Below are 57,671 nucleotides of genomic sequence, written 5' to 3'. Positions count from 1 at the left end.
ACCAGGAATATGACATGTTTACAGCTATGTACCGCACAAAGGGGAAAAAATAATGGTGATCGTCGAAATCCTGGAGGCGGGAAAAGCGTTAATTGCGGTAGCCCCGTTTCTGGCCGGGATTCATACACCGCAGCAGTATGAAGAAGCGCTTGAGTTTGTAGAGTATTTACTGCTCAACGATCCGACTAACCCGTTGTTAGATATTGCCTGCAGCCATGTAGCAGCATATGAGAAAACGCTGCCAGAAACGGCAGATTTCATAGCCCGTATGAAAGCGATTCCTGTGGGCGTTGCGGTTCTTCATACGTTGATAAACCAGCACAACCTCACGCTCTCTGATTTCCCTGAAATTGGCAGTAAATCAATGGTTTCCCGGGTACTCAATGGCAAACGTAAGCTAACGCTTGAGCACGCGAAAAAGCTGGCGAAGCGCTTTGACATTTCGCCCGCCATGTTTATCGATTAACACCTTACAGGTGAGATGTCAGCATTTGCCCTAAATCTCCAGTGCCAGCCTGGTGCCCTGGGCGATAGCCCGGCGGGCGTCCAGCTCCATCGCCACGTCGCAGCCCCCGATCAGATGCACCGGTTTACCGGCGGCGCGTAGCGCTTCGGCGAGATCACGGCGTGGATCCTGTCCGGCACAGATTATCACCTGGTCCACTGCCAGCAGCTGTGCTTCACCGCCAATCAGGACGTGCAGGCCGTCATCATCAATTTTCTGATAGCTTACCGATGGGAACATTTTCACGCCGCGGGCGAGTAGGGTAGTACGATGGATCCAGCCGGTGGTTTTGCCCAGCCCTTCGCCTGGCTTGCTGGCTTTACGCTGGAGCATCACAATCTGGCGCGGGCTTTTTTGTAGCTGTGGCCCTTCCGGACGCAGGCCGCCGTGCAGTTGCAGGCTGGTGTCGATGCCCCATTCCACGCAAAACTCTGCGATATTCTGGCTGGTCGCCTCGCCCGGCTGGCTTAAATACATCGCAGTATCAAAGCCGATGCCACCGCAGCCGATAATCGCCACTTTCTGCCCGACCGGGGTCTTATCGCGCAGTACGTCCAGATAGGTCAGCACCTTCGGATGATCAATACCGTCGATGGCGGGCATCCGCGGCTCAATCCCCGTGGCGAGGATCGTTTCGTCAAATTCGGCCAACTGTTCTGCGCCGACAAAGCGGTTCAGCTCCAGCTTCACGCCGTTCAGGTCAATCATCCGGCGGTAATAGCGCAGGGTTTCATAGAACTCCTCTTTGCCTGGGATCTGCTTGGCAATATTGAACTGACCACCGATTTCGCCGGCGGCATCAAACAGCGTGACCTGATGCCCACGGGCCGCAGCGTTGATGGCGAACGCCAGTCCGGCAGGCCCGGCACCGACTACGGCCAGGTTCTTTTTCTGCACCGCCGCTATCACCGGCATCCGCGTTTCATGACAGGCGCGCGGGTTCACCAGACAGGATGTCACTTTGCCGACAAAAATCTGATCGAGGCAGGCCTGGTTACAGCCGATACAGGTATTTATCTCATCGGCTCGCCCACTTTGTGCTTTCGATAACAGTTCGGGATCGGCCAGAAACGGTCGCGCCATCGACACCATATCGGCATCGCCCCGGGCAAGGATCTCATCCGCCACCTGCGGATCGTTAATCCGGTTGGTGGTTATCAACGGGACGTTCACTCTCCCCTTCAGCTTGCGCGTCACCCAACTGAACGCCCCTCGCGGCACCGGCGTGGCGATGGTCGGGATCCGCGCCTCATGCCAGCCAATCCCGGTGTTAATGATCGTCGCCCCCGCCGCTTCGATAGCCTGCGCCAGCTCGACGGTTTCGTCAAAGTTACCGCCGCCTTCGACCAAATCGAGCATCGACAGGCGATAGATAATGATAAATTCTGCGCCCACGCGTTCGCGCACGGCACGTACCACCTCCACCGCGAAGCGCATCCGCCGCGCCCAGTCGCCGCCCCATTGATCGTCGCGCTGGTTGGTACGTACGGCGAGAAATTCGTTGATCAGGTAACCCTCAGAGCCCATCACTTCCACCCCGTCGTAGCCCGCGTCCCGTGCCAGCAGAGCGCACTGGGCAAAGTCGTCGATCAGGGCCAGGATCTCGTCATGGGTCAGCGCGTGGGGAGCGAAACGGTTAATCGGTGCCTGTAGAGCCGACGGTGCCACCGGGCGCGGCTGATAGCTGTAACGCCCGGTATGCAGAATTTGCAGTGCGATTTTGCCGCCTTCTTTATGTACCGCCTCGGTGATCGGACGATGGTGTGCCAGCTGGCTGGCATCGTTGAGCACCGCGCCACCTTCCATGCCTACGCCAGACAGCGCCGGGGCCACACCGCCGGTGACGATCAGCGCCACGCCGTGACGGGCGCGCTCGGCATAAAAGGCCGCCAGCCGTTCGGTACCGTCCGGGCGTTCCTCCAGACCGGTATGCATTGAGCCCATCAGGACACGGTTTTTCAGCGTGGTGAAGCCCAGGTCGAGCGGGGCGAATAACGACGGGTAGTGGCTCATAATCGCGCTTCCAGATGTAAAATTATTGTTATGTGGTCGGATGAGTTACTAATCTAGCGCTCACGGCGCAAAAGGGAAAAGGGGGCATGCGGCGATTGTGATAGGGGTCAAATTCCCGACTGATTCTTAGTCGAGTGGCAGCGTGATGCTGACCTCCAGGCCACCTTGCGCGCGATTTTGCAGGCTCAGCTGGCCGCCTAACTGTGCAACCAGTTGTGCGGCAATGGCCAGTCCCAACCCGGTGCCACCGGTGGTGCGGTTGCGTGAGTTTTCAATTCGATAAAACGGTTGCAGCACCCCGTCGAGTTCTGTTTCGGGAATGCCTTCTCCATTATCGCAGACGGTAATTTGCACCTTTTGCGCCGTGGGATGCATCAGCGCGACCTCTGCGTTACCGGCATATTTAAGCGCATTGTCGATGAGATTGGTCATCACCCGGCGCAGCGCCTGCGGTCGGGTGGATAGCGCCAATGACGTGACCTCGCTGGTGAATGTCACCGCCTGCCCCACATCGGAATAGTCACAGGTGAGGCTGTCGAGGAAGGCGGGAAGCGCAATGCGCTGGCGCGGCTCTTCCAGCCTGTCGGATGAACGCGCGTAGGCGATGCCCTCGCGCACCAGTTGCGTCATGCTGTTGAGATCCTGCATCAGCTTTTCACCCAATGCCTCGTCGTCGGCCATTTCGACACGCAGTTTCATGCGCGTTATCGGCGTTTGCAGATCATGAGAAATAGCCGCGAGAATGTGCGCCCGCTCCTTGAGATGGCCCTGGACTCGGGTCTGCATCGCGTTAAAGGCGCGGGCGGCCTGCTGCACCTCTTTCGGCCCTTGTTCTGGTAAATCTCGCACCTCACCTGTGGTGGGTTGCAGGTTATCTACCGCACGGGTGAAGCGGGTGAAAGGGCGAACCACCATGCGTACTGCCAGCCAGGCGCAAAGCAGTACCAACGTGAGCTGAATCAGCATCACCACTGGTAGCCAACGGGCGACAGGGGGCATATGAGGAACAAGATCCAGCGTTAGCGGCGCGCCATCGTGCAGCGTAATATGCGCCTGAATGTGTGAAATTGGGCCAGACACGGCGGTGAAACGCAGCGGGTATTGCCCCGCTAACGTCTCCGTTAGCGAGCGAATCGCATCCCGAGAACGTCTGTCGGTGGGGGGAGCCCCTGGCTCACCACTGCCGAGCAGATAATGATAATTGCCCCGTGCCAGCCGCGGCAGCCAGGCTGCGCGTTCTTCCGCAGGCAGACGATCAAGGATAGCCACGCTGGTGGCAACGTCATATTCCAGATTGCCGAGCATCATGTTACGCACGCTGCTGGTTCTCTCAAGCATCACCAGCGATAGGCTCAGACCGTTCGCGAGCAGGAGTCCCGCGAGCACGACCAGGCTCAGCCGGGCGAGCAAGGAGCGCGGCCACAGCGTCATTCGCGGCGCTCTTTTATCGTGACCGGCATCGACAAAACATAGCCTTCGCTGCGTACCGTCTTGATGTACGCCGGGGTACGGGCATCGTCATTCAGACGCTGACGCACCCGGCTGATGAGCAAGTCGATAGAGCGTTCAAACAGTTCGGCATCACGCCCCTGCGTCAGATTCAATAGCTGATCCCGGGTCAGCACTCGCTGGGGATGATCGAGAAACACCCGCAGAAGCCGGTATTCTGCACCGCTCAGAGCAACCAGTGTGCCGTCGCGGTCCAGCAACTGGCGGGTTGAGGTATCCAGTTTCCAGTCGCCAAACGCCAGCAAACGCCCGGCTTCGCTTACCTGTAAATTGGGGGGCAAAGTGCGAAAACGGCGCAGGATTGCTTTAATACGCGCCAGCAGCTCACGCGCGACAAAGGGTTTGACGAGGTAATCATCGGCACCCATTTCCAGACCGATAATTCGGTCAGTGTCATCGCTGCGAGCGGTCAGCATCAGAATCGGCAAATCCTTGTATTCGCCGCTGCGAAGCTGACGGCACAGGGTCAGGCCGTCATCTCCGGGCATCATCACATCTAACACCACCAGGTCGACATGCTGTTTATCCAGGCTCGCGCGCATCTCTTTACCATTCGCCGCCCCGGTGGCGCGATAGCCGGATTTGATCAGGTAGTCGACGACCAGTTCGCGAATATCGCGGTCATCGTCGACGACCAGAATCGTGTCAATATGATCCACCCGCAGCTCCTGACAATGAAATGATGTCTGGGAAAAAGCATAGCTGCTTTTAACGAGCCAGCGCATCGGCATCCACCACGGCTTTGGCAAATTCCTGCGGGGCTTCCTGCGGTGGGTTATGACCGATGTGGCCTGTAAACGTCAGATGCTGATATTTTCCGGTAAATTTTGTGGCGTAGGCTTTCGGGTCAGGATGCGGAGCGCCATTTTCATCGCCTTCGATAGTAATGGTCGGGACGCTGATCGCCGGCAGTGTGGCCAGTTTTTGTTCATAGACATTATATTTCGCTTCGCCTTTTTCCAGCCCCTGACGCCAACGGTAATTACTGAGAGTGACGGCAACATGATCCGGGTTTTCCAGCGATTTAGCGCTGATAGCAAAGGTAGCATCGCTGAATTTCCAGCCCGGCGAGGCCTGCTGCCAGATGAGTTTCGCGAAATCGTGAGTGTTCTGTGCATAACCCGCCGCGCCGCGCGGCGTCGCAAAGTAGAACTGATACCACCACTGCTGTTCCGCTTTCGGTGGCAGCGGCTTTTCGCCAATCTGCTGGCTACTGATCAGATAACCACTGACGGACACCAGGGCTTTGACCCGTTCTGGCCACAGCGCGGCAACAATATCTGCGGTTCGTGCGCCCCAGTCATAGCCTGCCAGTACGGCCTGTTTGATGTTCAGCTTATCCATCAGGTCGACCACATCTTTTGCCAGCGCTGACGGTTGCCCATTCCGTGGCGTATCCGCCGAGATAAAGCGGGTAGTGCCAAAGCCACGCAGATCCGGGACGATCACCCGATAACCCTGGCGAGCCAGTTCGGGGGCGACAGCGGCAAAGCTGTGGGCATCGTAAGGCCAGCCATGCAGCAGAATAACCGGCTGACCGTTTTTAGGCCCGATATCGACATACCCGACGTTCAGTACACCCGCCGTAACATGCTGTTGATGATTGAAGTCGAAAGTCGTCGCCTCGGCCTGGCAGGCGGCGACGGTGGTGAGCGACAGTGCAGCAACCAGTGAGGAAAGCGTCAGTTTGTTAAACATGATAATAGCTCCATAAGCTGTTTGAGTTGACGGAGCTATCTCATCATCGGGATGTATAGGGCTTGTGTTCAAAATCGCGAATTTTGCATGCACGTGTATCCATCCAGAGGAGAGATACATTGCGATACAAAGTGGCTAAATATTTTATGCGCCCCGCGGTCTTCAGGCGGGAATACGCTTCCCTAAGCCATCAAAAAAATGCAAATGCGCTTCGTTCACGCTGATGGTCATCTCACTGCGTGGCGAATAGTTCAACTGCTGGAACGATTTCAGGCACAGATCCTGCTCGCCGAGTTTGCACCACACCAGCGTTGAGTCCCCCTGTAATTCGCAGAGCTTCGTCGTGACGTTGAGGGTGATATCACCCTGCTCGTCGGGCTGCAAATGTTCCGGTCGGACCGCCATGAACAGGTTATCGCCGTCACCTAACCCCGCAGGCCGGGTGTGCAATGGAATAAAATGATTGTCGCCAAGCAAGAGCCCATTTTGATGCCACCTGGCAGGCAGCACGTTAATCTTCGGGGTGCCGATAAACGCGGCGACGAACAGATTGGCAGGTCGGTTGTAGAGCTCAAGCGGGGTGCCCACCTGTTCAATTTTTCCTTTGTACAGCACCACTATCCGGTCAGCGAGGGTCATGGCTTCCACCTGATCGTGGGTCACATAAACCATGGTACTGCGCAGCTGATGATGCAGTTCCTGTAATTCCTGGCGCATCTCGACGCGTAGCGAAGCGTCCAGGTTGGAAAGCGGTTCGTCAAACAGGAACAGCTCCGGTTGCTGAACGATAGAGCGGCCAATCGCCACGCGCTGGCGCTGCCCGCCAGAGAGATTTTGCGGCAGGCGATCCAGCATTGCCTCAAGCTTGAGCATCGTGGCAGCCTGGGCAATACGTTTGTCGATCTCTTCTCCGGGGGTGTTCATGTTTTTCAGACCAAAAGCCAGATTTTCACGCACCGTCATGTGCGGATAAAGCGCATAAGACTGAAACACCATCGACAAGCTGCGCCTGCCCGCAGCCAGATGTGTCACATCTTCCTCACCCATTTTCAGGGAGCCGCCGTCCGGTGTTTCCAGACCGGCAATAATCCGCAGCAGCGTCGATTTTCCACAGCCGGAGGGGCCCACCAGCACAATAAATTCGCCGGAGGCTATCGCTAATGACAAGTTTTCGATGATGGTGGCTTTATCGTATTTTTTATTAATATTACAAAGCGTTAGAGCCGTCATGATTTATTTCCTGGAAATGGTAGGACGCAATAAGGGCCAGCAGTTCATGGGTTTTGTTTTTGAGCAGGCCAGGGCTGCTGCGGCTCTCAACGTTGAGCCGCAGCAATGGTTCAGTGTTGGAGGCGCGAAGATTAAAGCGCCACTGGGCAAAATCGACACTCATGCCGTCGGTATCGTCGCGACTTCCGCCCAGGGTGACATAGTGGGCAGCCACGCGTTGCAGCAGGGCTTCCGGTTGCGCCACATCGAGGTTAATTTCTCCTGACACCGGATAGCGGGCTTGGGCTTCACGCAGCAAATGCGAAAAAGGCAGGGGAGCACCGTCGAGGATTTGCAGCATCAATATCAGGGGGATCATCCCGCTGTCGCAGTAACCGAAGGCGCGAAAATAGTGATGCCCACGCATCTCGCCGCCGTACAGCGCGTCCTCCTGACGCATGCGGGCCTTAATAAAGGCGTGCCCGGTGCGGGAGATAATGGCCCGGCCTCCGGCTGTGTGAATGTTGTCGAGCGTGTTCCAGGTCAGGCGCGGATCAAGCAGGATAGCTTCCCCGGGTTGTTGACGTAGAAACCAGCGGGCAAACAGCCCCACCAGATAATAACTTTCGATGAAATCGCCGTGCTCATCGAAGAAAAAGCAGCGATCGAAATCGCCATCCCAGGCTACGCCAAAATCGGCCTGATAGCGCAGAACCGCTTGCTGCGTTTGCTGGCGGTTTTCGGGCAGCATCGGGTTCGGGACGTCCGCCGGGAACGTACCATCGGGTTGATGATAAAGGCGGATAAACTCGACGGAGACACCCCGGGCGGTTAACGCCGTATTCAGCGCATCCAGCGCCGGGCCTGCCGCGCCGTGCCCGGAATTGACCACAATGCGCAGGCGGCGTGAGGGCGTATATTTCAGGTAGCTCATCATGTGTTCAGCCCAGGCGGGGCGGCTATCGTACTGGTGGTAACGCCCATGCTTCAGCGCCAGTGGAAAGTCGCTCTGCTCGGCAAGGCATTTAATCTCCAGCAACCCATTCTCACCATGAATGGGGATCGCCTTTTCGCGGACCAGTTTCAGGCCGTTGTATTGAGCGGGGTTGTGACTGGCGGTTATCTGGATCCCGCCATCGGCCTGCAAAAATTGGGTCGCAAAATAGACCTCCTCGGTGCCGCACATCCCGATATCAATGACGTCGACCCCGCTGGCCATTAAGCCACGGCTGAGCGCTTGCCTGAACGCTGTGGAGGTCAAACGTGCATCGCCCCCGACCACCACCCGGTGTGGTTTTAACCATTGCGCATAAGCGCGGCCAATACGAAAGACGATCTCCTCATTGAGTGAAATACCAACTTCGCCACGGATGTCATACGCTTTAAAACAGGTTAATTCGTTCATAAATTCTCTTAATAATGTTGCCGGTTATTTGCTTGCTATTTTGTTATTGCTACCTGTTATATTCGCGTTATTTATATTATCTGCGTATTTATTTGGTTATTATATGTTTTGGTTATTTGCCTTCGACTCATATTACCGTTAAGTACAACGCATTTTGTGATTGGTTTAACGTTAAACAAAAATATCGAGTGTTACCCTCCTCGTCGTTCTATATCTGAGATTGAAAATAATAAAACACAGTAATTAACATTGAGGGTGTCATGAATATACGCACGTTCATTAAGTGGAGTGTGGCTGTCCTTATTACGACAACCATTATTGGCTGTGGTCCTGATGAAAAAAAAGAAAGTGTCAACAACCGCCCAGCATTGAAAATGTGGGTTGCGCCGAATGAAAATGAAGAAGCCTTCTGGAGCAAAATAGTCAAAGAGTGGAATGCGGATCCCAGTCATACGCCGATAGAGTTTACCCCTATTCCCGCAGCCAGCAGTTCAGAAGAAGCGATAATGAATGCCCTGGCCTCAGGCACTGAACCGGATATTTCCAGCAATATCTTTATTGGCTTCGCGAGCCAGCTCACTGAACAGGGTTTGGTAGAAGATTTAGCGACTCTGCCCGGCTTCGATGCGCTGATTGAGGAACGAAAAATGTCGGCCCTCATGCCCGCCTGGAAAATTAACGGTCACCAAAGTGTGCTACCCCTTTATGTGAATCCGATTGTCTGGTGGTGGCGGGGTGACCTGCTCAAGCAATACGGTTACGACCATGTGCCACAGACCTATGACGATCTTTATCGGTTGGCGGCGCTGCGCAAAGCGGATAACAACGGGTATGTGATGCAACTGACGGCGGGTAAAAACTGGTGGGAACGCTGGTTTGATCTCATCCCGCTGTTTTACGCCCAGAGCGAGGGAAAGTCTTATCTCGACGGCAATCAGGCCAGCATGAATACCGCGGATGGACAAAAAGTCCTGGCCTTTATGGGCCACGTTTTCCACCAGGGTTGGAGCAGCTACGATTTCACCTCTGCCGATGATCCGCTGGCCAGCGGACAGGTTTTGGCTTCTGCCAGAGGGCCGTGGGATATCGCTCGCTACCGTAAACAGTATCCAGAAGTGCTTAAAACGATTGAGATTGGCCCGATGCTGACCGAAACCCCCTCAGCGCATCCCTATACCTTCGGCGACAGCAAAGGCCTGGTGATTTTCAGCACCAGCAAACATAAAACCGAGGCCTGGGCCTTTATGCAGTGGCTATTCAGCACCGCCGAAAACGACAGACTGTGGCTGGAAACCACCGGGATGCCGCCCGCCCGTTCAGACTTGTTAACGAACCCATTATTTGTGTCGTATTTCGCCAGCAACCCGGTCGAAAAGCAGATTGCGGCCTATGTTGATGTGGCCTTGCCACCGGTGGCAACCACCAAAACCACTGAAATACAGCGCAGCATGACGCAAATGCTGGAGGAGGTGATTTTCAATCAGAAAGAGCCTGCCAGCGCGCTGGAGCAGTCGGGCAACGAAATTAATCAAGTATTGCAACGGTAAAACATGATGGCGAGAAGCGACTCACGCACGGGAGGCCTGTTGGCCTCCCTGTGGATAGGATATTCCGCACTGTTTTGGTTTTATCCCTTAATTTGGCTGCTGATATTGAGCGTCACCCAATGGCAATTTATTGGCACACCTACTTTCATCGGGCTGGGGAATTTTATCGGTGTCATTCAGGATAAGTTGTTCTGGCGTTCGATGCTCAACGTGTTTCGCTTTTTACTCTATTACATTCCAATTGTCTTTATTGCCTCAATGCTGTTTGCCGCCGGGTTGCAGAAGATACGCTATGGAAAAGCGTTTATTGCCCTAAGTTTTCTGTTAGCCAATATCTCGTCAGGCGTTGCTTACTCGATTGTTTTTTCAAAAATGTTCAGCGAATACGGGCCGGTGAATACTTTTTTACGGGAATCTTTTGGCATCACCGTGCCGTGGTTTACCAGCCCTGACTGCGCGATGCTCTCCATTGCGCTGATCGTGACCTGGAAATTTGTCGGTTACTACGGGCTTATCCTCTACTCCGGAATGCAGGCTATCCCGAAAGATATTTACAGCGCCGCCGTGCTGGATAAAACCGGGCGCTTTCGCCAGGTGTGGTCGATCACCGTCCCAATGATGAACCCGCAAATCGTGATGGTGATGGTGCTGGCGATAACCGTGGCATTCAGCATTTTCACCGAGCCGTATCTGATTACCGGCGGCGGGCCGTTGAACAGCACCACCAGCCCGATGGTGGTGATGTACGAAGTGGCTTTCCAGCAGATGAAACCAAGCTGGGCGGCGATGATGTCGGTCATCGTTGCGGCGTGCAGTTTTCTGACTATCTGGCTGTTCAGACGCCTTTGCGAAAAAAATATCGAGATTGTGTAAATGCAAAAATTAACGCCTGTAAGCCTGATTATTCACGTCGTGATGCTGCTGTTGGCAGTGAGCTGGCTCTATCCCTTTATCTGGATGGTGCTCTCCTCGCTGAAACCGACCGCGCAGATCTACACCGAGTCGCTGTTCTCCGGCCACTGGACGCTGGATAACTACAGCTTCCTGTTAGACAACAGCCAGCGGGCCAACAAGCCGTTTTTCCGCACCCTGGGTAACTCGCTGTTTGTCTCACTCACCATCACCCTCACCGTGACGTTGAGCTCTGTGCTGGTGGGCTATGCGGTGGCGAAAACCGATTTCTTCGGTAAGGGCGTGTTTAAAAATCTGCTGATTGCCCAGATGGTCTTTCCGGCCTTTATGTTCATCATTCCGCAGTTTGTGCTGATGCGGGAGCTGGGGCTTATCAACAGCTACAGCGCGATGATCCTGCCGTATGCCATGGGGGCATGGGGGATTTTCATGGTCTCGCAGAGTTTTAAAGGCACGCCGAATGATTATATCTACGCCGCGAAACTGGACCGTGCCAGCCTGTGGGGCATTCTGCGACACGTGATGATGCCGCTGAACAAATCAATCCTCGCCATCGTGGCGTTGTTCACCTTCTCGACTTCGTGGGACAACTTTCTCTGGCCGCTTATCGTCATGCGCGACATCGATAAGATGCCCTTTTCGGTCCTGCTCTCAACCTTCAGTAAATCCTACGGCGTTTATCTCGGGCCGGTGCTGGCCGGGTCCGTGCTGCAAATGTTACCGGTGGTGCTGCTGTTCATTCTTTTCCGCAAATATTTCCTGCAGGGAATGTCGCTGTCATTGAAATAAGGAGCGATAAATGAAGCCTCAGCGCTGGTGGCGGGACGTGGTGTTTTATCAGGTGTATCTCCCGTCGTTCTGTGATGGAAACGGGGACGGGCTTGGGGATTTCCCAGGGCTGCTGTCGAAGCTGGATTACCTCGCAGAACTGGGCGTGGGCGGGATATGGATAACGCCTTTTTACCCCTCACCGTTGGTGGATAACGGCTACGATATCAGTGACTTTTGTGCGGTGGATCCGCGTTTCGGACAGATAGCGGATTTCTCTCGCGTGGTAGCGGCCTGCCATCAGCGGGGGATCCGCGTGGTCATTGACCTGGTGCTCAATCACGTCTCGTCCCGGCATCCGTGGTTCATCGACGCGTGGAATAATCCCGCCAGTCGTTTCCGCGACTTTTTTATTTTTTCAGCGAAGCCGAACAACTGGCAATCCTTCTTTTCGGGCAGCGCGTGGACGCCCGAGCCCGATACCGGGGAATACTACTACCATAAATTTGCCCCCGAACAGGTCGACCTTAACTGGCGTAATCCCGCGGTCGAACAGGCGATGTTGCAGGTGGTGGATTTCTGGCGGACGCTGGGCGTGGATGGTTTCCGCTTCGATGTGATCAACTTTCTGACTACCGACGGGCCGGGCGCAGATAACCCGGAAACGAACGGCGAGCAGGAACATCTGCACGACATCAATCAGCCGGGGATCGAGAAAACGCTTCAGCGTCTGTGCCGCCACATCCGGGCGCGCGGCGACGTGTTTCTGGTGGGCGAAATTGGCAGCGAATCGCTGGACGTGCTGCAACGCTACCAGCGCGATGACCTGATGGACGTGGTCTTCAATTTTAATCTCGGCAGCCAGAAAACCTTTGATGCGAAAGCGATCTTCACCCAGCTTCAGGCGATGCGTGAACAGCTTAGCGGCCCGCCGACGCTGTTTTTCTCCAGTCACGATATGCCGCGCATGATCGGCCGCTTTGGTGAACATGCCCATGATACCGCGCGTGCGGCGGTGGTGGCGGCACTACAGCTCACGGCGGATGGCGTGCCCTTTATCTATCAGGGGGAAGAGGCCGGGTTATCAAACTATGTCCCTTTGACTGAAACTGATATTCACGACGTGCAAGGGCAATCGTGGTTCCGCTCGGCTCTGGCAAGCGGTGCTTCCCACGCAGACGCGTTGCAACAGGCCATCAGCCATTCGCGGGATGCCTCCCGCGCCCCGCTGGCATGGGAAAGTCTGCCCAACGCGGGGTTCTCAACGGTAGCTCCGTGGATGCCGCTGTGTGGCGATGCGGCGACCGTGAATATCGCTCAACAACAACAAAACCTCGCATCGCTCTGGCATCAATATCGGCGCTTATTGGCGATCCGCGCCGCTTCCCCGTCGCTGCGACAGGGGGAATACCGACTGCTGGCGCAGGAGAAAAACGCTATCCATTTCTTGCGCGAATGCGCGCAGGAACAGGTTTGGGTGGCGATTAATTTTGGTGATGCGGTCAGGAATCCCTGGCATGAGATCCCGGCGGAAACCCTTTACGGGGTCGATACCGAATGGCTGGGGAAAAATCAGTGTGTAATTAAAAGGAGTTTTCATGGAAAGGCACAATAAAAACCCGCTTATCACCCCGGCGGATGTCAAACCTTCCCGACCCGGCTGGCGAGTGGACTGCGTCTTTAACGCCGGTGTCGCCGAGGTGAACGGCGAGATCCTTCTGCTGGTTCGCGTGGCGGAAAGTATCCTCAGCGCCACGCCGGACAAAATCGTTGTCCCTCTGTTAACACAGCAAGGCGGGGAGTGGCTTCTTTCGGAAAAAACCTTCGACAGGGCAGATGAGCGCTACGATTTCAGTGACCCGCGCACGATTGGGCTGAAAAGCGATCCGGCCATTTTATGGCTTACGTCGATGTCACACCTACGTCTGGCCCGCAGTCGGGATGGCGTGAACTTCACCGTCGATGAACAAGCGTTCATTACCCCTGATACCCAGTACGAACAGTTTGGCTGTGAAGATGCGCGTATCACCCGCATCGGCGAAAGTTGGTATATCAACTACTCCGCGGTGTCGCCGCTGGGGATTTCCACCGCGCTGGCCACCACTCAGGATTTTGTCCACGTCGAAAAGAAAGGGTTGATTTTCTGCCCGGATAACCGCGATGTGTGCTTCTTCCCGGAACGTATCAACGGTAAGTTTATGGCTCTGACCCGCCCGGCACCGAGCCATTTTGGTCATCCTGAAATCTGGATTTGTGAATCACCGGATATGCTGCACTGGGGAAATCATCGGCATTTGCTGGGGCGGTCCGGAGACGCCTGGGACCGGCGTAAATCCGGCGGCGGCGCACCGTTGCTGAAAACGGATCGCGGCTGGCTGGAAATCTACCACGGGGTGGATGCCCAACAGCGCTACTGTCTTGGCGCACTGCTGCTGGATGCCAACGATCCGACGCAGATCCTCGCCAAGTCGGCCACGCCGCTGCTGGAGCCTACCGCCCCCTATGAGCGGGAAGGATTTTTCGGCAACGTGGTATTTACCTGTGGGGCATTGATTCGCGAGCAGACGTTGTATGTCTGGTACGGCGCGGCGGACGAAAGCATAGCCCTCGCGACCTTGCCGATGGCCGCCCTGTGGCAGCATCTGGAACAAGCATAAATGACCCTGACTGCCACCGAGCAACTGTATCGTGAGTACTGTCTCCGACGACAGGCGGCAACGAACGGCAAAGTGGCGTTCAGCGGCGTGACCGGATGTGATGTCTATAACCCGACAGCGCCGTTTTATGAAGGCGGACAGCAGTACATCGCCGCCCGGGTCGAACCCCGGGACAGCGAAGTCTCTCAGGTACGGTTTTTTCACTGGCAAGACACGGGGAACGCACGGCTTGTCGCAGACGCGCCGTCGTTTGATTTGCAGGATCCCTTTATTTGTCGCATCGATAACGGCTGGGTGTTCGGCGGGGTAGAGATTACCGCCGATCCTGACGGAGGCGGATGGTGGTGGCGAACCCAGTTCTGGCGGGGGACATCAATCTTCTCGTTACGCCCCTTCGCCGTGGGGCCGTGGGGCATGAAAGATATTCGCCTGCTGCAACTGCCAGATAAGCGGATCCTGGTGTTCACCCGGCCGCAGGGCACGGTTGGTGGGCGGGGTAAAATTGGCTGGCTTACCCTCAACAGCCTGAACGAACTCAATTCGTCCCGACTGGAGCAGGGCAGATTGCTGGCACAGCTGGAAGATGAAAGCTGGTGCGGCGTGAATGAGGCCCATGTTCTTGATGAACAGTGGGTAGGCGTGCTGGCTCATGTCGCCTGTTTTGATCCCGCTGGCGATCGTCATTATTACGCCGCTGCCTTTCGCTTTAATTTTTTGAGTGGGCAGACTACGCCTCTGCGCATTATCTGCAGCAGAGCCGATCTCCCGGCAGGCGAAAGTAAACGTGATGACTTATGCGATGTGATTTTTCCCGGCGGTTTAACCCGCGATGGGCCGGGTCATCGTCTGTTTTGCGGCGTCAGCGATTGCGAAGCGCACTGGCGCGAAATCGCTGACCCGTTTTTAGGGTGAGGCCGGGGGGCGCTTCCCAAGCCCGGGAGCCTGCCACATCGAGGTGGTCAGTCCGCTGTCGACCAGCCCAAGCTGATCGGCGTACACCGCCTGCCATTTTTCCTTCATGCCGTCATACAACTCTCGGTGCGCCCGATTAGGGGTGAACACCCGGCTCCAGCTCACCAGTTTTTCGCCCGCGCTGGCCATGTCGGCAAACAGCCCGGCCCCCGCCCCGGCGGCAATCGCGCAGCCCAGCGCGGTGGCCTCTTTCACCTCTGGCACCCGCACCGGTAAGCCGGTCACATCACTCAAAATCTGGCTCCACAGTGCGCCTTTTGAACCGCCACCTGCGAACACCAGGCTGTCGAAGGTCACGCCGGAGAACTGCGAAATCTGCGTCAGATTACAGGCCGAGACGATCGCCGCGTTCTCCTCCAGGGCGCGGAACAGCGTGGCTTTATTGCATTTTTCCGGGTCGATAGAGAGGTTAATAAACGACGGCGCGGCGTGATACCACTGCTTGAAATGCATCGCGTCAGAGAAAATCGGCATCACGCCGTGAGAGCCCGCCGGGACGCGGCCCGCCATCTCTTCCAGCAGGGCATAGGTGTCGGTCCCGAGCCGTTCGGCAATCAGCTTTTCCTCTGCGCAAAAGGCATCGCGGAACCAACGCATCGTCAGCCCGGTAAAAAAGCTGATCGACTCGGCCTGCACCATGCCGGGGATCACATGCGGATTCACCCGAATGTTCATCTCCGGATCGGTACGCACCTGCGGCAGATTGACCACCTGCTGCCAGAAAGTACCGCCCAGCACCGCGGTTTGTCCCGGTCTTACCACCCCCAATCCCAGACAGCCCAGCTGCACATCGCCGCCGCCCATCACCACCGGCGTGCCCGCCCGCAGGCCGCATTGCTGCGCCGCTTGCGGGGTAATTGCCCCCAGCACGGTGCCGGTTTCTTTGACAGGAGAAAGGATATCGGCTCGCAGCCCGGCCATGTCGAGCAGCGCCGGACGCCAGTCGCGGCTGAACAGATCGAGCATCCCGGTGGTGCCGGCATTGGACGGATCCACCGCCAGCTCGCCGGAAAGTTTCGCCGCCAACCAGTCGCTGATCATGGTGATGGTCGCGGCGTTGCGATAGATATCCGGCCGATGATGGGCGAGCCACAGCAAGCGCGGCATCGCCGACAGCGCCAGCGTCTGGCCGGAAACCTCATACACTTCGGATTCAAAACGGTAATCGTGGATCTCTTTCAGCTCAGAGACTTCACGGCTGGCGCGGGCGTCGACGTTGGCGCAGGCCCAGATAGCCTCGCCGTTGCTGTCGTACAGCACGATGCCTTCGCGCATTGAACAGCAGGCGACGGACTGAATATCGGCGGCGCTGAGCTGTGCCCGCTCCAGCGACTGGCGGATGCACTGGCAGGCCAGCTGCCAGTTAATGCCGAGGTCAAACTCCATCGAGCCAGGGACATTCTCGACGCTCAGGTGTTTCCACTCCGCCTGACCGACCGCTATCTGGCGGCCTGCAAGGTCGAAAATCACCGCCCGAATGCTGCCGGTGCCTGCGTCCAACGCTAAAAGGTAACTCATGACGTGCGCCTCGCTGTGATCGCGCGGCGCGCAGCGGTTAACCCGCCAGCGACAGCACCGCGCGTGCTGTTGTCTCTTCCGTTACCAGGCCGTTAATACGCTTGCCTGTCAGGGCGGCGTAAATGGCCTGCGCTTTTTCTTCTCCCCCGGCGACACCGACGATGGTTGGCAGCTGCGCCAGCTCCTCTAGCGTCACGCCAAGCAGTTCGCGGTGGATATCCAGCCCCTCCACCCGTTGTCCGTCGGCCTGCAGGAAATAGCCGAGAATGTCGCCGACTGCACCTTTGCGGGCGTACATCAGCTGTTCCCCTTCGCTGATGTAGCCGGAGCGCAGGATCGTCGCGTCACGTCGCTGATCGATAGCGCCGATCCCGACGACCGCCGCATCTGCTGCTCCCGCCGCGAGGATCACATCGCGCACGCTGGATTCACGCTTCAGGATCTCCGCCACCTCCGGGGACGAGACCCGTAACGGGGCCGGGATCATGCTCACGCTGCACGCCGCGTCCAGCTGACCGATGCCGGTCATGTACGGTCCGACGCCGCCCGATAACGTCACCAGGCGGATTTGCTGCGAACCGATGAACCCGCTCAGATGCTGAATACAGCTCATGGTCGCTTCACCAAATCCGACCGCCAGTAACTGGCCCGGCTGGAGCACGCCCATCAACGATTGCGCGGCCCCGATACCGAGCCGGACGTTCATCGGCGAGGTGTTCAGGGCAGGCAGTACGCGGGCAATCTTCAAATCGAAGCGCTTCTGTAATTCCGTTTCCAGCGCCAGACAGCCTTCGTAACGGGAGTTGATCTGAACGCGGATCACCCCTGATTGACGTCCCTTTTCCAGCAGCCGCGAAATCTTCAGGCGCGGCAGGCCGAGCCGTTCGCCAATATCGTTCTGGGTCAGGCCGTCGTTGTAATAGCACCAGGCCACCCGGGCCACCAGTTCTTCTTCCGCCAGCGCCAGCCCGGCGTAGCGGCTCTCTTCCGTAATGCGTTTTTCGCTCATAAAGTGAACTCTTATAAAAATCTAGATCATATGTTCGCAGTCGCGCGGACAGAAAATGTGAAGTCACTGGCAAAACCAGTCTTTCGTTGCTGACAGCCCACGCTGGGTTTCCCGAAAGACGAAAACTGTGATCCTTGCACGGTTGTAAATATAGTTCAGGGTCTACGCTTTTGAACATTATTAAATCTAAAAATCATTTGTTCAAACGAGGCGCGACGATGAAGGCACTGATTGAAGCCCGTAGCATTCGCAAGCAGTACTCCGGCGTCGCCGTGCTGAAGGGCATTGATTTCACGCTCTATTCCGGGCAGGTACATGCCCTGATGGGCGGTAACGGCGCGGGAAAATCGACGCTGATGAAAATCGTCGCCGGAGTAGAAACCCCGGACGAGGGTGAACTTCGGATCAATGGCACCGCGTTTGCACGGCTCAATCCCGGTCAGGCGCACCAGCTTGGGATCTACCTGGTGCCGCAGGAGCCGATGCTGTTTCCCAATTTAACCGTGCGGGAAAACATCCTGTTTCGCCTGCCGAGAAGCCACGAGACTGAAGCCAGGCTGACGGAAAAATTACAGCAACTGAACTGCCAACTTAATTTGCAGGCCACGGCCAGCACCCTGGAAGTGGCGGATCAGCAAATGGTGGAGATCCTGCGTGGGCTGATGCGTGACGCGCAGATCCTGATCCTCGACGAGCCCACCGCCTCCTTAACGCCTGGCGAAACGGAAAGATTGTTCCGCCAGGTTCGTGCCTTACAGGCCCTTGGCGTGGGGATTGTTTTTATCTCCCACAAGCTGCCGGAGATCCGCGCCCTTGCCAGCCACGTGTCGGTGATGCGCGATGGGGCGATGGTGCTCAGTGGCAACACCACAGATAACACCGACGCTGAGCTGATCGCCGCCATGACGCCAGTCAGCCGTGACGCCTCCCTAAGCGACACGCAAAAACTGTGGCTGGCGCTGCCGGGTAATCGCCGCACCCAGGCGCAGGATTTTCCAGTGCTGCGGGTGGAGAGCCTGACCGGGGAAGGGTTTATCGATCTGAGCCTCGAGATCCGCGCCGGGGAAATCGTTGGTCTGGCCGGACTGGTCGGCTCCGGACGCACCGAGTTTGCCGAAACGCTGTATGGCCTGCGGCCAGTGCGAGCCGGGCGTATCTGGCTCGAAAATCGGGAGATAGGCGGGGAAAGCACCCGCGCGCGGCTCGCCAGTGGCCTGGTGTATCTCCCGGAAGACCGTCAGGTGTCGGGCCTGTTTCTCGATGCGCCGGTGCGCTGGAACACGGTGATGTTCAACCAGCCGTCGCTGTGGCAGGAAAATAAGCGCGAAGCGGCGGTGGTCGTGCGATATCACCGGGCACTGGGGATCAAGCTCAATGATGCGGATCAGCCGGTACGCACGCTCTCCGGGGGGAATCAGCAAAAGGTGTTGCTGGCCCGTTGTCTGGAGGCGAATCCGCTGCTGCTGATCGTCGATGAACCGACGCGCGGGGTGGACGTGTCGGCCCGGGCGGATATCTATCAGCTGCTGAAAAGCGTGGCGGCGCAAAATGTGGCGGTACTGATGATCTCCAGCGATCTCGATGAATTTCCAGGCCTGGCGGATCGGGTACTGGTGATGCATCAGGGGCGACTGAGCGGCGAGCTGGCGAAGCAGGCGCTGAGCGTTGACCGGATGATGACCTTAGCCTTTGGAGGGCAGGTATGAAAACGTTGCTGAAAAACCGCGAACTCAGCGCCTTCCTCGCCATTCTGGTGCTGTTCGCGGGGCTGGTGGCGCTCAACCCGGCGTACTTTAGCCTGCAAACCCTGGCGATGATTTTTTCCAGCTCGCAAATTCTCTGCCTGTTGGCATTGGGGGCCGCGTTGGTGATGTTGACCCGCAATATCGACGTGTCTGTTGGCTCGACGGTGGGGCTGAGTGCCATCGCCGTCGGGGTGGCGCTCAACAGCGGGTACGGCCTGCCGCTGGCGATAGCCTTCGCGCTGGTCATTGGCGCGCTGGCCGGGGCGTTTAATGGTTTGCTGGTGGTCGGGCTGCGCATTCCGGCGATTGTGGCCACGCTCGGTACGCTCGGGCTGTACCGCGGCATCATGCTGTTGTGGACCGGAGGCAAATGGATTGAAGGGCTGCCGGACAACCTGAAATCACTCTCTGAACCCGCCTTTATTGGCATTTCCCCGTTGGGCTGGCTGGTGCTGGCGCTACTCCTGGCGGGCGTATGGGGGCTGGCGCGCACCACCTTTGGCCGTGATTTTTATGCGGTGGGCGATAATCTCGCCGCCGCACGCCAGCTCGGCGTGGGGGTGAACCGCACCCGAATGCTGGCCTTTACCTTCAACGGGATGCTCGCCGCCTGCGGTGGAATTATCTTCGCTGCGCAAATCGGTTTCGTGCCAAATCAGACCGGCAGCGGGCTGGAGATGAAAGCCATCGCCGCCTGCGTGCTGGGCGGGGTTTCGCTGCTCGGCGGCACCGGCACGCTGATGGGGGCCTTCCTCGGGGCCTTTTTCCTGACACAAATCGACACCGTACTGGTGCTGTTTAAGCTCCCTGCGTGGTGGAACGATTTCATCGCCGGGCTGGTGCTATTAGGCGTGCTGGTGCTCGACGGACGTCTGCGTCAGGCGCTGACCCGCCATCAGCGTACGCAGAAATACAGCCGTTTCCAGCCGGGTAATAAAGGTGGGACGCACGTCGCCCCGTTTCCGAAGCGTAAAAACAAAGAGGTGGCGTAAATGAAGCTGAACTGGGAAAGCGCGCTGCTGATGCTACTGGTGCTGGAAATCGTCCTGTTTGGCGCTGCCAACCCGCGAATGCTCGACGTGAATATGCTGCTGTTCAGCACCAGCGATTTCATCTGCATCGGCATTGTGGCACTGCCGCTGACGCTGGTGATCATCAGCGGTGGGATCGACATTTCGCTTGGCTCAACCATCGGCCTGTGCGCGATTGCGCTAGGGGTGATGACCCAGGCCGGATGGCCGATGAGCATCGCCATTCCGCTTACTCTGCTGCTCGGTCTCCTGTGCGGGGTGGTGAACGCGGCGCTGATTCATTACACCGGCATCAGCCCGTTGGTTATCACCCTTGGCACGCTGTATCTCTATGGCGGTGCGGCTCTGCTGCTTTCCGGTATGGCGGGGGCGACGGGCTACGAAGGCATTGGCGGCTTCCCGGACAGCTTCACCGCCTTCGCCAATCTCACGCTGTTCGGCCTGCCGGTTCCGTTGGTGCTGTTTATCGTTATCACCTTCTTCTTCTGGCTGCTCGCGCATCGCGGGCGCTTTGGTCGTCATCTCTTTTTACTCGGACAAAACCCGCGCGCCGCGCGTTACGCGGCGCTGTCGGTCAACGGTATGCCTTACGTGCTGTATGGCCTGGTGGGGCTGGCGTCGGCCATTGCGGCGCTGGTGCTGGTCTCCTATTTCGGTTCGGCCCGTTCTGATTTAGGTCGCGATTTGCTGATGCCCGCGCTGACGGCGGCGGTGCTCGGCGGGGCCAATATCTACGGCGGCTCGGGATCGGTTATCGGTACGGCCCTGGCCGCGCTGTTGGTGGGGTATCTGCAACAGGGTTTACAGATGGTCGGTATTCCCAACCAGGTGTCGAGTGCGCTCTCCGGGGCGTTGCTGGTGGTGGTAGTGATGGGACGTTCGCTGAGCCTGCATCGGGAAGGGGTGAGCACGGTGTGGCGTCGGCTGGTTTCGCGCAAAACAATCGGAGCATGAAATGAAAGCAAAACGGTGTGTGCAACTGAGCGCCCTGGCGCTGGCAATGAGCGTGGCTGCCGTGCAGGCGGCGGACCGAATCGCCTTTATCCCGAAACTGGTGGGCGTCGGCTTCTTCACCAGCGGCGGCAACGGCGCGAAAGAGGCGGGTAAACAGCTCGGGGTAGACGTCACCTACGATGGCCCAACGGAGCCGAGCGTCTCCGGCCAGGTTCAGCTCATTAATAACTTCGTCAACCAGGGTTACAACGCCATTATCGTCTCGGCAGTCTCGCCAGACGGCCTGTGCCCGGCGCTGAAACGCGCGATGCAGCGCGGGGTGAAAGTCCTGACCTGGGATTCCGACACGAAACCGGAATGCCGCAGCATTTACATCAACCAGGGGACGCCGGAACAGCTCGGCGGTTTGCTGGTCGACATGACCGGAAAACAGGTCAGCAAAGCGGATGCCAAAGTGGCGTTCTTCTACTCCAGCCCCACCGTTACCGACCAGAACCAATGGGTGAAAGAGGCGAAGGCCAAAATCGCCAAAGACCATCCGCAATGGCAGGTGGTCACCACCCAGTTTGGCTATAACGATGCCACCAAATCGCTGCAAACCGCCGAAGGCATTCTCAAAGCCTATCCGGATTTAGACGCCATCATCGCCCCGGATGCCAACGCGTTACCGGCGGCGGCACAGGCGGCGGAAAACCTTAAACGCCAGGGTGTGGCGATTACTGGCTTCAGCACGCCAAACGTGATGCGGCCTTACGTGGAGCGCGGCACGGTGAAAGCCTTCGGACTGTGGGATGTGGTCGAGCAGGGCAACATCGCGGTGAACGTGGCCAATCATCTGCTGAAAAAAGGCGATTTGAATGTGGGCGACAGCGTAGCGGTGAAAGATATCGGTGACCTCAAAGTGGAGCCGAACAGCGTGCAGGGCTATCAGTATGAGGCTAAGGGCAACGGCATTGTATTGCTGCCGGAGCGGGTGGTGTTCACCAAAGAGAATATTGGCAAATACGATTTCTGAGGGAGGGGAAAATGGCTGATTTAGACGATATCAAAGACGGGAAAGATTTCGGGCTCGACCGCCCGCAGAAAAATGCGCTGTATGCCCTGAAAGGTTGCGGCTCGCTGGAGTGGGGCATGCAGTCGCGGCTGGCGAGGATTTTTAATCCACACAGCAACCGCACGGCGATGCTGGCGTTTGACCACGGCTATTTTCAGGGGCCGACCACTGGGCTTGAGCGCATTGATTTGTCGATAGCGCCGCTGTTTGCTGAAACCGACGTGCTGATGTGTACGCGCGGTATCCTGCGAAGCCAGGTGCCCGCCGCCACCAACAAGCCGGTGGTGCTGCGGGCCTCGGGCGGTAACTCGATATTGAGCGAGCTGTCGAACGAGTGCGTGGCGGTGGCGCTGGAAGACGCGCTGCGTCTCAACGTGGCGGCGGTGGCGGCGCAGGTGTATATCGGCAGCGAGCACGAACATCAGTCGATCAACAACATCATCAAGCTGGTGGACGCAGGCAACCGCTACGGAATGCCGGTGCTGGCGGTGACCGGCGTCGGGAAAGAGATGACCCGCGATGCGCGCTATTTCTCGCTGGCGAGCCGTATCGCCGCAGAAATGGGGGCGACCTTCGTTAAAACCTACTTCGTGGAAGAGGGATTTGAAAAAGTGACCGCCAGCTGTCCGGTGCCGATTGTGATTGCGGGCGGCAAAAAGCTGCCGGAAGACGAGGCGCTCGACATGTGTTGGCGTGCCATCGACCAGGGGGCGTCCGGCGTCGACATGGGGCGCAATATCTTCCAGTCCAGCGCGCCGCTGGCGATGCTGAAAGCGGTGAAAAAAGTGGTGCATGAGAACCTCAGCGCCCGTGAGGCATATCAGTTCTGGCAGGAAGAAAAACAGGGAGAGCAGCCATGAACGTGACGCTGGTGGAGATCAACATCAAACCAGAACGGGTAGACGAGTTTCTCGACGTGTTTCGCGCCAACCATGAAGGGGCCCTGACCGAGCCGGGCAATGTGCGTTTTGACGTGTTGCAGGACCCGGACGTAGCGACCCGTTTTTTCATCTACGAAGCGTATAAAGATGAGGCGGCGGTGCAGGCGCACAAGAAGACGCCGCACTATCTGACGTGTGTGGAAAAGCTCGATGAGATGATGTCGGAGCCGCGTAAGAAACGCAGTTTTGTCGGGTTGTTGCCGGAGGTTTAAGGCGAGACGTAGGCCCGGCAAGCAATGCGCCGCCGGGCAACATACGTTACTGCTTCCGGAAAAAATCGTTATACAACATATACAAATGCGCTGCACTCCATGAGAAGTTTGGCGCACCCTGCTGCGCTCCGGTCAGCGGGTTGTAGTTTTCCTGAATCGGCCCATCGCTGGTCAGCCCTTTGGCGTGTTGGAAGAAGTTATCCGCCAGTTTCAACGCCGCATCGCGATGCCCGTAGCGTTCCATCCCTTTCAGGCCAAACCAGAACTGATCGACCCACACCCGACCGCGCCAGTAGATATCTGCGCCAAACGCCGGGCTGGTCAGTGCGGCGGTGCCCAGCGGCACAAAGGTGTTGAACTCTTTCGGGTCGAGCATCACCGCCACCACCGCATCGGCGTGCGCCTGGGTGGCCGCACCGTTAAACAGCGGCGACCAGCCTTCCGGACCTTTACCGCGCTCGACGATAGGTTTGCCCGCGCAGCCATTGATCAGCGGTTTATCTTCGATGCGAATGTCGTAATAAAAACCCGATTTGGCGTCGAACATGCAGGTATTGATGTAGTCCGCGAGTTTATCCGCCAGTTGGCTGTAATGCCCGGCGGCGTCGTTTTTGCCGAGGATTTTCGCCATCTGTGCCAGATAGCGGTTATCGCTATACATGTAGCTCGCCTGGTCGACGGATTCCTGCAGCAGCGAATAGCCGAGCAGGGTGCCGTCTTTATCGCGGTTTTCGGCGAAGTTCACCGTCCAGTCGCTGCGCTTGCCGCCATTTTTCACGTATTTATCGAGTTGCTCTTTGTCGATAAAGCCAAATACCGCCGCGTCGTCGCGCCCGGATTCCCAGGAGGCCGCCACCTGGGCCGGAATTTGTAGGCTGTCGTACTGGCCTTTGCTGACGGTGTTGGCGTAATTTTTCAGTCCGGAAAGGGTCTGCTCTTTATCGCCTTTTTTCACCGTAAACAGCATCTCGCCGCGGGCGGTGTTATGCGCTTTATCGCGGGTCGCGCCGTACTCCGGCACGCCGTTGTGGTTATGATCCCGATTGCGCAGCCACCAGTCGTGATAGGCCACAAGTTTCGGGTACATCTCCTCCAGCCACTTTTGGTCTTTAGTGACGTTATACACCTCCATTACTGACCACGCCGCCAGGCTCGGCTTGGTGTTGCGCTCGTTCCAGTTACCGCCGTCGCCACCGCGATCCGGACTCAGGTTCCAGGCGATCAGATCCGGCACAAAGCCCACATCCTGTGGACGCACTTTGTCGTCGGCTTTCACCTGCCAGGAGAACACCGCGCGGATGTTGTCTTTGGCAATCTCCGGGTTGAAATGCGCCATCGCAAACGCTTGTTTCCAGGTATCCCACGGCCAGGTCTGGTTGCCGGAGAACCAGCGCCCGGTGACCGATGGCGTGACGGTATTGAACGCCACCGCACCGCCCGGTGAACGCCAATTGCCGTTCAGGGTTTCGATAGCTTTCACCGCCACCCGCGTTTGCTCTGCGGTGGCGTCCGGGTTGCTCAGCCCGCGCTGCAGATACCCTTCCCAGCGCTGCTGTGAGGCGAGCATAAAGTGCGCAGGTCGGGCGAGGATATCGCGAATTTGCATCTTCTCGCGGCTGACATCCTCGGCGGTCAGCAGGTGAGAATAAGTGGTCCACAGTGTGGTCGAGCCGTTGACGCGGGCGGTGCTGGTAAAATGATGACCGTCGACGACGGTCTCGACCGGAATCGATTTATGCACCTGATACTGCGACGCGCCGGAGGTCAGCAGATCCCAGGTGGAACGCACTTTGCCGAAGGTCACGTTCACCCCATCGCGGGTGGCGACCAGGCGGCGCTGGTAGTCCGGGAAAGCGCCGTCGATGGTTTTGTCGGAAACCGCTTTGCCCTCTTTAGCCTCCAGTTTTTCCAGCAGTTCGCCGTCCCATTGCAGCAGCAGCGGGGCGTCGCTGGTGATTTTCGTTTCTAAGAGTGAGGTGCGCGGGCTGGCGAAGCGCAGGGTCATCTCAATCTTCACCCCGGGGGCGGTGAGCGTCTGTTTCAACGCGCCGGGAAGGCTCCAGGCCTGCATCGTGAAATCGACTTTTTTGCCGCCGCGATACACCGTCAGGCGGTCAAAATGGGTGGCCATAAAGTTGATGTATTCTTCGGTCAGCAGTGCCGGGCCGGGAAAACCGCCCATCGTCGCCGGGCCGTCGGGCAGCAAATGCCCGTGCCACGCCCCCAGATCGAAGAACGGGCTGAAGCGCTGGTGCTCGTCGCTGTCAAAATCCTGCATGTACTGCGGCGCACCGACGCGGTTAATCACGTTTTTATAGTCATCGGCGGTGGCCGCGTGCGCTGACAGGCTAAGCAGCAGGGCGCAGGCCAGCGGGGCGAGAGAGGTCGTCAGTTTCATGGTGTCTCAGTCCTTGTTACCAGTAAAAGTATTGCATCAGGAAAACCGGGTCGCTCGGGTCGCCGGAGGCCGTTTTCATGTACCAGCGGCTATCAGCGGCAGTGGCAAAACGCCCGCCGCCGTATTCATACCAGATACCGAACTGCATAAACGACGTGGTTTCATCGGCGTCGTGATCCGGGCGATGTTTTGCGTAACTCCAGGCCGTGGAAAAATAGAGGCCTTTCAGCGGTTCAATCATTGCACTGGCCATAAAGCCGGTTTCGGTACCTGGCACGTCCTGCCCCATTGCGCGTCCGGTGTGATGCCAGGCAGTCGGCCTGCACGGGCCAGCTTTTAAGGATCCTGGTTCCTTCAGGAAACTGTCGACGCGGGTGCGGCTTCAATTTGTTGTTCTTCTTTAGATAATCCTTTGACGTATTTACTGTATTTCCACCAGGCGAAGCCGAGGAAAATCACAATTCCACCGACGTTATAGAAAATAATGGTCAGAATATTGCCGCCGGTCGGAAAGGTGGAGGCAATAAAGCCAATGGTGAAAATCACAATCAGCATCGACACCATCACCATGCCGGTGGTGCGCGATCCCATTTTAAAATCACGCGGCAGATGATCGAGTTTGCGACGCAGGTTGAGGTAGGCCAGCATAATAAACAGCGGCGGCAGCATCGAGGCGGCGGCGGTCATATTAATCACCGTATTCATCAGATCCTGCGCGGTATTCGATCCCATGGTCGGGATAATCATCAGCGGAATGACGATCAGATACTGGATCCACGCCGCGCGAGCTGGAACGCCGTTTTCATTCAGCGCCACGGTCTTTTTACCGAAGATGCCAGACGGGATTTCCGAGAAGAAGATTTTCACCGGTGTGGCAGTCCACATCAGCAGCGAGCCAAACATGGCGGTGAACGACACTAAGCCAACGAAGCGGTTCATCAGCACTTCCGGCAGCCCAAACCAGACCGCCAGGCCGTGGAATACCTGCACTGAACCACCGGTAAACTTCAGCTCTTTGCTGCTGATAAAGACGTTGATCAGCACCGAGGAGATGGAATAAAGCACGCCAATGAAGATCCCGGCGAGGATGATCACTTTCACGAAGGATTTCGATCCGCCTTTGACGTCGTTGACGTACACCGCCACCGATTCGGCACCGCCTGCGGCCATGAAGATCCATGTGGTTATGCCGAGGAACGCCCAGTTAAAGTTGGGGATCATCGCCTCGACGGTGATCGGATCCGCCGGTTGCACGCCGCCGAGCAGCGCCGCGCCGGCCAGCAGAATATAAGACAAGGTCAGCAACAGCATTAGCGTTGAGGTTACGGAGGTTATCGGCCCGAGCATTTTTGCGCCGTTGGTCGATACCCACGTCGAGAAGGCAAACAGCACCAGGCTCAGCACCACGGTAGTAAACGGCGTCAGAATGTACTCATAGCCGAGAAATGCATACGAGGCGTAGGCTATGACGCGCGGTAATAGCGAGGTAAAGAAAAACAGATTCACAAACCAATAGGTGTAGGCGGTAATAAATGCCCAGCGGCCACCGAGTGAGCTTTTCACCCACGCATAAACGCCAGCCTCGGAGTTTTTATTCAGTGAAACAAATTCGGCGATGATCAAGCAGAACGGAATAAAGTAAAACAGCGTTGCCAGGAAAAACATTGGCGCGGACGCCAGTCCCAGCTCGATATTATTGTTGATGACGTTGTTAAAACTAAACACGGCGGCGAAGGTCAGCGACAGCAGGCCGAACTTGCCGATGGTATTACGCTTTGACTCTGACATTTTGACTCTCCGGGTACAGGGAGGATAGCGGCGCTACATTGGCACCGCCGGATATTTTTTATTTGTTATGGAAATAGCCGTCTTCAACGGTGACCCGTAGCACGACCTTTTTTACCGCCCCGGCACTGATAAAGCGGTAGGCTTCGTCGATATCGCAGATAACCATTTGCCCTTCGTGCACCTGCACGGTTTCGCCGCAGCCTTTGAGGAATTCGCGGTCGGTTTCATCGCGATAGCACTCCACCACCTGCAATCGCGCTTTCGGCGCGTATTCGATTTTTTGCGCGCCCTGTAGGTAGTAGTGGACGTCAAAATAGCGCCGATGGCCGAGAAATAGCGCATCAGTGGTGGTGTCTGTGGTCAGCCGATAACTCAGCGAATCACCGATGGAATGCGCCACACCCGGGCGAATGTGGTCGATATTGCGGATGGCTTCCACGCAGCGCTGCCATTTGCGACCACCGTGATAGCGTTGGGTAAACTGTTCCAGGTTGTTAATAATTTCCATTATTCGGCCTCACGTTCGGCGGTAGAGGGAGTCAGATGAAACGCCTGGCTTGCGACGTTGCCGCTGGCGGGCAGCAGGGTGAAACCGTAGCGGAACGCCTCGAACCGCACGCGCCAGCTGTCCAGCACTTCGCTGCCCCAGGAGTTCGACCCAAGTCCCAGCAACTGGTGGTCAAGATTCAGCGTGATGTGCCCGCTGCGTACCAGTTCGTTGCAGTGGCGCGCGGCGTGAATCGCCTCGGCGCTGTACGGCCAGGCGCTGAAGTGAATCGGCTGATGCGCCACCGCTAACAGGCCGTGGCCGTCACGGTTGGTCAGCGCGACCCAGCGCACCTGCTGGCGGTTGCCGTTGTTTTGCGGGAACGGATAGGGCTCGAACATCGCGCCCACATTGCTGCGCCAGACATCAATCAGGTTGGCCTGCTGGCTGTCCGGGTAGTTTTCTCCCGGCCCGCGCCCGTAGTACGTCACCTGGTTGAGGCTCTCGTTGATGCCGAGGCTGAAGCCGATGCACGGGATAATGTGTGGATACTCGCCGTAGGGCGTACCCGCCAGTTCGATGCTCAGCGCGCCCGCCGGGCTTATACGCCAGCGATAGCTACAGCGCATGCCGAAATCAAATACCGGTGGGGCGATGACGGTGTCGCTGATGACACACACCGAGTCGCCGTCGCGCTCGACACGCAGGTCGCGCAGATGTTCCTGCATGATTTGTAGATGATTGGGTTGCCACAGGCCTTCGTATTCCTGCTTGTGGTTATCTATCATCGGCTTGAAGAAGGTCATTTTTCCCTCTTCGGCAATCAGCTCCTCGCCGTTGACCTGCCATGACGCCAGCTTGCCGCTCAGGCGTGAGAACACCATACGGAAGTTATGGCCGCTGACGGTGCAGGCCAGGCGTTCGTCGCGGATAACCAGCGGCGTGGCGCTATCGGAAAGCCACGGCATCGTCCTCAACGTGCGTGGAGCCAGTGCGAACTGGTACTGCGCAATCGGGTGATGTGCTTCGCTGTAGCGAGTGGCGGAATCTTTGCTGACGTACACGTTGAGCCAGCTTTCACGGCCATCGGATTTGGGCAGGTCAATCGTCACCGTGCGGCTACTGTTGGGCGGAAGATCGCTGATTTTCAGCGCCTGGCTGCTAATGAGTTCGCCTTCGGCTTTGACCTCCACCCGCAGGGTGTAATCGTCCAGCGTGCTGAACCACAGCTTGTTTTCCACCCGCAGCTCGCCGCGCGCGAGGTCAACGGCGTGGACTTTTACCGGGGCGATCACCTGTTTGTACTCTTTCAGCCCCGGGCCTGGGGTTTGATCGGAATAAATCAGGCCATCGAGGCAGAAGTTGGCGTTGTTCGGGTAGTCGCCAAAATCACCGCCGTACTGGTAAAACGTGTTGCCGTCGTCGTCCTGCGCCTGAATACCGTGATCGCACCACTCCCAGACGTAGTGCCCTTGCAGGCAGTCGTGACGATAAAATACATTCTGGTATTCGTTCAGGCCGCCGGGGCCATTGCCCATTGCATGGGCATATTCGCAAATGATACGTGGCTTCGGATGCGGGTATTCGCCGAACTCATTCATCAGCGGCACGCGGGTGTACATGGTGGAGATGATATCCACCACTTCAGCGTCGCGGTCCTCTTCGTAATGTATTAACCGGGTTGGATCCAGCGCTTTGCAGGCCTTCGCCATGGCGCGAATATTACAGCCGTAACCGGATTCGTTGCCGAGTGACCAGATGACAATCGACGGATGGTTTTTCTGCGCCTGAACGTGGCGCACGATGCGCTCGACGTATACGCCTTCCCACGCAGGATCGTCGGTGATTCGGCTCAAATCGCCGACGTTGGCAAAACCGTGGGATTCGACGTCGGTTTCTGCCATCACGAACAGGCCGTAAATATCGCACAGCTCATAGAAGCGCGGATCGTTCGGATAGTGGGCGGTGCGGACCGAATTGATGTTGTGCTGCTTCATCAGGATCAGATCTTTCTCGACCCGATCCATGCTCACCGCGCGGCCCTTTAGATGATCGTTATCGTGGCGATTGACGCCGTGCAGCATTACGTACTGATTGTTGATCCGCATCAGGCCGTCGCGGACCTGAATGTCGCGGAAGCCGACGCGCTGCGGCACCACTTCCAGTACCTCGCCAGCGGCATTTTTCAACGTCAACACGAGGTGATAAAGGTGCGGCGTTTCGGCTGACCACTGCTTCGGCTGCTTGACGTCAACGCTGAAATCAAGCGTTTGTCGCTGCGCCACGCGGCTATCGGCCGTGCCCTGATACAGGCATTGTTCGCCGTCGAAAAGCCGGTATTCGAGGGTGACGTTCTCCGCCTGGGTGGTCAGGTTTGCCAGCTCGACAGAACAAGAGAGTGTGGCATCGCAGTAGTCGTCGTTGAAAACGGTGCGGATAGTGAAATCGTCGATGTGGGTAAGTGGGCGACCAACAAGATACACGTCGCGGAAAATTCCCGCCGTCCACCACATGTCCTGGTCTTCGACGTAGGTGGAATCAGCCCATTGCAGCACTTTGACGCACAGCAGGTTATCGCCCGCGTGAACGTACGGCGAAATATCGAACTCGGCGGTCAGGCGGCTGCCTTTGCTGAAACCGACGTAGTGGCCGTTAACGTAGACCTCAAAATAGGTTTCCACCCCGTCGAATTTGAGCCGCGTCTGGCGTGCGTCCCAGCTTTCGCCGAGGGTGAAGAGGCGCTGATAGGCACCGGTCGGGTTGGCGCTCGGCACGTACGGCACGTCAATCGGGAAGGGGAAACCTTCGTCGGTGTACTGCAGTTTCCCGTGGCCTTCCAGTTGCCACATCGATGGGACGCCAATTTGGCTCCAGTCGCTCATCAGCTGATGAGGAAATGCTTCAGGCACTTCAAGCGGATGGTCAAAATAACGGAACGTCCACTGACCGCTCAGCAGCAGAAAATGACTGCTGGCCTCGCGGGAAAAGGAGCGGGCCTGGTCGATATTGTGGTAAGCAAAAAAGTACGCGCGCGGCGGTAGCCGGTTTTCGTGCGTAAGCTGAACATTCTCCCAGCGGTTCATGTCATCTCCCTGTGGGGTAAAACATCATTGCTGAGGAGTTTAGTAAAAATTTTACTAAATAAAATCAATAAAACCGAAATGAGTTAAGCGGATCACAAAAAAGCGGGATTCAAAGAGGGGATTAAAATCGCCCGGCGGCACGATGTTTGCCGGGCCTACGCGGGATCCGTAGGCCCGGTCAGCGAAGCGCCACCGGGCAAAAAAACAACTTAACGCGTGGTGCCGCGTAACTTCAAACGGCTGGGAACAAACACCTGCAGCGGCAGCGCCCGGCCATCGCGCGATTTTTCCAGCAGCAGGTTCACACCCTGGCTGCCCATCATTTCGGAATGGATGCGTACGGTGCTGAGCGGCGGAAAGGTAAAGCGGGCGGTAGGGATGTCGTTGACGCTGATCAGGCTAATGTCCTGCGGCATGGCGAGGCCTTTCTCATGAATAGCCCGCAGCACGCCGATGGCGATGGAATCGGAGGCGACAAACAGCGCTTCCGGGAAATCGTTTTGCGCCAGCATCTGGGTTGCCAGTTCATATCCGGACGAACTCGAAAATCCACCGCGCCAAATATCGTCTTCCGATACCACGCCCTTCAGGCGGCCATACTCGACGAACGCTTTTTCGCGGATATCGGCTTTGCCTGGCTCGTCCTGGCCACCGATAAAGCCGATGCGCTGCACGCCCTGGGCGACAAAAAAATCGATAACCTCTTTGCTGATGCGCACCAGGTCGATATCCACCGAGTCATAACTGGAACCGACTTCGTGAAAATCAATGAAGCAGATGTTGTCGCTCAGCGCTTCTGCCGCCTGACGCATTTCCGGGGCAGGCTTGCCGACAATTAAGATCCCGCTGACCCGATTCACATCAGGAAGCCCCTGATTTTCATAGCAGTTAGTCAGCCCGATATTCAGCTTTTCGCACTGGGTTTCTATCCCGTGACGGATAGCCAGGTAGTAAGGATCGTTGATTTCCATCTCCTGGCGGTAGCTGTATAACGCCAGCACGTGATGACAGGCATCGTGATGCACCAGGCTTTTGCGCGCGCTGCTGCCGCGATATTCCAGCTTTTCGGCAATCTCGAGGATCCGATGCCGGGTCTCTTCTTTGACGTTCAGGGTCGGGTCATCGTTCAGAATGCGCGACACGGTGGCCTGCGATACGCCCGCTTCCTTTGCGATATCTTTCAGTGTTGCCATGGGGTCCCTTAGCGCGAGAGTTGAAGTTTAGTCTGCCGCCATTGTAATGAATCCCACGTATTTAGTAAAAATCCATTGATCGCGATGGCCGCTTATGCTGTGATATTTTTACTAAATATTTACTTGAGGTGAGTATGGAAACGGTAGCTTATGGTGATTTTGCGCGTCTGGAGATCCGCACCGGCAAGATTATTGAGGTGAAGCGTCACGGCAATGCCGACAAGCTGTACATCGTGCAGATTGATATCGGCGAGCGCACGCTGCAAACCGTCACCAGCCTGGTCCCGTATTACGCGGAAGACGAGCTGTTGGGTAAACAAGTGGTGGTGCTGTGTAATTTGCAGAAAGCGAAAATGCGCGGGGAAGTGTCGGAATGTATGCTGCTGTGCGCCGAAACCGACGACGGCAGTGAAAGCGTGCTGCTGACCGCTGAACGCGCGATGCCTGCAGGCGTGCGTATCGTATAATAAAAGCCCGGCGGCACTATAGACTCCACGGGCCTACAGGTTTGTAGGCTCGGAAGCGCAGCGCCACCGGGCGAGGGTTTACGCAACTATCTTCAGGCCTGCTCCACGGAAACCCGCAGTGCGGCCAGCGCTTTACCGGTCGCTTTCAGCACCTGCTCACACTGTTCAACGGTCAGCGTCAGCGGCGGTTCGATGCGAATGGTTTTGGCGTTGTTCAGCGTGCCGGCCACCAGAATGCGCTGGCGGAACATCTCGCTGGCAAAGGTGTAGCCGATTTCATTATCAACAAACTCAATCGCAATCAGCATCCCTTTCCCACGCGCTTCCTGCACCAGGTCCGGGTATTCACGCGCCAGCAGACGGAAACCGTCCAGCAGCATGTCACCTTTCTGTTCAGCCTGCGCGGGCAGGTTCTGCTCCAACAGCACGTTGATGGTTGCCAGCGCGGCCGCACAGGCCAGCGGGTTACCGCCAAAGGTGGTGGTGTGCAGGAACGGGTTGTCGAACAGTACCGAGAAAACTTCTTCGGTCGCTACCGTCGCGCCAATCGGCATCACACCGCCGCCGAGGGCTTTCGCCAGGCACAGAATGTCCGGCTGCACGTTTTCATGCTCGCAGGCGAACATCTTCCCGGTGCGGCCCATCCCGGTTTGCACTTCATCGAGAATAAGCAGCGCGCCAAACTCATCACACAGCTTACGCACGGCGGGCAAATAACCCTGCGGAGGAAGAATAACCCCACCTTCGCCCTGAATCGGCTCGAGGATAATCGCCGCCACGTCATCACCGGTCTTTTTGCATTCGCTCAGAACGGTGCGCATTGCGTTGATATCCCCGAACGGCACGTGGCGGAAGCCCGGCAGCAGCGGCATAAACGGTTTGCGGAAGGTCGATTTTGCCGTCGCCGACAGTGCGCCCAACGATTTGCCATGGAACGCGCCGCTGGTGGCAATAAAGGTGAACTTCCCGCGCGGTGACTGGTACGCTTTGGCGAGCTTGAGCGCCGCCTCAACGGACTCAGTGCCGCTATTGCTGAAGAAGCTGTACTTCAGTTTACCCGGCGTCAGCGCCGCTAAGGTTTTGGCGAGCATCGCCCGCAGCGGATCGAGCAGTTCCTGGCTGTGAAGCGGTTGTTTGGCGAGCTGATTCTGTACGGCGGAAACCACTGTTGGATTACGGTGCCCCACATTGAAAATTCCAAAGCCACCCAGGCAATCAATAAACTCCTGTCCCTGGGTGTCGACAAGCGTATTCAGACTTCCCGCTTGCCACTCTACGGCTCCGTAATCCCCGCCGGCGGTAACAGATTTTCGATACTCTAAAAACCCCGGATTCACATGCTCTTTAAAGTATTCCCGGACCTCCTGGTTCAGAGCTTTCATCTCCTCATGGTCAAGCGTGCGCTTTTCGATGAGATTCAGTGCGTGCGCGCTACAGGCTAAAGCTGAGGCGCTGGAAGGTAACCTGTTCAAAATATGCTCCTGTACACCGCGTATCACATGATACTGATTTAAGTATTGCAGGGATTACGCCAGCCAGGAGCGGAACGAGAAAATCGGGATAAACGCCTGTGCAGGGCCTTGTGTTACAAAATTTAATCATTTCCATAACATTTCGGCGGTTTTTACTCCTGAGTATAAATTCATCAAACGGTCATTTTATTGAACGGCTGCCTCAGGGTGGTGCAGTCGTTGCACCCGTCTGAAGCCCCACCAAAATTAGGGGCTTAAACACAAATTGCGATCTGCATCAACTTTAACAATTAAAGTTAAAGTGGTTATCGCCGAAATAACAATTAAGAGAAAAATTAATAACCACTAAATCAGTCAAGGACGCGTAAATGTCAGCTCCATTGATTGTCACGCAGCGTGATTATGCGCTCGACGATGACACCACTTTAATGTCCACTACCGACCTGCAAAGCCATATCACCCATGCCAACGACACCTTCGTGAAGGTCAGTGGTTATCGCCTGGAGGAACTGACCGGGCAGCCGCATAACCTGGTGCGTCATCCGGATATGCCCAAGGCGGCGTTTGCCGATATGTGGGCCACCCTGCAACAGGGCGAGCCGTGGAGCGGGATCGTCAAAAACCGCCGCAAGAATGGCGATCACTACTGGGTGCGTGCCAATGCGGTGCCGATGGTGCGCGGCGGCAAAATCAGCGGTTATATGTCGATTCGCACCAAAGCCCAGCCGGAAGAGATCGCTGCGGTAGAACCGCTGTATAAAGCGCTGAACCAAGGGCGCAGCACCAGGCGGGTTCGCAAAGGGCTGGTGGTGAGCCAGCGCTGGTGGGGGAAATTGCCGGGTATGGCGCTGCGCTGGCGCGTGAGAGCGCTGATGACGCTGCTGTGGCTACTGCTAACCGCCTCCTTATTCGCCACCGGTGCGCACGGGCTGGTCATTGGCGTCAGCACGCTGATGCTGCTGGTCGGCACCGCCGTTATTGAATGGCAGATTGTCCGCCCGGTGGAGAACGTCGCCCGTCAGGCGTTGAACGTCGCCACCGGCGAGCGGAACAGCGTCACACACCTGAATCGCAGCGACGAACTGGGGCTGATTTTACGCTCGGTCGGGCAGTTGGGGCTGATGTGCCGCTGGCTAATCCATGATGTATCTGGCCAGGTGGCGAGCGTCCGTCAGGGCAGTGAAACGCTGGCGCAGGGCAATAATGACCTTAACGAGCGCACTCGCCAGACGGTAGAAAACGTGCAGCAGACGGTGACTACCATGAACCAGATGGCGGCCTCGGTGCAGAACAACGCCGAAACCGCGACTGCAGCGGACAAACTGTCCAATGCCGCGAGTGCGGCGGCGACGCACGGCGGCCAGGCGATGCATACGGTGGTAAAAACCATGGATGAGATTGCCGACAGCACCCAGCGCATCGGTTCGATTACCAAGCTTATCAACGACATCGCCTTCCAGACCAATATTCTGGCGCTGAATGCGGCAGTGGAAGCGGCGCGTGCCGGGGAGCAGGGCAAAGGCTTCGCAGTGGTGGCGGGTGAAGTGCGCCATCTTGCCAGCCGCAGTGCCAGCGCTGCGAACGATATCCGTAAGCTGATCGACGCCAGCGCCAGCAAGGTGCAGTCCGGCTCCGATCAGGTTCATGCCGCGGGTAAAACCATGGACGATATTGTCAGCCAGGTGCGCAATGTGACCGGGCTGATTGCGCAAATCAGCCTTTCCACTTCAGAGCAGGCGGCGGGCCTGTCGGATCTCACCCGCGCGGTGGCGGAGTTGGATGCCATCACCCAGAAAAACGCCGGACTGGTGGAGGAGAGCGCCCACGTCTCGGCGATGGTCAAACACCGGGCCGGGCGTTTGCAGGATGCGGTCACGGTGCTGCATTAATCCTGACGAAGGGCGTATCGGGCAAAGACCGCACATCATGCACTTTTGGTTTTGTTGTAAATCATTATCATTTACGATTAATACCAATGACAATAGATGATGAGATGACCTTATGACCCCTTCGAGCCCTCAGAAGAAATATCCGAAGCGAGTGCGCAATGAGCTACGCTTTCGCGAGCTGACCGTCCTGCGCGTGGAGCGCATCAGCCAGGCTTTTCAGCGTATCGTGCTGGGCGGCGAGGCGCTGGCAGGCTTTACCTCAGCCGGATTTGACGATCACACCAAGCTGTTTTTCGCCGAAAAGGGTAGCCGTATCACGCCCCCCACAGTGACGGACGAGGGGATTGTCTGGGCCGACGGGGTGCGCCCTCAGACGCGGGATTACACGCCGCTGTACAACGCCGAAACGCATGAGCTGGCGTATGACTTTTTCATTCATGATGGCGGGGTCGCGAGCCAATGGGCGGTGAACGCCAACGTGGGTGACACGCTGACCATCGGTGGCCCGCGCGGATCGCTGGTAGTACCGGAGGATTACGCCTGGCAGCTGTACGTTTGTGATGAGTCGGGAATGCCTGCGCTGCTTCGTCGTTTTGCCGCGCTGCGCCAGTTACCACAGCGCCCGCAGGTGAAGGCGATTGTTACCATCGCCGATGCCGTATATCAGGATTATCTGGCGGATTGCGGGTTTGAAATTGACTGGGTGGTGGGCCACAGTCAGCAGGCGGTAGCCGATAAACTGGCGGCGTTACGCGTACCGCAGGAGGATTATTTCCTCTGGCTGACCGGCGAAGGCGCGGCGGTGAAATCATGGCTGGATGGCTTTGTGACCGAGGCGATGGACCCGCAGCTGGTGCGGTCGCAGGCGTACTGGCACCAGAAGTAGTTTGCAGTTGCCCCTCTCCCTACAGGGGAGAGGGCTAGAATGAGGGGGGATCACGCCACCTCATCAAATCCTGCATCAAAAATCTGTTTCTCCAGGGTGCGAATGGTGTTGCTCATCGCTTTCTCCTGCTGGTGAAAATAGCCTTCCTGATCGCGCAGGGTCGTCACCAGCTGCCATGCTCCTTCTTTTTCCAGACCGCTCAGCTCCAGCTTCAGGGCGCTGATTTGCTGACGGATCTCGGCTACCCGTTCGCGCAGGCGCTCCAGGCTGTTCAGCCGCTCGCTGGCCATCATCGGCTGCTGGCCTTTCATTAATCGGGCGAGGATTGTCCGCACCGTAGTGAGATCGCCCTGCTGGCGCGCCTGATTGAGCCGCACCATCAGCGTGGTTGCTTCGGCTTTCAGCTCATCATCCACCAGATCCGGATGGCACAACTTACTGGCCTGACGCCAGAGCTTCTTCAGCTCCTGACGGTCTGACTCCGCCAGGCGCTGCTGCGCCGCCTGGTGGCGCTGGGCTTCCTGATGGCGCTGGCGATACGACTCATAATCCTGACTGGCGGCATCGGCCTGGCGGGCAGACTCCTCGGCAATCGGTTCACTCTGGCTGCCTTCCCGTCGCTGACGGCGCACTATTTTTTCCGCCAGCACTTTTCGCAGGCGCAGGATCTCGGTCATCAATGGTCCGAGCCGGGTCATGTACAGATCGTTAAATTCATCCAGCCGCTGAATACGTGCGCTGCGACGATCGAGCAGTTCCTGTAGCTCGGCCTCCAGCGTTTTCAGCTCCAGCTTGTTAGCCGCGATGCGCGGATCTTGCCAGGGTGCCAGCGCCCGCTGGTTCTGCAACCAGACATCGATTGCTGCGACCGCATCCGCATAGTGCTTATCTTCCAGCGCCGACACGATAGCGTTCAGCCCCTCATCCAGCGCCTCTTTTTTTAACTGCAACAGCTGACTGTGGATGATCTCTTCATCCTCCAGCTCTATCGCATTCTTGATGATTTCCAGTCTTTTAATGGGTTTATTCATGGCGCGTTGGTTCAGCTTCCAGGCCCGCAGAGTGGCTGGCAGATTACCACTGCGCCGTTGGGACTGTCAGCGACAAATCGCAAAAATGCCTGTTAGCACATCGTGATATATCGATATGCGCATTTTGTTGTTGAGTTATTCATACAAGTGATGTTACCGTCTGGACGTCTATAGCTCTATACATCTAAAAATAATGATTGTACTTAACCAAATCCGCAAAATTTTTGACCACGGCAAAACGCCCATCACTGCCGTGGACGACGTCAGTCTGACGGTCGAACAGGGGCAGATATACGGCATTATCGGCTACAGCGGCGCGGGTAAAAGCACCTTGATCCGTCTGCTGAACGGCCTGGAAAAACCGACTTCCGGTAGCGTGGTCATTAACGGCCAGGATATCTCAGCGGCGAAAGGGGAAAGCCTGCGCCGCGCCCGGCTGAAAATCAGTATGGTATTCCAGCATTTCAACCTGCTGTGGTCGCGCACCGTCAGTGACAACATCGCCTTTTCGATGCAAATCGCTGGCGCACCGAAAGCACAAATTAAAGCCCGCGTGGCGGAGCTTATCGAACTGGTTGGACTGACCGGGCGCGAAAATGCCTATCCGTCGCAGCTTTCCGGCGGGCAGAAACAGCGGGTGGGTATTGCCCGGGCGCTGGCGAATAGCCCGGATGTGCTGTTGTGCGACGAAGCCACCTCGGCACTCGATCCGCAAACCACCGATCAGATCCTCGATTTGCTGCTCGATATCAACCGTCGTTTCGGCCTGACTATCGTGCTTATCACCCACGAAATGCACGTGGTGCGCAAGATTTGCGACCGGGTGGCGGTGATGGAAAATGGCCGCGTAGTGGAAGAGGGCGAGGTTATCCGCGTCTTTACTCACCCGCAGCAGCCGATTACCCGGCAGTTTGTGCGCCAGGTCAGCCAGTATGCCGACGACGAAGCGTTTAATCCGGCGCTGGCGAACGATTTGCAGGGCAGCGTTATCAAACTGACCTTTACCGGGCACAGCACGCATCAGCCGGTGGTGGGCGAGTTGACGCTACGCTACGGCCTGCCGTTCAACATTCTGCACGGCAAAATGACCCAAACGGCGCACGGCGTGTTCGGCCAGCTTTGGCTGCACGTGGTGGCGACTGATGAACAGCTGAACAACATCCTCGCGGATTTGCAGCACAGCGATATCGACGGCGAGGTAATTAAGCATGGCTAATCTGACTGAGCAATGGTTCCCGCATCTTGACCTGGATGCCCTCTGGGCGGCGACGCAGGAAACGTTGTACATGACCGCCTTTTCCGGGATCGCGACCTTTGTGCTGGGCATCGTGCTGGGGCTGGCGCTGTTCCTGACCGCTAAAGGTGGCCTGTTCCACAACCGGGCGGTGTACAGCGTGATTTCGGTGGTAGTGAATGTCTTCCGCTCGATTCCGTTCATCATCCTGATTGTGTTGCTGATCCCGTTCACCAAGACGATTGTCGGCACTATTCTTGGTGCGGATGCCGCCCTCCCGGCGTTGATTGTCGGTGCGGCCCCGTTTTATGCGCGTCTGGTGGAAATTGCCCTGCGTGAAGTCGACAAAGGGGTGATTGAGGCCACGCGTTCGATGGGCGCGCGTCTGTCGACCCTGATTTTTCGCGTCCTGCTGCCGGAGTCTTCCCCGGCGCTGGTCTCGGGCATTACCGTCACCCTGATTGCGCTGGTGAGTTACAGCGCAATGGCCGGGGTGATTGGCGCAGGTGGCTTAGGCAATCTTGCGTATCTGGAAGGATTCCAGCGTAACCATAACGACGTCACGCTGGTGGCGACGGTCACCATTCTGGTCATCGTCTTCATCATTCAGTTTTGCGGCGACGTGGTCACTTCTCTTTTAGATAAACGATAATTCTTTGGGACTACACATCATGAAAAAAACACTGACATTGATTGCCGCCGCCACCCTGAGCGCCCTGAGCTTTGCTGCCTGGGCCGATACCCTGACCGTGGGCGCGTCTAACGTGCCGCATGCCGAAATCCTCGAGCAGGCGAAACCGATTCTGGCCAAAGAAGGGATCGATCTGGAAATCAAACGTTTCCAGGACTACATCCTGCCGAATACGGCACTGGCCGGGCGTGAAATCGACGCGAACTATTTCCAGCACATTCCGTATCTGAACAGCGTCCTGAAAGATCATGCGGGCGATAAAGATTACGATTTTGTCAGCGCTGGGGCGATTCACATCGAGCCTATTGGTATCTACTCGAAGAAATATAAGACCCTGAAAGATCTGCCGCAAGGCGGCAAAATCATCATGCGTGATGCGGTGTCAGAAGAAGGCCGTATCCTCTCTATCTTCGAAAAAGAGGGCGTGATTAAGCTTAAGCCGGGGATTGATAAAGTCACTGCACGCATCAGCGATATCGTTGAGAACCCGAAAAAGCTGAAGTTCCTGCCGAACGTTGAAGCGTCGTTGCTGCCGCAGATGTACAACAACGATGAGGGCGCGGCGGTGGTGATTAACGCCAACTACGCCATCGACGCAGGCCTGGACCCGGTACACGATCCTATCGCCGTTGAAAGCGGTGAGAACAACCCGTATGCCAACATCATTACCGTGCATCGCGGCGACGAGAAGAAAAAGGATATCGTGGCGCTGGTGAACGTGCTGCACTCGAAGGAAATTCAGGATTGGATCCGCACCAAATATAAAGGCGCAGTCATTCCGGTTAATAATTGATTGATAGATACCCTCTCCCCAAGGGGGAGGGTTAGGGTGAGGGGCACTAGCTGCATCGTTCCTCACCCAGACACTTCTTTACAGCACTCTGCCCCTTCACCCGTTAAGATAAGCCTCAAATTCTATTGAGGCGTTTATGATTTCACGTCAGCGTAAAGCTTTGCTTCTTGTCGCTCTGGCATGTCTGGTGGTGCTTATCTGCACCGCGCAGCGCATGGCGGGGCTGCACGCGCTGATGATGAACGCCTCCCCGCTAGCGCAGCAATCTCTTCAACAATCCACTGAACAGAGCAGCGACAGCGAGGCACCGGTCACCCCCTGCGAGCTGAGCGCCAAATCCCTGATGGCCGTGCCGCCGGTGCTGTTTGAAGGGGCGATGTTTGGCATAGCCCTGCTGATGACGGTGCTTGCCGCCGTGCCACAACGCCCGGAACGCCAATGGCCGCCGCGCGTCATCTCTCCCCCCCGGCTACGGGTGCATCTGCGATTATGCGTCTTCCGTGAGTGATAACTGACCTGGCAGTTCAGGTTAATCAATCATTTACGGAGAAAACGAATGCGAATTTTATTCAGGCAGCTTGTGCTCTGCCTGCTCTGGCTATGGCTGCCCGTCAGCCATGCAGCCGACAGCGGCTGGCTGCGCGCCGCCGATAACGACCATGCCAGCGTCAGGCTGCGCACCCAGGCTCAGCCGGGTGGCGACGTGCAGATGCTGCTCGATGTGACCCTCGAAAAAGGCTGGAAAACCTACTGGCGATCGCCGGGAGAAGGCGGCATTGCGCCCGCGATAACGTGGCAGACGCCGCTGGAGATGGACTGGCGTTGGCCGGTGCCACAGCGTTTTGAGGTGGCTGGCATTTCTACCCAGGGCTATCACGGCAACGTCTCGTTCCCGATAACGCTGCACGGCAAACTGCCGGAGAAACTGGCGGGCGTGCTGACGCTCTCGACCTGTAGCAACGTCTGCATTCTCACCGACTATCCCTTTACGCTAGACATGAACGCCCCCACCGGTGCGGATTTCAGCTACGACTTCACGCGAGCGATGGGCACGTTGCCGTTGCAGGATGGCCTGACATCGCAGCTCGAGGCGGGTTATAGCCCCGGCAAACTGACCGTCACCGCGACCCGTGGCGCAGGCTGGCAAAAGCCTAAACTGTTTATCGGTACCCTCGCCGACACTGATTTCGGCAAACCCACCTATCAGATTGACGGCCCAACCCTGACGGCCACCTTGCCGGTGAGCGATGGCTGGGGTGAAACCGCCCCGGATCTGCGCGGCAAAACCATTTCTCTGCTGCTGGCAGATGGCGGCCAGGCCCAGGAAAGCCGCGTGGCCGTGGGAGAAGCCAGCGTGAGCGACACCACGCTGTCCCTCGGTTGGGTGCTGCTGATGGCGCTGGCGGGTGGGCTGATCCTCAACGTGATGCCGTGCGTGCTGCCGGTGTTGGCGATGAAACTCGGCACGCTGGTGCACACGCCGACCCACAGCCGTCGCCAGGTGCGCCAGCAGTTTCTAGCCTCGGTCGCCGGAATTGTGACCTCGTTCCTGGCGCTGGCGTTGATGATGACCGCGCTGCGCCTTAGCAATCAGGCGCTCGGCTGGGGCATCCAGTTCCAGAACCCGTGGTTTATCGCGGCGATGGCGCTGGTGATGGTGCTGTTCAGTGCCAGCCTGCTTGGACTGTTTGAAATCCGGCTCTCCTCTGGGGTATCCACCTTCCTGGCGACCCGGGGGGGCAACGGTCTGGCAGGGCATTTCTGGCAGGGCGCGTTTGCCACGCTGCTGGCCACCCCGTGTACCGCGCCGTTCCTCGGCACCGCGGTATCGGTGGCGCTGGTGGCTCCATTGCCGCTGCTATGGGGGTTGTTCTTCGCGATGGGCATCGGCATGAGTTTGCCGTGGCTGCTGATCGCCGCCTGGCCGGGGCTGGCGCTGCATATGCCGCGTCCGGGGCGCTGGATGAACGTGGTGCGCGTTGTTCTCGGGCTGATGATGCTCGGCTCGGCGCTGTGGCTGGCCAGCCTGCTGACGGTGCATATCGGTCAGACCCCAACGCTGACGCTGTTCGCCGTGGTGGCTGGGTCTTTGCTGCTTGCCACGCTGTGGCGCTGGGGCTGGCGGGTGGCCACGACCTGCCTGCTGCTGACGGCGCTGGGGGCGGCAATGGCGTTCCCGCTGCTGCGGAGCGGAAGCCAGGGCATCGTGGAAGACCGCATTGCGTGGCAGCCGCTGAGTGAAGAGGCCATTCGCGCCGCGCTGGCAGATAACAAGCGGGTGTTTGTCGATGTGACGGCTGACTGGTGTGTGACCTGCAAAGCCAACAAATACAACGTATTGCTGCGGGATGATGTACAGGAGGCGCTTACCGCCCCGGACGTCGTCGCCCTGCGCGGGGACTGGAGCCGTCCTTCCGACAGCATCAGCCAGTTTCTTCGGGCTCGCCACAGCGTGGCGGTGCCTTTCAATCAAATTTATGGCCCAGGGCTGAAACAGGGGCGCATCCTGCCGCCGCTGTTGAGCCGCGATGACGTGCTGCAAACCCTGACCGACGCCAAAGGACAATAACGATGCGTATTCTGACTTTTATCCTGCTGTTTTGTTTTTCAACCCTCAGCCTTGCGGCTGAACCGGATCTGGAGAATTTGCTCTGGAACGACCCGAATACGCCGTCGATGGGGGCGGAAAAACCGCGTCTGACGCTGGTGTCGTTCACCGATTACAACTGCCCCTACTGCAAGCAGTTTGACCCGGAGCTGGAGAAAATCGTACATAAATTCCCGGAGGTGAAGCTGGTGGTAAAACTGCTGCCGTTTCGCAGTGAAAGTTCGGCCAACTCGGCGCGCATTGCGCTGACCGCCTGGCGGCAGCAGCCGCAACAGTTCTGGGCGCTGCATCAGCGTTTGATGTCGAAAAAGGGCTATCACGACGATGCGTCCATTCTTGCCGCGCAGCAGAAAACCGGAACGGAGAACATCAAGGCCGACGGGCAAAGCGGCGAGACGTTACAGATGAACCTGATCCTCTCGCAGGTGCTGGGCGTACAGGGCACACCGGCCACGCTGGTGGGGAAAACCATGGTGCCTGGCGCTATTCCGTATGACGATCTGGAGGCGCTGGTGAAAGAAGAACTGGCGAAAGTTGATGCGGGCTAAACTCAAACGCTGGCTGCGGGAAGGCGTGGTGCTGGGGCTGATCGCCGCCGCCGCAATGCTGGTGATGGATCAGTTCCGCAAACCCACGCTGCCCGCGGCGTTCGCCAGCGCCCCGATGCAGACCCTGGACGGTAAAACGGTCGACCTGGCGGCGATGAGTCGCGAGCGTCCGCTGTTGGTCTACGTCTGGGCGACGTGGTGCGGCGTGTGCCGTTTCACCACCCCGTCGGTGGCACAGATTGCGGAAGAGGGCGGCAACGTGGTCAGCGTGGCGATGCGATCCGGCGATGATGCTACGCTCAGCGCATGGCTGGCGCGTAAGCACTACGCCCTTCCGACTATCAACGATGCCGAGGGCAAACTCACCCGCAGCTGGCAGATCCAGGTCACGCCGACGCTGGTTATTATCGACAAAGGCGAAGTGAAATCGATAACCACCGGTTTCACCAGCGGCTGGGGAATGAAACTGCGATTGTGGTGGGCAGGCGTGTAACGCCTTAATAACGAAAGAGACCTGTCGGCTGGCAGGTCTTTTTTATTTGTGATGTCGAATCATAAAATTTATTTTTAAACCAGAAAATCGGCAAAATAACATAGCAAGCTAATAATCGCCAATGTAATTAAATTCCCAGGTGTTATAATGCAGGCCTTCACTGTTTTAATTTGATGACCCTTTCTGACGGGTCATTTCCTTTTTTTACGTTTAATCATTGGTCGCCTGCCATTATGAGAATAAGACTGTATGCCCTGCTGGGGTTGCCCGTCATTTTTTCCCTGTCGGGATGTTCACTTTCCCCCTCCCTGCCCTTTCTGGGGGCGGCCTTCCCTGACTGGCTTTATTGCCTCGCAGGCGGTGCTGCACTCACCGGACTGATATTCAGCCTGTGCGGAAATAAACTCAGCGAACGCTTCAAATTAAATCTCGCCAGCTGGTTATTAATTGCAGCGACTTTCTCAATGATAATCTGGTTATTTATTTTCAGCTAACCGACAGGCCATTACTATGTTTAAAAATACGCAAAAAACAACGTTAATTGGACTGACGGCGCTGGCCCTTGGCGTGCTCGGTCTGGTTATCTGGCGCGTGGATGCCCGACCGCGAACCGATGATGCCTATGCTTATGCGGATACGATTACCGTTTCACCGGAGGTTAGCGGCAGAATTATTGCCCAACCGGTACACGATAATCAGCTGGTGCAGCAGGGCGAACTGCTTTTCCGTATCGATCCGGCAACATACGAAGCCGCGCTGAAGCAGGCGCAGGCGAAACGCGCCGGTCTCGATAGACAAATTGAGTTGACCCAACGCTCGGTCAATGCCCAGAAATTCAGCGCGGGCTCAGCCAAAGCAGCGATTGCCAGCGCGCAGGCTGACGCCAAAAAAGCCGCCGATACCCTGCATCGTCTTGCCCCGTTGCTTTCGCAAGGATTTGCCTCTGCGGAAGAAATTGACCAGGCGCGTGCGGCCAATGCCAGCGCACAGTCACATCTGCAAAGCCTGCAATTACAGGCGAAACAAGCCGCGGCAGCGGTTAGCGGCGTCGATGCGCTGGTGGCGCAGCGGGCAGAAATTGACGCGCAGATTGATATTGCGAAGCTCAATCTGGCGCATACCGAGGTTCGTGCGCCGTTTACCGGTCGCGTGGCGTCGCTGAAAACCAGCGTGGGCGAATTTGTGGCGGCGGGCAAACCGGTGTTCACCCTGATCGATACTACCCACTGGTATGTCATCGCCAACTTCCGCGAAACCGAACTCAAAAAAATCCACGAAGGCACTCCGGCGCGCGTTTGGCTGATGAGCGACACCGGCAAAACGTTTGACGGCCAGGTGGATTCCATTAGCTTCGGCGTGCTGCCCGATGATGGCGGCAGTGTGATGTCAGGGCTACCCGTCGTTAAAAGAAACATTAACTGGGTCCATGTCTCACAGCGTTTCCCGGTAAAAATCCGGGTCGCTAATCCGGATCCGCACCTGTTCCGCGTCGGTGCCTCTGCGGTGGCAACGCTGCAACCTCGTTGAACGGAGGCGATATGATTACACGTGCGGACCCTGCCCGGGACACCGGGCTGCAACGGCTAGCCCGTTTGCTGCGCCCGTATCCTGGACGCGGCAATCTGATGATGCGTTGCCTGATTACCTGCACGCTGGTGATGATTACCTCGCTGACGCTGCGGGTGCCTTTTCTGGCGCTGTCGCTGATCGCTGTCTTTTATGTCACGCAGAAGAATATCGTTCTATCGACGCTGACCGGGACTCTGTTCGTGCTCGGTACCACGCTGGCGGTAGGGCTGTCGATTCTGACCCTGAAACTCACCTGGGAATACCCGTTGCTTCGCTTGCTGATGGCCAGCGGGCTGTTTTTCACCTGCGTTTACCTGATGCGTGCGACCAAGTATGGCGTGGTCTTTTTCCTCAGTGGTTTGGTGATTTTTTACACCCAAACGTTCGCGGATATGACGGATAACGCCGACAGCGTGGTGAGGATGATCCTCTGGCTGTGGGTGGCGATTAACTACGCCATTATTCTGACCCTGATTGTTAACCTGCTGTTTCTTCCGCAGGAGCCGGTGGCGCAACTTCGGGCTGAATTGATTGCGCAACTGGCCGAAATTATCGCGCGTACAGAACGCCTTATTCGGCGTGAACCGCCCCCGGAAGCCTTGTCAGCCGCAGCTATCCAGGAAAAGACGCTGATGCTGCAGCATATGTTGGCCTTTGCCATTATGCGCGATAAGCGATATCGGCAGGATGAGGCCTGGCATCTGGCGCGGATCAGTACCGTGTCGGGCCTGTATCAGATGGTGCAACAGTTGCCGGCGCAGCCGCAGGCCGATGAACTGGTGCTGGCGCAAACTCTGCTGGAGAGCTGTAAGCGTTTTGCCGTGTCGATTGCTGAAGATAGCGCGTTTTCGGTCAACTCAACGGACGCTTTTCACAGCACCCGACCGGGCACGCTGGTGCGGATGCTGGAAAGCCTCGCCGCGTTCTCGCATTACCAACATGTGCCTGCTGAATCGCCAGCTGAATCGAAAGAGAATGCCCGTGTTAAAGGTCTGGTGATGAACCAGACCTGGTGCCGGTTTGCGTTGAAAACGCTACTCTCAACATTGGTCTGTTATTTCATTTATATCGCTGCGGATTGGCAGGGCATTCACACCATTATGCTGAGTTGCATTATCGTGGCGCAGTCGAGCCTGGGCTCCACGGCGCATCGCGGATTACTGCGTGTCATTGGCGCGGTGCTCGGGAGTCTGGCGGCGTTGCTGATGGTGATACTGGTCATGCCGCATATCGAAAGCGTGGTTGGCCTGCTGGCGATGTCGCTGCCGGTTATCGGCCTGGGGGCCTGGATTTATGCCGGTTCGGAAAAGATAAGCTACGCCGGGATCCAGATGATGTTTACCTTCGCCCTGGCGCTGCTGGAGAGCTTTGGCCCGACCTTTGAGCTGGTCGAAATCCGCGACAGGGTGATCGGCATTCTGCTCGGGGTGCTGATTGCCACCGTTTTCCATCGCTATGTGTGGCCAGAGCGGGAAGGCAAATTGTTCTGGACCCGGGTCAGCAGTCTACTCACCGCGCTCGCCGAGCGGGTAAAAACACACTCGCCGCAGGCGGGCGCTGAAATTGCGCTGCGCCATGCGTTGGCTGGATGTCAGGGGATTGCAGGCCGGGTGGCGATGGAGCCCGGCTGGTCGGCGGACAATCGCCAGTCGGAGAGTGAAATTCTGGCGGCGCAGCAGGTGCTCGGTCATCTCAGTGAAATCATCTATCAGTTTGAACATCTCAAAGCCGGGCAGAGTGAAAATGACTTCGCCGTCGAGCGCCAGCAGGCAGCCGAGCGATTACAGTACTGCGCGACGCTTGCCGAAACGGGCGAACCGACAGCGCGGGTAGCGCCGAATACTCAGGGTGAGGCAGGGTGTTTACAGCCCCTTTTCAACGAAATTGAACAGCTTAATCTCAGCCTGCGTACCCGGCAGACTGCTACCGAAAGGGGATAACAATGCGTCGCTTACAACACCTCAATAACCTCAAACCTCTGGCCCTGTTTTGCTGTGTGCTGCTGGCCGCCTGTGCGCCGCTGAAAGATGAGCCCGCAGCCGCGAAACCTATCCAGCAGCAGGACATCGTACTGCCCCCGGAGGCCAAGCTGACCGCGCAACAGTGGCCAGATTCGACCTGGTGGAAACACTACAACGATCCACAACTGAATGCTCTGATCGCCCATGCATTAGCGCATTCGCCGTCGATTGCACTGGCTCATGCCCGTGTGGCCCAGGCGCGGTCAGATGTGGCGCTGATTGAATCGGGCACTCAGCTCAAAGTGAATGCGATGGCTGAAATCAATGAGGCACATGTCTCGGGCAATGGTTATCTCGGCCCGTTCGCGGAAGACCGCCCGAGGCTCGGCACCAGCGGGCCGTGGTACACCGAAGGGATCGTTGGACTCGGCGCGACGCTGGATATCGATTTGTGGGGTGAACACCGCGATCGTCTGGATGCCATCATGGGCGTTGAAAACGCGCATAAGCTCGAAGAGAAAGCGGTTCAGCTTGAAATTTCAGCCGATGTAGCGCAGCTCTATTACGGGATCCAGACCAACTATCAGGTCACGCAGCGCCTTGAAAAGCTTAAACAATCGGAGACGTTTGTGCTCAACTCCCATGAGGCCCGCGCGGCGAGAGGACTTGAATCACACGCAGATGCTGAAATGGCGAAAACGATGCTGTTGACTATCGACCAACAGCTTTCGATGGCTAAACAGCAGCGCGTCGCGTTCCGGGAGTCACTCCGGGCGCTGAGCGGCGGCGGTGAGCGCCCGGAGATCCGACCGATGCCGTTGCCGGTGGCGCAAACGCAATTACCATCTTCCCTCAACTATCAACTGCTGGCCCGTCGCCCGGACTTACAGGCGGCGCACTGGTATGTCCAATCCTCGATGAAACAAATCGATGCCGCCAAAGCGGCGTTCTATCCTACGTTCGATATCAAAGCTTTCTTTGGGTTTGACGCGCTGCATATGGACGATCTGTTCGATCACGCCAGCCAGCAGGCCAATATCGTTCCGGGCCTGTATTTACCGATCTTCTCCGGTGGACAGCTTGAAGCGAACCTCGATAAGACGCGTCACCAGCGGGATATGTTGATTTCGCAGTACAACCAGGCGGTACTCACGGCGGTAAAAGATGTGGTGACGACCGGGTCAGCGCTGCAATCCTTGCAGGAAGAACAGGCGTTGCAGGATGAGAAAGTCAGCTCGGCGGCGGCAGGTATGAGCAACGCGAAAGCTCGTTTCCAGCGGGGACTTATCAGCGAAGCAATGGCCGATGAAGCGCAGCGCCAGTGGTTAAGCGCGCAAATCAAACAAATTGAGATGCAGGGACAGCGGATCAGTAAGGATATTCTGCTGAATAAAGCGCTCGGGGGCGGGAAGGTGTAAAGAATGGATAATAAAAAAGCCACTCACGATGAGTGGCTTTTTTAGATGAATTTAGCGCTAAATTTGGTGACCCTCCGTAGATTAATACACCGTGATGTTAGTAATGTCTTAATTACAAACTGAGGGTTATATTTAATCCTGAAAGCAGGCCAGCCGGTTAATCGAAATATCTTGCGTAAGGTTTGCTTATCAATTATATAAACCAAACGGTTTTGTGATGAACGATAGATTAAAGAGTGGTTTTATCATGAATAGATTGATGCAGGAAATGTATGACGAATTGGATGGAATTAAACGTGACCCGTATATAAATCGGGAGGATAGGGAGCGAGGAGAGCAAAGAGTCAATGGCGTTATTATCAGTTATAAGCAGAATGAGCTTATGCAGGTAATGAACAGCATTGCCAGTAAGTATATGAAGTGGAGTTTGGCAAAGGATAAGTTTATTAGTGAGGTTGTTTCCTACTCCAATGATATTACATCTAAAATTAATACGGATGAAATAACCCAAGATCAAGCAATGAGATTATTAGACCAGGAAATCGAAAACCTAAGAAAGCAGGATGAAGTCTTAACAAGAAAACAGTATCGGCAAGCGATAGTAGTTAAATCTGTAGTAAAAAAAGTCTCTAAAGGAAAAAATGGCAAAGATACTATTGATGTTAACTTAATTGTTGCCGGTGTAGGTTTTGTTAGTGGCGGGATACAGTTTGTAACGGGGGTAGGTGTTGCCAGCAGCGGTGCTGGTGCACCTTTTGGTGGATTGCTCATTGCTCATTGCTCATGGTATAAATAATATCGTTGAGAATGAATACTTCCTTCTTTACCGGGAAAGTTATACTGGCCCACTTAAATTTATTTATGAAGGTGTTGGGGCTTTGTTAGGCATAAATGCAAAGGATGCTGATGTCATTTATACATTCGTAGACTTGAGTTTGTCAATCAACGGGTTGCTTGGCCTACGATTAGAAGAGGATGCAATGAGGCTTTATCGCTATATTGACACTGATCTGCTCTGGGGATTGAAAGAGATGGGTGTTAAATTAATGTCAAAAAATGAACTGTATTTCGAATTCCTGGGCAGTGCAAACACCATTGCAGGTCAATACATGTCTTACCAGGAGTAAGTTGTGAGTTATATATATTCGTTCTTTTCTATCATTGGTCTTGTTGTTTTATATTTTACAAATAGACGATTGACATCCTCTTATTACCCTTTGAATATTTTTCTTGGAGTTGTGATTTCCTTCTTGTTTGTACTTTTTCATATGATAGTTTTGCGAGTTCATGTGATCCCTATTTTAGGAATGCCCATTTCAGAAGAAGATGATTTTATGTATTATGGCCCGCTAATATATGCCTTCTTTTGTATTGTTGTCAGTATGTTGGCTCACGGGAAAGATAGGAAGTGAGTTATATATTCACTACTCTCCATCTTAACGCTTTACCTGTTATTTATTGGGCAGAAAGTTATCATCATCACACTACCCTTACACTCGTTTTAGGTGCGATTGCCTAACAGGAGTCTTTATGATTTTTCATTTGCATAGGTTTCATAAGAAAACCATCCATATTCTAGGGTTCTCTGTTCCTGAATATAATGAGTTTATGTCGAATGCACCTTACTTCTTTAGATTATTAGTAACGATTGTTAGCATTATGGCCTTTAAAAATAAGGGAGAGTAAATTTGTGAGGGGTGAACTTAACCATCCCTCCTTCATATTAATAGACTCTGTCATCCCAAAAGCTGTAACCACTAGTGCCTGCTATGATATGGCTCCACGTAATGCTCTTGTATTTCACAGAGATGGTTTCTTGCGGTTGCGCGCCGCTGTGCGTAATTGAGTGTGGGTGTGAGCCCGAGATATCGGAAATGGAGGCATCAGTGATTAAGATGTTGAAATAAAGCTCTTGCGCACCGGACGCATTGGTTCGGTAGAACTCAAACAGGGCTTCAAGCGATTCATTGTTAGAAATAGCCACGCCCAGCAAAGGGGAGGATTTATCGATAGGTTTGGTAAATACGACAGGGTGATGGCTGACATGCTGTTCTCTGCTCATCGCATAGTTCAGGCTATTTATCAGGATTTGGTCTAAATGACCGGTTTGTCCTTTATTACCAATGGAGTCTATAGAGGAACACCCGGCAGAAATAAGTCCCTGCTGTTTACCTTTCACTGTAGCATAGAATGCGTTAGCCATTATTCAATATCCTTATATTAACAATGTGACTTGGTGCCACGAAGCGTAGAGGGCTATAGCATTAAGTGAACCTCCTGAATGTAACATAAGCACCCATAATAAAACCCCTATAAAATTATGGTTTTTTTGGGGTTGCGGCTTTTCCCTGGGCTTTTTTGTTAGTAGACCAGTTGTTGACTCTGAACTTCTGCTTGTATGAGGGGGCAAAAGGAGGCAATCATAATGCAGATAACAAAAAGGCCACTCGCGAGAGTGGCCTAACTGTCTGTATTAACTGCTTAAATTTGGTGGCCCCTGTTGGGTTTGAACCAACGACCAAGCGATTATGAGTCGCCTGCTCTAACCACTGAGCTAAGGGGCCGTGGCGGGGAATTATAATGGAACTCCGGGTGTCAATCCAGTAAATGCGCGACAGGTGCTGTTTTTATAAACAATGGCTAATCAATCCCTTATACTTTCCCCACTATCCATTCAACTGAGTCATACAATGGTCAGCGATATTCTTCAACCTGGGCTGCGAGTCGTGTTCTGCGGGATCAATCCGGGCAAGTCCTCCGCCCATCTTGGGCTGCCTTTTGCCCATCCTGCCAACCGTTTCTGGAAAATTCTCCATCTGGCCGGATTTACTGACCGGCAATTGAAGCCTGAAGAGGCACAGCAACTGCTGGATTACGGCTGTGGCGTGACCAAACTGGTCGAGAGACCGACGGTACAGGCGAATGAGGTCGCATTGCACGAACTGCGTGAGGGCGGCCGGGGACTGATTACCAAGATGCAGGACTATCAGCCAAGGGTGCTGGCGATTTTGGGCAAGCAGGCTTTTGAACAGGCGTTCAGCCAGCGTGGAGCGAAATGGGGCAAACAGGAGGTCACGGTAGGGGATACCGAGGTGTGGATCTTACCTAACCCGAGTGGGTTAAGCCGTATTACCCTGGATAAGCTGGTTGAGGCGTATCGTGAACTCGATGAGGCGTTGGTCGCGAGAGGACGGTGAGACTGGTGGATTCGCCAGCCAGTCTCAACTACTCAGCTTACAGCTGACTCGCCTGTGCGACCATGGCCTGGCCTAAAGTGCTTTCAATTTTGTAGCACAGCGTTTTCATGCGGGAGTCATAGACGCTCATCACCAGCTCGTTAATTTTTGGGTTGAGATCGTCTCTCACGGTGAGAAATTGGCTGGTTTTACTGATTAGCTCACTCATTTCACTGCTGTATTTATTCCAGCTGCGTTGATCGTAGGATTGCAGAGCAGACAGTTCTTTGGTGCAGGTTTCGTTTGCGGTCAGGCTGACGGTGTTTTCCACTGCGGCTGGCTGAGTAGCTTGTGGAGCGGCTGTTTCAGCGGGTAATGGGGTAACCAGCGATTTTTGCCCGGTCTGCGATTTGTTGACACATCCTGCCAGCACGAGGCATAGCACCAAAAAGCCTGCTCTTTTCATTTGCATGGGGTCCCAGAAACGTTATGAATCAGTGTGATATTTATTGGTTGAGATCCCTGAAAAATACCCGTGAAACATACGCATGACAACCTTATTTTATCGGAAACATTTGTTTGGTAGATAATTCCGCTCTGAACGCGGAAAAAAAAGACCGCCCCCTGGGGGGCGGTCCTTATTTTGCGAGACGACAGTGCGACGAATTAATCGTCCAGGAAGCTACGCAGTACTTCAGAGCGGCTCGGGTGGCGCAGTTTGCGCAAGGCCTTCGCTTCAATCTGACGGATACGTTCGCGGGTAACGTCGAACTGTTTCCCCACTTCTTCCAGCGTGTGGTCGGTGTTCATGTCGATACCGAAACGCATACGCAGAACTTTCGCTTCACGCGCGGTGAGACCGGCCAGTACGTCGTGCGTTGCCGCACGCAGGCTTTCGGTGGTCGCAGAATCCAGCGGCAGCTCGAGGGTGGTATCCTCGATGAAATCACCCAGATGCGAATCTTCATCGTCACCGATCGGTGTTTCCATGGAGATAGGCTCTTTGGCGATTTTCAGCACTTTACGGATTTTGTCTTCCGGCATCAGCATGCGCTCGGCCAGCTCTTCCGGCGTCGGTTCACGACCCATTTCCTGCAGCATCTGGCGGGAGATACGGTTGAGTTTGTTGATAGTCTCAATCATATGCACCGGAATACGGATGGTGCGCGCCTGATCCGCGATGGAGCGGGTAATAGCCTGACGGATCCACCAGGTTGCGTAGGTGGAGAACTTGTAACCACGGCGGTATTCGAACTTATCAACGGCTTTCATCAGGCCGATGTTGCCTTCCTGAATCAGGTCGAGGAACTGCAGACCACGGTTGGTGTATTTCTTAGCGATAGAAATAACCAGACGTAAGTTCGCTTCAACCATCTCTTTCTTCGCACGGCGGGCTTTCGCTTCACCAATGGACATGCGACGGTTGATGTCTTTTACCTGCTCGATGGTCAGGCCGGTTTCTTCTTCAATCTGTTGCAGTTTCTGCAGGCCGCGCTGTACGTCGTCTTTCACGTCGTTCAGTTTTTCAGACCACGGCTTGTTCATTGCGACGGCGGCGTTGAACCAGGTTTCGCTGGTTTCGTTACCGGTGAACAGGGTGATGAAGTTTTTCTTAGGCATTTTGCACTGTTCAACACACAGCTTCATGATGATACGTTCCTGAACGCGAACGCGCTCCATCATGGTACGCATGCTGTTGACCAGATAATCGAACTGTTTTGGCACCAGGCGGAACTGTTTGAAGACTTCAGACAGTTTCTGGATCTCTTCCTGAGCAGCAGCGTGGCTGCGGCCTTTGGCTTTGATGGTGTCACGCGCCAGTTCATACTGGGTGCGCAGTTCGCCGAATTTCTCGCGAGCCAGTTCCGGATCGATGCTGTTATCGTCGTCGCTGGAATCGTCGTCTTCTTCTTCGTCTTCCTCTTCGTCGTCGTCCATCTCTTCCTGAGAGAGTTCAGAACCGACGTGAGTGGCGGTTGGTGCCAGATCTTCTTCAGCGTTTGGATCAACGAAGCCGGTAATTAAATCGGACAGGCGAGCTTCCGCCGCTTCAACGCGATCGTACTGCTCAAGCAGATAGGTGATAGCTTCCGGGTATTCCGCAACGGAGCACTGAACCTGGTTGATGCCGTCTTCAATACGCTTAGCGATGTCGATTTCGCCTTCGCGGGTCAGCAGTTCAACGGTACCCATTTCGCGCATGTACATGCGCACCGGGTCGGTGGTTCGCCCGATTTCAGATTCGACGCTGGACAGCACCTGTGCGGCAGCTTCTTCCGCATCTTCGTCGGTGTTGTTTGAGTTTTCAGCCAGCAGGAGATCATCGGCATCAGGTGCTTCTTCCATCACCTGAATGCCCATGTCATTGATCATTTGGATGATGTCTTCGATCTGATCGGAGTCGACGATATCTTCCGGCAGATGGTCATTGACCTCGGCATAGGTCAGATAGCCTTGCTCCTTGCCCTTGGTAACAAGAAGTTTGAGCTGTGACTGCGGGTTTTGCTCCATAAGACGGTATCCACACTTAATTCATTGATTGGTGTCGGTCGGCGAAAACAAGTTACCGACATTTAAAGCGAGGGCCTGCTTATATTATTGCCGCTGCGCCTCGGTGCGGCCTTCGGGATCGTCCCGATTGATATTCGGCACTTAAGCCGTTGAATTCATTTTTTTGCCAGTTCCTGGTTCAGTGTCCAGAGTTCCCGGCGTTCTTCACTGCTTAAGCCGTGTGTGCGGTCGCGAGCTATCAACTCTTCTTGCCGCAGGACCAGCAGTGAATCAAACATATGGTTTAACGAGTCGGTGAACGTTTTCTCAGCGATTTCCTTATCTGCTATATCGTCCCACATCGACAGTTTTTCAAGGGTTGCGACTTCATTTGTGCCGCGATACTGCTCGAGCAACTGGCCGGTGGTGAGTCCCGGCTGTGACAAACAAGTGTTGACCAGTTCAGAAAATAAGCCAAGTCCCGGCATTTTTTTCGGATCCAGTCCCGTTAGCGGCGGCACGATGGCGGCCAGCTCCGGGTTTTGCACCAGTAACCCTATCAGTATACGCATGGTCGTGCGTTTTAGCTGTGGAGCAGGGCGGGCTGTGCCACTTTCTGCCTGTTTTGGCATTAAGCGTTCAAGCTGGGCGTCTTCCAGAATCCCGAGCTTTTTCCCTAACTCCTGACGCAAATAAATGCGCAGCGTTTCACCCGGAACCTGTGTAATCAGCGGCAGCGCCAGCGTACTGAGCTGCGCCCGTCCGTCCGGGGTACTTAAATCCACCTGTGGCATCAGGCTGTTAAACAAAAACGTGGAGAGCGGCTGAGCCTGCTCCATCCGCGCTTCGAACGCCGCTTTACCCTCTTTACGCACCAGCGTATCCGGGTCTTCGCCATCAGGCAGAAACATAAAGCGCAGCTGACGACCATCGCTCATATACGGCAGCGCGGTTTCGAGCGCACGCCATGCGGCTTCGCGTCCGGCGCGGTCGCCGTCATAACAGCAAATGACGTTGTTGGTCACCCGAAACAGCAGTTGGATGTGATCGGCTGTGGTCGAGGTGCCGAGCGACGCCACGGCATAGTTAATGTCGTATTGCGCCAGCGCGACGACGTCCATATAGCCTTCGACCACTAACAGACGTTGCGGTTCAGACTCGGTTTGCTGCGCTTCATAAAGGCCATACAGCTGGCGGCCTTTATGGAAAATATCGGTTTCCGGGGAGTTGAGGTATTTCGGCAGGGCATCGCCCAGCACACGACCACCAAAACCAATCACCCGGCCACGTTTGTCGCGGATTGGGAACATCACCCGTTCGCGGAAACGATCGTAACTGCGACCCTTATCGTTGGTCACCAACATTCCGGCATCGGTCAGTGATTGCTGATTTTCACGATTATTGCCAAAACGTTTTAAGACGTTATCCCAGCCAGGCGGCGCATAGCCCATGCCAAATCGGGCAATGACTTCGCTGCTTAAACCGCGCTTCGTCAGATACTGACGCGCAGGCTCGGCGATGGGTTGATTCAGGGATTGTTGATAAAACGCGCTCAGACCTTCCATTAATTGATAGAGACTTTGCCGCTGATGGCGTTCTATCTGGGTCGGGCCGGAGCCTGCTTCGTACGGGACTTCAAGGTTGTGCATGGCCGCCAGTTCTTCGACGGTTTCAACGAACTCGAGCTTGTCGTAGTTCATCAAAAAGTCGACGGCGTTTCCATGCGCACCACAGCCGAAGCAATGGTAAAACTGTTTCTCACCGTTGACGGTGAACGAAGGCGTTTTTTCGTTATGGAAGGGACAGCACGCGTGAAAATTTTTGCCCTGCTTTTTTAGCTTTACCCGAGCATCGATCAAATCGACGATGTCGGTTCTCGCCAGCAGGTCATTGATAAAGACACGTGGGATACGTCCAGCCATAAGCCTCGCATGTCATACGCGTCATCCTTCATACAACCTGAATGCTGGAGCGTATGCTGATGTATAAACGAAAATAAGCCGCGCATTCCTTCCGGAAGCACGGCCTTTACAGCTTGAACTCAGTCTGGATTGAGAGCGTGCGCTCTCAACAGATTAGTACAGACGAGTGCGGCGTGCGTTTTCGCGAGCCAGTTTCTTCGCGTGACGTTTCACAGCAGAAGCTTTAGCGCGCTTACGTTCGGTAGTCGGTTTTTCATAGAACTCACGACGACGAACTTCGGCCAGAACACCCGCTTTTTCACAGGAACGCTTGAAGCGACGCAGTGCTACGTCGAACGGCTCGTTTTCACGTACTTTAATTACCGGCATGTAACTCTCACCTTTGATAAATTCGGTTTGCCGCTGGCATCAACGC

The 57,671-nt window shown here is 56.0% G+C and carries 51 protein-coding genes, 1 tRNA gene and 1 pseudogene (1 of these 53 running past the window's edge); 31 read left to right on the top strand and 22 right to left on the bottom strand.

Annotation, left to right across the window (positions count from 1 at the left end; all coding sequences use genetic code 11):
- A protein-coding gene (locus tag SIK69_RS11320) for a type II toxin-antitoxin system HigB family toxin (RefSeq protein ID WP_319786119.1) crosses the window boundary here: on the top strand, window positions 1-53 show its final stretch. The gene continues 262 nt to the left of window position 1, outside the view; 53 of the gene's 315 nt are visible here — the last part of the coding sequence; its start codon lies off the left edge, out of view; it ends in the stop codon at window positions 51-53.
- Window positions 50-466, top strand: a complete 417-nt coding sequence (locus tag SIK69_RS11315; protein WP_319786167.1) for a helix-turn-helix domain-containing protein — start codon at window positions 50-52, stop codon at window positions 464-466. Before SIK69_RS11320 ends, SIK69_RS11315 begins: the two co-directional genes overlap by 4 nt.
- A gap of 30 nt (window positions 467-496) precedes the next feature.
- Here SIK69_RS11315 and SIK69_RS11310 read toward each other — a convergent pair whose 3' ends face one another.
- From SIK69_RS11310 to SIK69_RS11285, 6 genes are all read right to left on the bottom strand, one after another.
- Complete coding sequence (locus tag SIK69_RS11310; RefSeq protein ID WP_319786118.1) at window positions 497-2,518, bottom strand: oxidoreductase; 2,022 nt, start codon at window positions 2,516-2,518, stop codon at window positions 497-499.
- Between the two features lie 126 nt (window positions 2,519-2,644).
- Window positions 2,645-3,949, bottom strand: a complete 1,305-nt coding sequence (locus SIK69_RS11305; RefSeq protein ID WP_319628728.1) for an ATP-binding protein — start codon at window positions 3,947-3,949, stop codon at window positions 2,645-2,647.
- Complete coding sequence (locus SIK69_RS11300; RefSeq protein ID WP_319628727.1) at window positions 3,946-4,686, bottom strand: response regulator; 741 nt, start codon at window positions 4,684-4,686, stop codon at window positions 3,946-3,948. Before SIK69_RS11300 ends, SIK69_RS11305 begins: the two co-directional genes overlap by 4 nt.
- Before the next feature lie 49 nt (window positions 4,687-4,735).
- A complete protein-coding gene (locus SIK69_RS11295; protein ID WP_319628726.1) occupies window positions 4,736-5,725 on the bottom strand; it encodes an alpha/beta fold hydrolase in 990 nt (329 codons plus the stop codon).
- A 162-nt stretch (window positions 5,726-5,887) separates the two neighbouring features.
- Complete coding sequence (locus SIK69_RS11290) at window positions 5,888-6,955, bottom strand: ABC transporter ATP-binding protein (RefSeq protein WP_319628725.1); 1,068 nt, start codon at window positions 6,953-6,955, stop codon at window positions 5,888-5,890.
- Window positions 6,933-8,339, bottom strand: a complete 1,407-nt coding sequence (locus tag SIK69_RS11285) for a phosphohexomutase domain-containing protein (protein WP_319786117.1) — start codon at window positions 8,337-8,339, stop codon at window positions 6,933-6,935. The genes SIK69_RS11290 and SIK69_RS11285 overlap by 23 nt, the downstream gene beginning before the upstream one ends.
- A 260-nt stretch (window positions 8,340-8,599) precedes the next feature.
- On the opposite strand from SIK69_RS11285, the gene SIK69_RS11280 reads away from it, so the two are divergent.
- From SIK69_RS11280 to SIK69_RS11255, 6 genes are read left to right on the top strand one after another with little or no spacing between them, the layout of a single operon-like run.
- Window positions 8,600-9,886 carry an ABC transporter substrate-binding protein gene (locus SIK69_RS11280; protein WP_319628723.1) on the top strand — a complete coding sequence of 429 codons (1,287 nt, stop codon included), beginning with the start codon at window positions 8,600-8,602 and terminating at the stop codon, window positions 9,884-9,886.
- 6 nt (window positions 9,887-9,892) lie between these two features.
- Window positions 9,893-10,759, top strand: coding sequence for a carbohydrate ABC transporter permease (locus SIK69_RS11275; RefSeq protein ID WP_319628771.1), 867 nt, complete (start codon window positions 9,893-9,895; stop codon window positions 10,757-10,759).
- Window positions 10,760-11,587, top strand: a complete 828-nt coding sequence (locus SIK69_RS11270; protein WP_319628722.1) for a carbohydrate ABC transporter permease — start codon at window positions 10,760-10,762, stop codon at window positions 11,585-11,587.
- Between the two features lie 10 nt (window positions 11,588-11,597).
- Window positions 11,598-13,181, top strand: a complete 1,584-nt coding sequence (locus tag SIK69_RS11265; protein ID WP_319786116.1) for an alpha-amylase family glycosyl hydrolase — start codon at window positions 11,598-11,600, stop codon at window positions 13,179-13,181.
- Window positions 13,165-14,223: a glycoside hydrolase family 130 protein gene (locus SIK69_RS11260; protein ID WP_319786115.1), complete on the top strand. Its 1,059-nt coding sequence runs from the start codon at window positions 13,165-13,167 to the stop codon at window positions 14,221-14,223. Before SIK69_RS11265 ends, SIK69_RS11260 begins: the two co-directional genes overlap by 17 nt.
- The gene (locus SIK69_RS11255) at window positions 14,224-15,135 is read left to right on the top strand and encodes a DUF1861 family protein (RefSeq protein ID WP_319628719.1); all 912 of its coding nucleotides are present in this window, start codon (window positions 14,224-14,226) and stop codon (window positions 15,133-15,135) included.
- On the opposite strand, the gene lsrK is transcribed toward SIK69_RS11255, so the two are convergent.
- Window positions 15,127-16,713 carry an autoinducer-2 kinase gene (lsrK, locus tag SIK69_RS11250; RefSeq protein ID WP_319786114.1) on the bottom strand — a complete coding sequence of 529 codons (1,587 nt, stop codon included), beginning with the start codon at window positions 16,711-16,713 and terminating at the stop codon, window positions 15,127-15,129. The two genes, SIK69_RS11255 and lsrK, sit on opposite strands and share 9 nt — an antisense overlap.
- Window positions 16,714-16,750: 37 nt before the next feature.
- Window positions 16,751-17,722, bottom strand: coding sequence for a transcriptional regulator LsrR (lsrR, locus tag SIK69_RS11245; protein WP_319786113.1), 972 nt, complete (start codon window positions 17,720-17,722; stop codon window positions 16,751-16,753).
- A gap of 218 nt (window positions 17,723-17,940) precedes the next feature.
- On the opposite strand from lsrR, the gene lsrA reads away from it, so the two are divergent.
- Genes lsrA through lsrG form a run of 6 tightly spaced genes read left to right on the top strand, consistent with a single transcriptional unit; the run spans window position 17,941 to window position 23,659 of the window.
- On the top strand, window positions 17,941-19,428 hold the full coding sequence (gene lsrA / locus SIK69_RS11240; protein ID WP_319786112.1) for an autoinducer 2 ABC transporter ATP-binding protein LsrA: 1,488 nt from the start codon (window positions 17,941-17,943) through the stop codon (window positions 19,426-19,428).
- A complete protein-coding gene (gene lsrC / locus SIK69_RS11235) occupies window positions 19,425-20,459 on the top strand; it encodes an autoinducer 2 ABC transporter permease LsrC (RefSeq protein WP_319628715.1) in 1,035 nt (344 codons plus the stop codon). The genes lsrA and lsrC overlap by 4 nt, the downstream gene beginning before the upstream one ends.
- Complete coding sequence (gene lsrD / locus SIK69_RS11230) at window positions 20,460-21,452, top strand: autoinducer 2 ABC transporter permease LsrD (protein ID WP_319786111.1); 993 nt, start codon at window positions 20,460-20,462, stop codon at window positions 21,450-21,452. It begins immediately after the preceding gene.
- A 1-nt stretch (window position 21,453) separates the two neighbouring features.
- Window positions 21,454-22,467 (top strand): autoinducer 2 ABC transporter substrate-binding protein LsrB, encoded by a 1,014-nt coding sequence (lsrB, locus tag SIK69_RS11225; RefSeq protein WP_319628713.1) that lies wholly within the window; start codon window positions 21,454-21,456, stop codon window positions 22,465-22,467.
- An 11-nt stretch (window positions 22,468-22,478) separates the two neighbouring features.
- Complete coding sequence (lsrF, locus tag SIK69_RS11220; RefSeq protein WP_319786110.1) at window positions 22,479-23,366, top strand: 3-hydroxy-5-phosphonooxypentane-2,4-dione thiolase; 888 nt, start codon at window positions 22,479-22,481, stop codon at window positions 23,364-23,366.
- Window positions 23,363-23,659, top strand: coding sequence for a (4S)-4-hydroxy-5-phosphonooxypentane-2,3-dione isomerase (gene lsrG, locus SIK69_RS11215; protein WP_319628711.1), 297 nt, complete (start codon window positions 23,363-23,365; stop codon window positions 23,657-23,659). Before lsrF ends, lsrG begins: the two co-directional genes overlap by 4 nt.
- A 46-nt stretch (window positions 23,660-23,705) precedes the next feature.
- On the opposite strand, the gene ygjK is transcribed toward lsrG, so the two are convergent.
- The 6 genes and pseudogenes from ygjK to ebgR all read right to left on the bottom strand — a co-directional run bounded on the left by ygjK (window position 23,706) and on the right by ebgR (window position 32,608).
- Entirely contained in the window at window positions 23,706-26,057 is a 2,352-nt protein-coding gene (gene ygjK, locus SIK69_RS11210) for an alpha-glucosidase (protein ID WP_319786109.1), read from the bottom strand.
- A 16-nt stretch (window positions 26,058-26,073) separates the two neighbouring features.
- Window positions 26,074-26,370 (bottom strand): annotated as a pseudogene (locus SIK69_RS11205) (protein YgjJ); the annotation flags it as partial.
- Between the two features lie 41 nt (window positions 26,371-26,411).
- The gene (locus tag SIK69_RS11200; RefSeq protein WP_319628709.1) at window positions 26,412-27,845 is read right to left on the bottom strand and encodes an amino acid permease; all 1,434 of its coding nucleotides are present in this window, start codon (window positions 27,843-27,845) and stop codon (window positions 26,412-26,414) included.
- Window positions 27,846-27,903: 58 nt separating this feature from the next.
- Entirely contained in the window at window positions 27,904-28,353 is a 450-nt protein-coding gene (locus tag SIK69_RS11195) for a beta-galactosidase subunit beta (protein ID WP_319786108.1), read from the bottom strand.
- Complete coding sequence (ebgA, locus tag SIK69_RS11190) at window positions 28,353-31,415, bottom strand: beta-galactosidase subunit alpha (RefSeq protein WP_319786107.1); 3,063 nt, start codon at window positions 31,413-31,415, stop codon at window positions 28,353-28,355. The genes SIK69_RS11195 and ebgA overlap by 1 nt, the downstream gene beginning before the upstream one ends.
- Window positions 31,416-31,624: 209 nt before the next feature.
- Complete coding sequence (gene ebgR / locus SIK69_RS11185) at window positions 31,625-32,608, bottom strand: transcriptional regulator EbgR (protein ID WP_319628706.1); 984 nt, start codon at window positions 32,606-32,608, stop codon at window positions 31,625-31,627.
- Between the two features lie 134 nt (window positions 32,609-32,742).
- On the opposite strand from ebgR, the gene SIK69_RS11180 reads away from it, so the two are divergent.
- A complete protein-coding gene (locus SIK69_RS11180) occupies window positions 32,743-33,075 on the top strand; it encodes a tRNA-binding protein (RefSeq protein WP_319628705.1) in 333 nt (110 codons plus the stop codon).
- Window positions 33,076-33,167: 92 nt separating this feature from the next.
- Here SIK69_RS11180 and ygjG read toward each other — a convergent pair whose 3' ends face one another.
- Window positions 33,168-34,547: a putrescine aminotransferase gene (ygjG, locus tag SIK69_RS11175; protein WP_319628704.1), complete on the bottom strand. Its 1,380-nt coding sequence runs from the start codon at window positions 34,545-34,547 to the stop codon at window positions 33,168-33,170.
- 368 nt (window positions 34,548-34,915) lie between these two features.
- Between ygjG and SIK69_RS11170 the strand changes: the two genes are divergently transcribed.
- Both SIK69_RS11170 and SIK69_RS11165 read left to right on the top strand, forming a co-directional pair.
- Entirely contained in the window at window positions 34,916-36,436 is a 1,521-nt protein-coding gene (locus tag SIK69_RS11170; RefSeq protein WP_319786106.1) for a methyl-accepting chemotaxis protein, read from the top strand.
- Between the two features lie 112 nt (window positions 36,437-36,548).
- Window positions 36,549-37,322 carry a siderophore-interacting protein gene (locus tag SIK69_RS11165; RefSeq protein WP_319786105.1) on the top strand — a complete coding sequence of 258 codons (774 nt, stop codon included), beginning with the start codon at window positions 36,549-36,551 and terminating at the stop codon, window positions 37,320-37,322.
- Window positions 37,323-37,372: 50 nt separating this feature from the next.
- Here SIK69_RS11165 and SIK69_RS11160 read toward each other — a convergent pair whose 3' ends face one another.
- On the bottom strand, window positions 37,373-38,353 hold the full coding sequence (locus SIK69_RS11160; RefSeq protein WP_319786104.1) for a coiled-coil domain-containing protein: 981 nt from the start codon (window positions 38,351-38,353) through the stop codon (window positions 37,373-37,375).
- Between the two features lie 193 nt (window positions 38,354-38,546).
- Here SIK69_RS11160 and SIK69_RS11155 point away from each other — a divergent pair, with 193 nt between their 5' ends.
- From SIK69_RS11155 to SIK69_RS11095, 13 genes are all read left to right on the top strand, one after another.
- Window positions 38,547-39,569 carry a methionine ABC transporter ATP-binding protein gene (locus SIK69_RS11155; RefSeq protein WP_319786103.1) on the top strand — a complete coding sequence of 341 codons (1,023 nt, stop codon included), beginning with the start codon at window positions 38,547-38,549 and terminating at the stop codon, window positions 39,567-39,569.
- 1 nt (window position 39,570) lies between these two features.
- A complete protein-coding gene (locus SIK69_RS11150; protein ID WP_319628770.1) occupies window positions 39,571-40,239 on the top strand; it encodes a methionine ABC transporter permease in 669 nt (222 codons plus the stop codon).
- A gap of 19 nt (window positions 40,240-40,258) precedes the next feature.
- Window positions 40,259-41,071 carry a MetQ/NlpA family ABC transporter substrate-binding protein gene (locus SIK69_RS11145; protein ID WP_319786102.1) on the top strand — a complete coding sequence of 271 codons (813 nt, stop codon included), beginning with the start codon at window positions 40,259-40,261 and terminating at the stop codon, window positions 41,069-41,071.
- Between the two features lie 136 nt (window positions 41,072-41,207).
- Window positions 41,208-41,579 (top strand): copper resistance protein, encoded by a 372-nt coding sequence (locus SIK69_RS11140; protein ID WP_319628698.1) that lies wholly within the window; start codon window positions 41,208-41,210, stop codon window positions 41,577-41,579.
- Window positions 41,580-41,627: 48 nt separating this feature from the next.
- The gene (locus SIK69_RS11135; RefSeq protein WP_319786101.1) at window positions 41,628-43,640 is read left to right on the top strand and encodes a protein-disulfide reductase DsbD family protein; all 2,013 of its coding nucleotides are present in this window, start codon (window positions 41,628-41,630) and stop codon (window positions 43,638-43,640) included.
- Window positions 43,641-43,642: 2 nt separating this feature from the next.
- Window positions 43,643-44,227, top strand: coding sequence for a DsbA family protein (locus SIK69_RS11130; protein ID WP_319628696.1), 585 nt, complete (start codon window positions 43,643-43,645; stop codon window positions 44,225-44,227).
- Window positions 44,217-44,720, top strand: coding sequence for a protein disulfide oxidoreductase (locus SIK69_RS11125; RefSeq protein ID WP_319786100.1), 504 nt, complete (start codon window positions 44,217-44,219; stop codon window positions 44,718-44,720). Before SIK69_RS11130 ends, SIK69_RS11125 begins: the two co-directional genes overlap by 11 nt.
- A gap of 173 nt (window positions 44,721-44,893) precedes the next feature.
- Window positions 44,894-45,214 carry a YtcA family lipoprotein gene (locus SIK69_RS11120; protein ID WP_374941374.1) on the top strand — a complete coding sequence of 107 codons (321 nt, stop codon included), beginning with the start codon at window positions 44,894-44,896 and terminating at the stop codon, window positions 45,212-45,214.
- A gap of 16 nt (window positions 45,215-45,230) precedes the next feature.
- On the top strand, window positions 45,231-46,247 hold the full coding sequence (gene mdtN, locus SIK69_RS11115; protein ID WP_319786099.1) for a multidrug transporter subunit MdtN: 1,017 nt from the start codon (window positions 45,231-45,233) through the stop codon (window positions 46,245-46,247).
- Between the two features lie 11 nt (window positions 46,248-46,258).
- Window positions 46,259-48,229, top strand: a complete 1,971-nt coding sequence (locus SIK69_RS11110; protein ID WP_319786098.1) for an FUSC family protein — start codon at window positions 46,259-46,261, stop codon at window positions 48,227-48,229.
- A 2-nt stretch (window positions 48,230-48,231) separates the two neighbouring features.
- Window positions 48,232-49,668, top strand: coding sequence for an efflux transporter outer membrane subunit (locus SIK69_RS11105; protein WP_319786097.1), 1,437 nt, complete (start codon window positions 48,232-48,234; stop codon window positions 49,666-49,668).
- Window positions 49,669-49,885: 217 nt separating this feature from the next.
- Window positions 49,886-50,464: a DUF4225 domain-containing protein gene (locus SIK69_RS11100; protein ID WP_319786096.1), complete on the top strand. Its 579-nt coding sequence runs from the start codon at window positions 49,886-49,888 to the stop codon at window positions 50,462-50,464.
- Window positions 50,439-50,795: a DUF4225 domain-containing protein gene (locus tag SIK69_RS11095; protein WP_319786095.1), complete on the top strand. Its 357-nt coding sequence runs from the start codon at window positions 50,439-50,441 to the stop codon at window positions 50,793-50,795. The genes SIK69_RS11100 and SIK69_RS11095 overlap by 26 nt, the downstream gene beginning before the upstream one ends.
- Window positions 50,796-51,391: 596 nt before the next feature.
- Here SIK69_RS11095 and SIK69_RS11090 read toward each other — a convergent pair.
- Window positions 51,392-51,871, bottom strand: a complete 480-nt coding sequence (locus SIK69_RS11090) for an Hcp family type VI secretion system effector (RefSeq protein ID WP_319628690.1) — start codon at window positions 51,869-51,871, stop codon at window positions 51,392-51,394.
- Between the two features lie 285 nt (window positions 51,872-52,156).
- A tRNA-Ile gene (locus SIK69_RS11085) sits at window positions 52,157-52,232 on the bottom strand.
- A 126-nt stretch (window positions 52,233-52,358) separates the two neighbouring features.
- Here SIK69_RS11085 and mug point away from each other — a divergent pair.
- Window positions 52,359-52,865, top strand: a complete 507-nt coding sequence (mug, locus tag SIK69_RS11080; protein ID WP_319628689.1) for a G/U mismatch-specific DNA glycosylase — start codon at window positions 52,359-52,361, stop codon at window positions 52,863-52,865.
- Window positions 52,866-52,902: 37 nt separating this feature from the next.
- Here mug and SIK69_RS11075 read toward each other — a convergent pair whose 3' ends face one another.
- From SIK69_RS11075 to rpsU, 4 genes are all read right to left on the bottom strand, one after another.
- Entirely contained in the window at window positions 52,903-53,316 is a 414-nt protein-coding gene (locus SIK69_RS11075; protein WP_319628688.1) for a YuaE family lipoprotein, read from the bottom strand.
- 194 nt (window positions 53,317-53,510) lie between these two features.
- Window positions 53,511-55,355: an RNA polymerase sigma factor RpoD gene (rpoD, locus tag SIK69_RS11070; protein ID WP_319628687.1), complete on the bottom strand. Its 1,845-nt coding sequence runs from the start codon at window positions 55,353-55,355 to the stop codon at window positions 53,511-53,513.
- Between the two features lie 155 nt (window positions 55,356-55,510).
- On the bottom strand, window positions 55,511-57,256 hold the full coding sequence (gene dnaG / locus SIK69_RS11065; RefSeq protein ID WP_319628686.1) for a DNA primase: 1,746 nt from the start codon (window positions 57,254-57,256) through the stop codon (window positions 55,511-55,513).
- Between the two features lie 153 nt (window positions 57,257-57,409).
- Window positions 57,410-57,625: a 30S ribosomal protein S21 gene (gene rpsU / locus SIK69_RS11060; protein WP_001144069.1), complete on the bottom strand. Its 216-nt coding sequence runs from the start codon at window positions 57,623-57,625 to the stop codon at window positions 57,410-57,412.
- Window positions 57,626-57,671: the final 46 nt, after the last annotated feature.

Origin of the sequence: Scandinavium lactucae (genome assembly GCF_033843265.1) — a bacterium.
GTDB classification, from domain to species: domain Bacteria; phylum Pseudomonadota; class Gammaproteobacteria; order Enterobacterales; family Enterobacteriaceae; genus Scandinavium; species Scandinavium lactucae.
Note: the sequence above shows the minus strand (reverse complement) of the source record. Positions and strands in the feature narration are given on the sequence as shown.

Excerpts from the sequence above, each read along its gene's own strand:
- SIK69_RS11110 (WP_319786098.1), top strand. The coding sequence starts at position 46,259 with ATGATTACACGTGCGGACCCTGCCCGGGACACCGGGCTGCAACGGCTA.
- SIK69_RS11120 (WP_374941374.1), top strand. The coding sequence starts at position 44,894 with ATGACCCTTTCTGACGGGTCATTTCCTTTTTTTACGTTTAATCATTGG.
- SIK69_RS11130 (WP_319628696.1), top strand. The coding sequence starts at position 43,643 with ATGCGTATTCTGACTTTTATCCTGCTGTTTTGTTTTTCAACCCTCAGC.
- SIK69_RS11310 (WP_319786118.1), bottom strand. The coding sequence starts at position 2,518 with ATGAGCCACTACCCGTCGTTATTCGCCCCGCTCGACCTGGGCTTCACC.
- SIK69_RS11105 (WP_319786097.1), top strand. The coding sequence starts at position 48,232 with ATGCGTCGCTTACAACACCTCAATAACCTCAAACCTCTGGCCCTGTTT.
- SIK69_RS11290 (WP_319628725.1), bottom strand. The coding sequence starts at position 6,955 with ATGACGGCTCTAACGCTTTGTAATATTAATAAAAAATACGATAAAGCC.
- SIK69_RS11200 (WP_319628709.1), bottom strand. The coding sequence starts at position 27,845 with ATGTCAGAGTCAAAGCGTAATACCATCGGCAAGTTCGGCCTGCTGTCG.
- lsrK (WP_319786114.1), bottom strand. The coding sequence starts at position 16,713 with ATGAGTTACCTTTTAGCGTTGGACGCAGGCACCGGCAGCATTCGGGCG.
- SIK69_RS11100 (WP_319786096.1), top strand. The coding sequence starts at position 49,886 with ATGAACGATAGATTAAAGAGTGGTTTTATCATGAATAGATTGATGCAG.
- SIK69_RS11260 (WP_319786115.1), top strand. The coding sequence starts at position 13,165 with ATGGAAAGGCACAATAAAAACCCGCTTATCACCCCGGCGGATGTCAAA.
- SIK69_RS11280 (WP_319628723.1), top strand. The coding sequence starts at position 8,600 with ATGAATATACGCACGTTCATTAAGTGGAGTGTGGCTGTCCTTATTACG.
- SIK69_RS11075 (WP_319628688.1), bottom strand. The coding sequence starts at position 53,316 with ATGCAAATGAAAAGAGCAGGCTTTTTGGTGCTATGCCTCGTGCTGGCA.
- lsrG (WP_319628711.1), top strand. The coding sequence starts at position 23,363 with ATGAACGTGACGCTGGTGGAGATCAACATCAAACCAGAACGGGTAGAC.
- rpoD (WP_319628687.1), bottom strand. The coding sequence starts at position 55,355 with ATGGAGCAAAACCCGCAGTCACAGCTCAAACTTCTTGTTACCAAGGGC.
- SIK69_RS11255 (WP_319628719.1), top strand. The coding sequence starts at position 14,224 with ATGACCCTGACTGCCACCGAGCAACTGTATCGTGAGTACTGTCTCCGA.
- ygjK (WP_319786109.1), bottom strand. The coding sequence starts at position 26,057 with ATGAAACTGACGACCTCTCTCGCCCCGCTGGCCTGCGCCCTGCTGCTT.
- SIK69_RS11125 (WP_319786100.1), top strand. The coding sequence starts at position 44,217 with ATGCGGGCTAAACTCAAACGCTGGCTGCGGGAAGGCGTGGTGCTGGGG.
- SIK69_RS11135 (WP_319786101.1), top strand. The coding sequence starts at position 41,628 with ATGCGAATTTTATTCAGGCAGCTTGTGCTCTGCCTGCTCTGGCTATGG.
- SIK69_RS11305 (WP_319628728.1), bottom strand. The coding sequence starts at position 3,949 with ATGACGCTGTGGCCGCGCTCCTTGCTCGCCCGGCTGAGCCTGGTCGTG.
- SIK69_RS11275 (WP_319628771.1), top strand. The coding sequence starts at position 9,893 with ATGGCGAGAAGCGACTCACGCACGGGAGGCCTGTTGGCCTCCCTGTGG.
- SIK69_RS11180 (WP_319628705.1), top strand. The coding sequence starts at position 32,743 with ATGGAAACGGTAGCTTATGGTGATTTTGCGCGTCTGGAGATCCGCACC.
- SIK69_RS11270 (WP_319628722.1), top strand. The coding sequence starts at position 10,760 with ATGCAAAAATTAACGCCTGTAAGCCTGATTATTCACGTCGTGATGCTG.
- mug (WP_319628689.1), top strand. The coding sequence starts at position 52,359 with ATGGTCAGCGATATTCTTCAACCTGGGCTGCGAGTCGTGTTCTGCGGG.
- SIK69_RS11295 (WP_319628726.1), bottom strand. The coding sequence starts at position 5,725 with ATGTTTAACAAACTGACGCTTTCCTCACTGGTTGCTGCACTGTCGCTC.
- SIK69_RS11145 (WP_319786102.1), top strand. The coding sequence starts at position 40,259 with ATGAAAAAAACACTGACATTGATTGCCGCCGCCACCCTGAGCGCCCTG.
- lsrR (WP_319786113.1), bottom strand. The coding sequence starts at position 17,722 with ATGAGCGAAAAACGCATTACGGAAGAGAGCCGCTACGCCGGGCTGGCG.
- ebgR (WP_319628706.1), bottom strand. The coding sequence starts at position 32,608 with ATGGCAACACTGAAAGATATCGCAAAGGAAGCGGGCGTATCGCAGGCC.
- lsrF (WP_319786110.1), top strand. The coding sequence starts at position 22,479 with ATGGCTGATTTAGACGATATCAAAGACGGGAAAGATTTCGGGCTCGAC.
- SIK69_RS11155 (WP_319786103.1), top strand. The coding sequence starts at position 38,547 with ATGATTGTACTTAACCAAATCCGCAAAATTTTTGACCACGGCAAAACG.
- lsrD (WP_319786111.1), top strand. The coding sequence starts at position 20,460 with ATGAAGCTGAACTGGGAAAGCGCGCTGCTGATGCTACTGGTGCTGGAA.
- lsrB (WP_319628713.1), top strand. The coding sequence starts at position 21,454 with ATGAAAGCAAAACGGTGTGTGCAACTGAGCGCCCTGGCGCTGGCAATG.
- SIK69_RS11195 (WP_319786108.1), bottom strand. The coding sequence starts at position 28,353 with ATGGAAATTATTAACAACCTGGAACAGTTTACCCAACGCTATCACGGT.
- SIK69_RS11170 (WP_319786106.1), top strand. The coding sequence starts at position 34,916 with ATGTCAGCTCCATTGATTGTCACGCAGCGTGATTATGCGCTCGACGAT.
- rpsU (WP_001144069.1), bottom strand. The coding sequence starts at position 57,625 with ATGCCGGTAATTAAAGTACGTGAAAACGAGCCGTTCGACGTAGCACTG.
- lsrC (WP_319628715.1), top strand. The coding sequence starts at position 19,425 with ATGAAAACGTTGCTGAAAAACCGCGAACTCAGCGCCTTCCTCGCCATT.
- SIK69_RS11265 (WP_319786116.1), top strand. The coding sequence starts at position 11,598 with ATGAAGCCTCAGCGCTGGTGGCGGGACGTGGTGTTTTATCAGGTGTAT.
- SIK69_RS11090 (WP_319628690.1), bottom strand. The coding sequence starts at position 51,871 with ATGGCTAACGCATTCTATGCTACAGTGAAAGGTAAACAGCAGGGACTT.
- SIK69_RS11165 (WP_319786105.1), top strand. The coding sequence starts at position 36,549 with ATGACCCCTTCGAGCCCTCAGAAGAAATATCCGAAGCGAGTGCGCAAT.
- ebgA (WP_319786107.1), bottom strand. The coding sequence starts at position 31,415 with ATGAACCGCTGGGAGAATGTTCAGCTTACGCACGAAAACCGGCTACCG.
- SIK69_RS11140 (WP_319628698.1), top strand. The coding sequence starts at position 41,208 with ATGATTTCACGTCAGCGTAAAGCTTTGCTTCTTGTCGCTCTGGCATGT.
- dnaG (WP_319628686.1), bottom strand. The coding sequence starts at position 57,256 with ATGGCTGGACGTATCCCACGTGTCTTTATCAATGACCTGCTGGCGAGA.
- mdtN (WP_319786099.1), top strand. The coding sequence starts at position 45,231 with ATGTTTAAAAATACGCAAAAAACAACGTTAATTGGACTGACGGCGCTG.
- SIK69_RS11160 (WP_319786104.1), bottom strand. The coding sequence starts at position 38,353 with ATGAATAAACCCATTAAAAGACTGGAAATCATCAAGAATGCGATAGAG.
- lsrA (WP_319786112.1), top strand. The coding sequence starts at position 17,941 with ATGAAGGCACTGATTGAAGCCCGTAGCATTCGCAAGCAGTACTCCGGC.
- SIK69_RS11285 (WP_319786117.1), bottom strand. The coding sequence starts at position 8,339 with ATGAACGAATTAACCTGTTTTAAAGCGTATGACATCCGTGGCGAAGTT.